At 73.8% G+C, this 56,130-nt stretch carries 52 protein-coding genes, 1 tRNA gene and 1 pseudogene (1 of these 54 only partly in view); 34 read left to right on the top strand and 20 right to left on the bottom strand.

Going from position 1 to position 56,130, the window contains the following annotated elements:
• From IF89_RS0115350 to IF89_RS0115335, 4 genes are all read left to right on the top strand, one after another.
• Nucleotides 1-108: the end of a TetR/AcrR family transcriptional regulator gene (locus tag IF89_RS0115350; protein ID WP_078628314.1), read on the top strand. Its footprint begins 621 nt before the window's first position; the window shows 108 of its 729 coding nt (coding positions 622-729); its start codon lies off the left edge, out of view; it ends in the stop codon at nt 106-108.
• Nucleotides 109-170: 62 nt separating this feature from the next.
• Complete coding sequence (locus IF89_RS0115345; protein WP_030767129.1) at nt 171-1,709, top strand: MFS transporter; 1,539 nt, start codon at nt 171-173, stop codon at nt 1,707-1,709.
• A 110-nt stretch (nt 1,710-1,819) separates the two neighbouring features.
• Nucleotides 1,820-2,638 carry a dioxygenase gene (locus IF89_RS0115340; protein WP_043193966.1) on the top strand — a complete coding sequence of 273 codons (819 nt, stop codon included), beginning with the start codon at nt 1,820-1,822 and terminating at the stop codon, nt 2,636-2,638.
• Between the two features lie 505 nt (nt 2,639-3,143).
• Entirely contained in the window at nt 3,144-4,121 is a 978-nt protein-coding gene (locus IF89_RS0115335; protein ID WP_030767124.1) for a sigma-70 family RNA polymerase sigma factor, read from the top strand.
• A gap of 82 nt (nt 4,122-4,203) precedes the next feature.
• On the opposite strand, the gene IF89_RS0115330 is transcribed toward IF89_RS0115335, so the two are convergent.
• Complete coding sequence (locus IF89_RS0115330; RefSeq protein WP_030767122.1) at nt 4,204-5,178, bottom strand: helix-turn-helix transcriptional regulator; 975 nt, start codon at nt 5,176-5,178, stop codon at nt 4,204-4,206.
• A gap of 62 nt (nt 5,179-5,240) precedes the next feature.
• Here IF89_RS0115330 and IF89_RS0115325 point away from each other — a divergent pair, with 62 nt between their 5' ends.
• Nucleotides 5,241-6,803: an MFS transporter gene (locus IF89_RS0115325; RefSeq protein WP_078628313.1), complete on the top strand. Its 1,563-nt coding sequence runs from the start codon at nt 5,241-5,243 to the stop codon at nt 6,801-6,803.
• A gap of 91 nt (nt 6,804-6,894) precedes the next feature.
• Here the strand turns inward: IF89_RS0115325 and IF89_RS0115320 are convergent, their stop codons facing one another.
• Nucleotides 6,895-7,662, bottom strand: coding sequence for a DUF6227 family protein (locus IF89_RS0115320; protein WP_030767117.1), 768 nt, complete (start codon nt 7,660-7,662; stop codon nt 6,895-6,897).
• Between the two features lie 192 nt (nt 7,663-7,854).
• Between IF89_RS0115320 and IF89_RS0115315 the strand changes: the two genes are divergently transcribed.
• A complete protein-coding gene (locus IF89_RS0115315) occupies nt 7,855-8,496 on the top strand; it encodes a vitamin K epoxide reductase family protein (protein ID WP_030767115.1) in 642 nt (213 codons plus the stop codon).
• 119 nt (nt 8,497-8,615) lie between these two features.
• Here IF89_RS0115315 and IF89_RS0115310 read toward each other — a convergent pair whose 3' ends face one another.
• Nucleotides 8,616-9,026 carry a rodlin gene (locus tag IF89_RS0115310; RefSeq protein WP_030767113.1) on the bottom strand — a complete coding sequence of 137 codons (411 nt, stop codon included), beginning with the start codon at nt 9,024-9,026 and terminating at the stop codon, nt 8,616-8,618.
• A gap of 277 nt (nt 9,027-9,303) precedes the next feature.
• Between IF89_RS0115310 and IF89_RS42070 the strand changes: the two genes are divergently transcribed.
• Nucleotides 9,304-9,738 carry a hypothetical protein gene (locus IF89_RS42070; RefSeq protein ID WP_051807086.1) on the top strand — a complete coding sequence of 145 codons (435 nt, stop codon included), beginning with the start codon at nt 9,304-9,306 and terminating at the stop codon, nt 9,736-9,738.
• A 145-nt stretch (nt 9,739-9,883) separates the two neighbouring features.
• Nucleotides 9,884-10,123 (top strand): chaplin, encoded by a 240-nt coding sequence (locus tag IF89_RS0115300; protein ID WP_030649260.1) that lies wholly within the window; start codon nt 9,884-9,886, stop codon nt 10,121-10,123.
• Nucleotides 10,124-10,243: 120 nt separating this feature from the next.
• Here IF89_RS0115300 and IF89_RS0115295 read toward each other — a convergent pair whose 3' ends face one another.
• From IF89_RS0115295 to IF89_RS0115280, 4 genes are all read right to left on the bottom strand, one after another.
• Complete coding sequence (locus IF89_RS0115295) at nt 10,244-10,591, bottom strand: hypothetical protein (protein ID WP_030767107.1); 348 nt, start codon at nt 10,589-10,591, stop codon at nt 10,244-10,246.
• Between the two features lie 179 nt (nt 10,592-10,770).
• Nucleotides 10,771-11,922 carry a chaplin gene (locus IF89_RS40795; protein WP_030767104.1) on the bottom strand — a complete coding sequence of 384 codons (1,152 nt, stop codon included), beginning with the start codon at nt 11,920-11,922 and terminating at the stop codon, nt 10,771-10,773.
• A gap of 122 nt (nt 11,923-12,044) precedes the next feature.
• Nucleotides 12,045-12,278, bottom strand: coding sequence for a chaplin (locus IF89_RS0115285; protein WP_030767102.1), 234 nt, complete (start codon nt 12,276-12,278; stop codon nt 12,045-12,047).
• Nucleotides 12,279-12,516: 238 nt separating this feature from the next.
• Complete coding sequence (locus IF89_RS0115280; RefSeq protein WP_030767099.1) at nt 12,517-12,927, bottom strand: rodlin; 411 nt, start codon at nt 12,925-12,927, stop codon at nt 12,517-12,519.
• 536 nt (nt 12,928-13,463) lie between these two features.
• On the opposite strand from IF89_RS0115280, the gene IF89_RS0115275 reads away from it, so the two are divergent.
• The 9 genes from IF89_RS0115275 to IF89_RS0115235 all read left to right on the top strand — a co-directional run bounded on the left by IF89_RS0115275 (nt 13,464) and on the right by IF89_RS0115235 (nt 25,180).
• Entirely contained in the window at nt 13,464-14,555 is a 1,092-nt protein-coding gene (locus IF89_RS0115275; RefSeq protein WP_043193964.1) for a hypothetical protein, read from the top strand.
• 18 nt (nt 14,556-14,573) lie between these two features.
• On the top strand, nt 14,574-15,761 hold the full coding sequence (locus IF89_RS0115270; RefSeq protein ID WP_030767093.1) for a glycosyltransferase: 1,188 nt from the start codon (nt 14,574-14,576) through the stop codon (nt 15,759-15,761).
• Nucleotides 15,758-17,293, top strand: coding sequence for an exopolysaccharide biosynthesis polyprenyl glycosylphosphotransferase (locus IF89_RS0115265; RefSeq protein ID WP_420706919.1), 1,536 nt, complete (start codon nt 15,758-15,760; stop codon nt 17,291-17,293). The genes IF89_RS0115270 and IF89_RS0115265 overlap by 4 nt, the downstream gene beginning before the upstream one ends.
• The gene (locus IF89_RS0115260; RefSeq protein ID WP_051807085.1) at nt 17,293-18,663 is read left to right on the top strand and encodes an O-antigen ligase family protein; all 1,371 of its coding nucleotides are present in this window, start codon (nt 17,293-17,295) and stop codon (nt 18,661-18,663) included. Before IF89_RS0115265 ends, IF89_RS0115260 begins: the two co-directional genes overlap by 1 nt.
• Nucleotides 18,664-19,385: 722 nt before the next feature.
• Nucleotides 19,386-21,182: a lipid II flippase MurJ gene (gene murJ / locus IF89_RS0115255; protein WP_107047282.1), complete on the top strand. Its 1,797-nt coding sequence runs from the start codon at nt 19,386-19,388 to the stop codon at nt 21,180-21,182.
• Nucleotides 21,172-21,945, top strand: coding sequence for a polysaccharide deacetylase family protein (locus tag IF89_RS0115250; RefSeq protein ID WP_030767081.1), 774 nt, complete (start codon nt 21,172-21,174; stop codon nt 21,943-21,945). Before murJ ends, IF89_RS0115250 begins: the two co-directional genes overlap by 11 nt.
• A 5-nt stretch (nt 21,946-21,950) precedes the next feature.
• The gene (locus IF89_RS0115245; protein WP_078628321.1) at nt 21,951-23,240 is read left to right on the top strand and encodes a glycosyltransferase; all 1,290 of its coding nucleotides are present in this window, start codon (nt 21,951-21,953) and stop codon (nt 23,238-23,240) included.
• Nucleotides 23,241-23,312: 72 nt separating this feature from the next.
• On the top strand, nt 23,313-24,041 hold the full coding sequence (locus IF89_RS0115240; protein ID WP_030767075.1) for an LPS biosynthesis protein: 729 nt from the start codon (nt 23,313-23,315) through the stop codon (nt 24,039-24,041).
• A complete protein-coding gene (locus IF89_RS0115235; RefSeq protein ID WP_030767073.1) occupies nt 24,038-25,180 on the top strand; it encodes a GNAT family N-acetyltransferase in 1,143 nt (380 codons plus the stop codon). The genes IF89_RS0115240 and IF89_RS0115235 overlap by 4 nt, the downstream gene beginning before the upstream one ends.
• Nucleotides 25,181-25,680: 500 nt before the next feature.
• On the opposite strand, the pseudogene IF89_RS47635 reads toward IF89_RS0115235, so the two are convergent.
• Nucleotides 25,681-26,832: pseudogene (locus tag IF89_RS47635) on the bottom strand (glycoside hydrolase family 26 protein); the annotation flags it as partial.
• Nucleotides 26,833-26,964: 132 nt separating this feature from the next.
• Between IF89_RS47635 and IF89_RS0115225 the strand changes: the two are divergent.
• The 4 genes from IF89_RS0115225 (at nt 26,965) to IF89_RS0115210 (ending at nt 32,200) form a co-directional block, all read left to right on the top strand.
• Nucleotides 26,965-28,398, top strand: a complete 1,434-nt coding sequence (locus IF89_RS0115225; protein WP_234327772.1) for an ATP-grasp domain-containing protein — start codon at nt 26,965-26,967, stop codon at nt 28,396-28,398.
• 78 nt (nt 28,399-28,476) lie between these two features.
• Nucleotides 28,477-29,778, top strand: coding sequence for an NAD(P)-binding domain-containing protein (locus IF89_RS0115220; RefSeq protein ID WP_051807103.1), 1,302 nt, complete (start codon nt 28,477-28,479; stop codon nt 29,776-29,778).
• A gap of 25 nt (nt 29,779-29,803) precedes the next feature.
• Nucleotides 29,804-30,100 carry a hypothetical protein gene (locus tag IF89_RS0115215; RefSeq protein WP_030767062.1) on the top strand — a complete coding sequence of 99 codons (297 nt, stop codon included), beginning with the start codon at nt 29,804-29,806 and terminating at the stop codon, nt 30,098-30,100.
• A 12-nt stretch (nt 30,101-30,112) separates the two neighbouring features.
• Complete coding sequence (locus tag IF89_RS0115210) at nt 30,113-32,200, top strand: SpoIIE family protein phosphatase (RefSeq protein ID WP_051807102.1); 2,088 nt, start codon at nt 30,113-30,115, stop codon at nt 32,198-32,200.
• Between the two features lie 281 nt (nt 32,201-32,481).
• On the opposite strand, the gene IF89_RS0115200 is transcribed toward IF89_RS0115210, so the two are convergent.
• Complete coding sequence (locus IF89_RS0115200; protein WP_158717867.1) at nt 32,482-32,919, bottom strand: DUF6299 family protein; 438 nt, start codon at nt 32,917-32,919, stop codon at nt 32,482-32,484.
• 155 nt (nt 32,920-33,074) lie between these two features.
• Here IF89_RS0115200 and IF89_RS40790 point away from each other — a divergent pair, with 155 nt between their 5' ends.
• Nucleotides 33,075-33,677, top strand: a complete 603-nt coding sequence (locus tag IF89_RS40790; protein ID WP_051807082.1) for a hypothetical protein — start codon at nt 33,075-33,077, stop codon at nt 33,675-33,677.
• 57 nt (nt 33,678-33,734) lie between these two features.
• Nucleotides 33,735-34,229, top strand: coding sequence for a DUF5949 family protein (locus IF89_RS0115190; protein ID WP_030767050.1), 495 nt, complete (start codon nt 33,735-33,737; stop codon nt 34,227-34,229).
• A gap of 185 nt (nt 34,230-34,414) precedes the next feature.
• Here IF89_RS0115190 and IF89_RS0115185 read toward each other — a convergent pair whose 3' ends face one another.
• Together IF89_RS0115185 and IF89_RS0115180 are read right to left on the bottom strand one after the other, a co-directional pair.
• Nucleotides 34,415-35,662, bottom strand: a complete 1,248-nt coding sequence (locus tag IF89_RS0115185; RefSeq protein ID WP_030767047.1) for a cytochrome P450 — start codon at nt 35,660-35,662, stop codon at nt 34,415-34,417.
• 121 nt (nt 35,663-35,783) lie between these two features.
• Nucleotides 35,784-36,941, bottom strand: coding sequence for a low temperature requirement protein A (locus IF89_RS0115180; protein ID WP_078628311.1), 1,158 nt, complete (start codon nt 36,939-36,941; stop codon nt 35,784-35,786).
• Nucleotides 36,942-37,066: 125 nt separating this feature from the next.
• On the opposite strand from IF89_RS0115180, the gene IF89_RS45970 reads away from it, so the two are divergent.
• Nucleotides 37,067-37,219: a hypothetical protein gene (locus IF89_RS45970; protein ID WP_158717866.1), complete on the top strand. Its 153-nt coding sequence runs from the start codon at nt 37,067-37,069 to the stop codon at nt 37,217-37,219.
• A gap of 42 nt (nt 37,220-37,261) precedes the next feature.
• The gene (locus IF89_RS0115170) at nt 37,262-37,474 is read left to right on the top strand and encodes a hypothetical protein (RefSeq protein ID WP_030767040.1); all 213 of its coding nucleotides are present in this window, start codon (nt 37,262-37,264) and stop codon (nt 37,472-37,474) included.
• Between the two features lie 28 nt (nt 37,475-37,502).
• On the opposite strand, the gene mscL is transcribed toward IF89_RS0115170, so the two are convergent.
• The 8 genes from mscL to IF89_RS0115130 form a co-directional block, all read right to left on the bottom strand.
• Nucleotides 37,503-38,000 carry a large conductance mechanosensitive channel protein MscL gene (gene mscL, locus IF89_RS0115165; protein WP_030767038.1) on the bottom strand — a complete coding sequence of 166 codons (498 nt, stop codon included), beginning with the start codon at nt 37,998-38,000 and terminating at the stop codon, nt 37,503-37,505.
• 123 nt (nt 38,001-38,123) lie between these two features.
• The gene (locus tag IF89_RS0115160; RefSeq protein WP_199820507.1) at nt 38,124-38,699 is read right to left on the bottom strand and encodes a hypothetical protein; all 576 of its coding nucleotides are present in this window, start codon (nt 38,697-38,699) and stop codon (nt 38,124-38,126) included.
• Nucleotides 38,700-38,825: 126 nt separating this feature from the next.
• Nucleotides 38,826-39,617, bottom strand: coding sequence for an orotidine-5'-phosphate decarboxylase (gene pyrF / locus IF89_RS0115155; RefSeq protein ID WP_078628310.1), 792 nt, complete (start codon nt 39,615-39,617; stop codon nt 38,826-38,828).
• Nucleotides 39,614-40,195: a carboxymuconolactone decarboxylase family protein gene (locus IF89_RS0115150; RefSeq protein WP_043193962.1), complete on the bottom strand. Its 582-nt coding sequence runs from the start codon at nt 40,193-40,195 to the stop codon at nt 39,614-39,616. The genes pyrF and IF89_RS0115150 overlap by 4 nt, the downstream gene beginning before the upstream one ends.
• 131 nt (nt 40,196-40,326) lie before the next feature.
• Complete coding sequence (locus tag IF89_RS0115145) at nt 40,327-41,160, bottom strand: S-methyl-5'-thioadenosine phosphorylase (RefSeq protein ID WP_030767028.1); 834 nt, start codon at nt 41,158-41,160, stop codon at nt 40,327-40,329.
• A gap of 238 nt (nt 41,161-41,398) precedes the next feature.
• Nucleotides 41,399-41,710, bottom strand: coding sequence for an FmdB family zinc ribbon protein (locus IF89_RS42065; protein ID WP_030767025.1), 312 nt, complete (start codon nt 41,708-41,710; stop codon nt 41,399-41,401).
• Between the two features lie 67 nt (nt 41,711-41,777).
• Nucleotides 41,778-43,187, bottom strand: a complete 1,410-nt coding sequence (locus IF89_RS0115135) for an MFS transporter (RefSeq protein ID WP_030767022.1) — start codon at nt 43,185-43,187, stop codon at nt 41,778-41,780.
• A 415-nt stretch (nt 43,188-43,602) separates the two neighbouring features.
• Nucleotides 43,603-45,129, bottom strand: a complete 1,527-nt coding sequence (locus IF89_RS0115130) for a potassium/proton antiporter (RefSeq protein ID WP_107047277.1) — start codon at nt 45,127-45,129, stop codon at nt 43,603-43,605.
• Nucleotides 45,130-45,416: 287 nt separating this feature from the next.
• Between IF89_RS0115130 and IF89_RS0115125 the strand changes: the two genes are divergently transcribed.
• Nucleotides 45,417-48,275 (top strand): penicillin acylase family protein, encoded by a 2,859-nt coding sequence (locus IF89_RS0115125; RefSeq protein ID WP_030767018.1) that lies wholly within the window; start codon nt 45,417-45,419, stop codon nt 48,273-48,275.
• A 6-nt stretch (nt 48,276-48,281) separates the two neighbouring features.
• Here the strand turns inward: IF89_RS0115125 and IF89_RS0115120 are convergent, their stop codons facing one another.
• On the bottom strand, nt 48,282-48,896 hold the full coding sequence (locus tag IF89_RS0115120) for a 5-formyltetrahydrofolate cyclo-ligase (RefSeq protein WP_030767015.1): 615 nt from the start codon (nt 48,894-48,896) through the stop codon (nt 48,282-48,284).
• 91 nt (nt 48,897-48,987) lie between these two features.
• Between IF89_RS0115120 and galU the strand changes: the two genes are divergently transcribed.
• The 8 genes from galU to IF89_RS0115080 all read left to right on the top strand — a co-directional run bounded on the left by galU (nt 48,988) and on the right by IF89_RS0115080 (nt 56,024).
• The gene (gene galU / locus IF89_RS0115115; RefSeq protein ID WP_030767013.1) at nt 48,988-49,890 is read left to right on the top strand and encodes a UTP--glucose-1-phosphate uridylyltransferase GalU; all 903 of its coding nucleotides are present in this window, start codon (nt 48,988-48,990) and stop codon (nt 49,888-49,890) included.
• A gap of 4 nt (nt 49,891-49,894) precedes the next feature.
• Nucleotides 49,895-51,256 carry a gephyrin-like molybdotransferase Glp gene (gene glp / locus IF89_RS0115110; RefSeq protein WP_051807080.1) on the top strand — a complete coding sequence of 454 codons (1,362 nt, stop codon included), beginning with the start codon at nt 49,895-49,897 and terminating at the stop codon, nt 51,254-51,256.
• A gap of 123 nt (nt 51,257-51,379) precedes the next feature.
• Complete coding sequence (gene moaC / locus IF89_RS0115105) at nt 51,380-51,859, top strand: cyclic pyranopterin monophosphate synthase MoaC (protein WP_030767008.1); 480 nt, start codon at nt 51,380-51,382, stop codon at nt 51,857-51,859.
• A 62-nt stretch (nt 51,860-51,921) separates the two neighbouring features.
• Nucleotides 51,922-52,479, top strand: a complete 558-nt coding sequence (locus tag IF89_RS0115100; protein WP_051807099.1) for a MogA/MoaB family molybdenum cofactor biosynthesis protein — start codon at nt 51,922-51,924, stop codon at nt 52,477-52,479.
• A 17-nt stretch (nt 52,480-52,496) separates the two neighbouring features.
• Entirely contained in the window at nt 52,497-53,105 is a 609-nt protein-coding gene (locus tag IF89_RS0115095) for a GNAT family N-acetyltransferase (protein WP_030767001.1), read from the top strand.
• Between the two features lie 189 nt (nt 53,106-53,294).
• Nucleotides 53,295-54,344, top strand: a complete 1,050-nt coding sequence (locus IF89_RS0115090) for a hypothetical protein (RefSeq protein WP_030766998.1) — start codon at nt 53,295-53,297, stop codon at nt 54,342-54,344.
• A gap of 78 nt (nt 54,345-54,422) precedes the next feature.
• Nucleotides 54,423-54,496: transfer RNA gene (locus IF89_RS0115085), tRNA-Ala, on the top strand.
• A gap of 109 nt (nt 54,497-54,605) precedes the next feature.
• Nucleotides 54,606-56,024 carry a CoA transferase gene (locus tag IF89_RS0115080; protein ID WP_078628308.1) on the top strand — a complete coding sequence of 473 codons (1,419 nt, stop codon included), beginning with the start codon at nt 54,606-54,608 and terminating at the stop codon, nt 56,022-56,024.
• The last annotated feature ends 106 nt before the right edge of the window (nt 56,025-56,130 follow it).

The raw sequence follows: 56,130 nt of genomic DNA, 5'->3' as shown, positions 1-56,130 counted from the left end.
GCCCACCGTCATCTCCAGCTCTTCCTGGACGGACTGCGGGCCCCGGCCCGCTCCGAACTCCTGGGCTCCGCAGCCACGTTGGACGACCTGACGCTGAAAACCATGTGACACCGCCAAAGCTTACGAAATAGCCTTTTTCCGTCATTCCGCACAGTGAAGTGGGTACCCCCATGCCGCAAACAGCCGCGACGCTCCCGTCGGCTGCCGATCCCAGCCGCTGGAAGGCCCTGGTCTTCATAGCCCTGGCCCAGCTGATGGTCGTCCTCGACGCGACCATCGTGAACATCGCCCTCCCCTCGGCCCAGACCGACCTCGGCATCTCCGACGGCAACCGCCAGTGGGTCATCACCGCGTACGCGCTGGCCTTCGGCGGACTGCTCCTCTTCGGCGGGCGCATCGCCGACAAGTGGGGCCGCAAGAACGCCTTCGTCGTCGGTCTCGTCGGCTTCGCCCTGGCCTCCGCGCTCGGCGGCGCCGCGACCGGCGAGGCCATGATGCTCGGCGCCCGCGCCCTCCAGGGTGCCTTCGGCGCCCTGCTCGCACCGGCGGCCCTCTCCCTGCTCGCGGTGATGTTCACCGACGCCAAGGAGCGGGCCAAGGCCTTCGGCATCTACGGCGCGATCGCGGGCGGCGGCGGCGCCGTCGGCCTGATCCTCGGCGGCTTCCTCACCGAGTACCTCGACTGGCGCTGGACCTTCTTCGTCAACATCCCCTTCGCGGTGGTCGCCGCCGTCGGCGCCTGGATGGTCATCCACGAGCCCGCCGGCTCCCGCAACCGCGCCCCGCTGGACATCCCCGGTGTGGTCCTGTCCACCACCGGTCTCGTCGCCCTCGTCTACGGCTTCACCCGCGCCGAGTCGGCCGGCTGGTCGGACGCGGTGACCGTGGCCATGTTCGCCGCCTCGGCGGCCCTGCTGGCGGCGTTCGTCCTCGTCGAGTCCAAGGTGAAGTCCCCGCTGCTGCCCCTGCGCGTCCTGCTGGAGCGCAACCGCGGCGGTGTCTACCTCTCCCTCGGCCTGGCCGTCATCGCGATGTTCGGCCTGTTCCTCTTCCTGACCTACTACCTCCAGGTCGTGAAGGGCTTCTCCCCCGTCAAGACCGGCTTCGCCTTCCTGCCGATGATCGCGGGCATGATCCTGGGCTCCACGCAGATCGGCGCCCGGCTGATGACCCGCGTGGCACCGCGCCTGCTGATGGGCCCGGGCTTCCTTGTCGCCGCCGCCGGCATGCTGCTGCTGACCCAGCTGGAGGTCGGCTCCTCGTACCCGGCGCTGATCCTTCCGGCGCAGCTGCTGCTCGGCCTCGGCATGGGCACGGCCTTCATGCCGGCCATGTCCCTGTCCACGCACGGGGTGGACCCGGCCGACGCCGGCGTCGCCTCCGCCATGGTGAACACCTCGCAGCAGGTCGGCGGCGCCATCGGTACGGCGCTGCTGAACACCATCGCCGCCTCGGCGACCACCGCGTACCTGGCCGACCACGCGGCCGAGGCCGCCGCCGGCGGCCCCGCGGCCCGGCTGGTGCAGGCGCAGGCCATGGTCGAGGGCTACGCCTCCGCCATCTGGTGGGCGGTGGGCATCCTGGTCGCCAGCGCTGCCGTCGCCCTGACGCTGATCAACACCGGTCGGCCGGGCGCGGGCGACCCGGTGGCCTCGGGGTCCGGCGCCGCCGAGGACGCCGAGTTCAAGATCCCGGTGATCGCCCACTGACAGCGGCCGCCGGCCTCCGGGAATGACCCGACGCCCCACTTGGTTCAAGTTTGAACCAAGAGGGGTCGGTCTTTTCGAGGCGGCCCCGACCGACGACGGAGGAGCGCGTCATGAACCCGGCCCCCGCACCCCGGGCCCCCTCGGCCCCCGCAGACACGCGCATGCCGGCGCTGTACCTCAGCCACGGCGCGCCGCCCCTCGCGGACGACCCGGTCTGGCCCGGCGAGCTGGCCGCCTGGTCCGCGAACCTGCCGCGCCCCGCCGCGATCCTCATGGTCTCCGCCCACTGGGAGGAGGCCCCCCTGGCCCTCGGTGCCACCGCACCGGCCCCGCTGGTGTACGACTTCTGGGGCTTCCCCGAGCACTACTACCGGGTCCGCTACGACGCCCCGGGCGCCCCCGGGCTCGCCGCCTCCGTCCGGGCGCTGTTGCGCGCCCCGGGGATGCCGGTCCAGGACATCCCGGACCGCGGGCTGGACCACGGCGCGTACGTCCCTCTCGTGGAGATGTTCCCGGAGGCCGACATACCGGTCCTGCAGGTGTCCCTTCCGACGCTGGAGCCGCGCCGCCTGATGGACCTCGGCCGCACGCTGGCACCCCTGCGCGACGAGGGCGTCCTCATCGTCGGCAGCGGCTTCTTCACCCACAACCTGGCCGCGCTGCGGCACACGGGCCCGGGCGTGCCCGCCTGGTCCGCGGAGTTCGACGCGTGGGGCCGCGAGGCGCTGGCCGCCGGCGACGTGGACTCCCTGCTCGACTTCGAGGCCAAGTCCCCCTCCGGCCGTCTCGCCCACCCCCGTACGGAACACTTCGCTCCGCTCTTCGTCACCCTCGGCGCCGCCGATGCCACCGGCGACCTCGCCACCCGCCGCGACCCGGTGGACGGCTTCTGGATGGGCCTGTCCAAGCGCAGCCTCCAGTTCGGCTAGGGGGTGTCGCGAAAGTCCCGCGCCGTGCGGGACTTTCGCAACATCCCCCTGGGGCGGCCCCGGCGCCCGCGGGCATGACGGCGCGCTCGCGGGGTATCCGGCCTTCGCTCGCCGGTCCAGGCAACCGGAAGACGGCGGGGGTCGTCTTCAGGGGCGGAGTGCGGCCGAGGGCGGCGCGATCCGGAGTGAACGCGGCGGCGCCGAGCGTGACGACCGTCTCACGGACCGGTGGTCCCCACGGGTCCGCGGGTGGCGTCGGACGGACCGCCGTTCCGGGTCTGACCTGCACCTCTTCGAGATTCCGGGGTCCCAGGCCCCGTCCGAGGGCGGGGCAGGATACTGCAAGATCTCGGAAAAGAGGGGCCAACGTGGGAATTCTGTCCCGTTTCCAGTCGTTGTTTCCTTCGGAAGCGGGCACTCGGGAGAGTGTCCGAGGGCGCACCACCGCACACCGGTGGCCGTCCGGCAGCCGCACCGCGACCGAACTCATCGCAAGGGAGCACGCATGGCAACCCGCGCCGTCGCCCGCAGTCAGTCCACGAGCAGCGCACGCTCCGTGGGCGGGGAGATCGCAGACCGCGACCTGGTCGGCATGTACCTGGACGAGATCGCGCGCACCCCGCTCCTCGACGCCGCCAGGGAAGTGGAGCTCTCCCAGATCATCGAGGCCGGTGTCTACGCCCAGCAGATCCTCGACGGTGCGGCGGAGCGGGACGGGGACTCCGTGACCCGCGAGGAGCTGCAGGCCCTGGCCGCCGAGGGCCAGCGGGCCAAGGAAGTCTTCATCCGCTCCAACCTCCGCCTCGTCGTCGCCGTCGCCCGGCGCTATCCGCGCAGCGGCCTGCCCCTCCTCGACCTGATCCAGGAGGGCAACGCCGGCCTGGTCCGCGCCGTGGAGAAGTTCGACTACACCAAGGGCTTCAAGTTCTCCACGTACGCCACGTGGTGGATCCGCCAGGCGATCACCCGCTCCATCGCCGACCAGTCCCGCACCATCCGCCTCCCCGTCCACCTGGTCGAGGAGCTCGGCCGGATCCGCCGCGTCCAGCGCGAGTTCAACCGGGAGAACGGCCGCGAGCCGGAGCACGCCGAGATCGCCGCCGAGCTGGACACCACCGAGAAGCGCGTCGGGGACGTACTGGACTGGGCGCGCGACCCGGTCAGCCTCAACATGTCGGTCGACGACGAGGGCGACACGCAGTTCGGCGACCTGCTGGAGGACACCTCGGCGATCTCGCCCGAGCAGTCCGTGCTCTCCCTGCTGCGCAGCGAGGAACTGGAGGACCTGCTCGGCAAGCTCGACCAGCGCACGGCCTCGATCATCAAGATGCGGTACGGGATCGACGACGGCCGCGAGCGGACCCTGACCGAGGTCGGCAAGCAGCACGGCCTGACCCGCGAACGGATCCGCCAGATCGAGAAGCACGCCCTGCTGGAGCTGAAGCGGATGGCGCGCGACACCGGTTTCGACGCCGTGGCCTAGGGCGTCCCGCCGCCGAGCCCCCTGTACGAGCCCCGGTGCCCATCCCCCCCGGGCGCCGGGGCTCCCCCCTGCCTCGGCCGGCTCAGCCGTCGGCCTCCCGCCGGGATCCGGCTCCGCTCAGGCGCGCCCCCAGCATCCGTGCCGCCTCCGCCAGGGAGCCCGGCTCCCGCACCTTGAAGGGAAGGCCCGTCAGGGCCAGCCGGGCCGCCAGCCACTCCGGCGCGTCCCTGCTCTCGAAGCGGACCACGGTCGCCGTCCCGGCGGGCCCGCCCGGCGCGGCGGCGGCGCGCAGCCACTCGGGCAGCTCCGCCGCCCCCGCCTCGAAGGCGACCTCCACCGCGTACGGCCGCGCACCGTGCGAGCCGAGCCCCCGCCGCACGAAGTCCTCGGCATCCATCGGCAGCTCCCGCGGAGCGAACCGGGCCCCCGTCGCGAAGGCGTCGGCCACCCGGTCCACCCGGAAGGTCCGCCAGTCCTCCCGCTCCAGGTCGTAGGCGACCAGGTACCACCGGCTCCCCGTGCTGACCAGCCGGTAAGGCTCCACCAGCCGCCGCGAGCCGACCCCGTCCCGCGCCCGGTAGCCGAAGCGCAGCCGCTCCGAGCCCGCCACCGCCGACGCCATCGTGGTCAGCGTCCGCGGGTCCACGCTGGCACCGTCCCCCCGGGTCAGTGCGATCGTCGCGGACTGCAACGTGCCCACCCGGTGCCGCAGCCGGGACGGCAGGACCTGTTCCAGCTTCGCCAGCGCGCGCACGGAAGCCTCCTCGACGCCCTCGATCGCATGCCCGGCCCCCGCCCGCAGACCCACCGCGATCGCGACGGCCTCCTCGTCGTCCAGCAGCAGCGGCGGCATCGCCGCCCCCGCCACCAGCCGGTAGCCGCCCTCGGCACCGAGGGTGGCCTCCACCGGGTATCCGAGCTCCCGCAGCCGCTCGATGTCGCGCCGGATCGTCCGCGCGCTCACCCGCAGCCGCGCCGCCAACTCGCTCCCGGGCCATTCGCGCGGGGTCTGCAGGAGGGACAGCAGGGAGAGCAGCCGTGCCGGTGTGTCGGTCATGTGATCAGGTTGCCAGCGAAATAGGACACTCACTGACCTAGATCCCGTCTAGGTTTCTCCTCATGACCACCGAGACGTCCATGACATCGCCCGAAAGAGAGAACGGGCCCGCACCGGAAGAGCGGGACGGCGTGGCGCACGCCGCACCCGGCCCGGCCCCCGACCGCCGCCGCTGGCTGGCGCTCGCCATCGTGATGACCGCGGCCTTCATGGACCTGGTCGACGTCACGATCGTCAACATCGCGATACCCACCATGCGCCAGAACTTCGGCGCATCCACCAGCGCGATCCAGTGGATCACCGCAGGCTACGCGCTCGCCTTCGCCGCGGGGCTCATCACCGGCGGCCGTCTCGGTGACATCTACGGGCGCAAGCGCCTCTTCCTCGTCGGCATAGCCGGCTTCACCGCCGCCTCGCTGCTGTGCGGTATCGCCGCGGACCCGGCCATGCTCGTCGCCGCCCGCATCCTCCAGGGCGCCATGGCCGCCCTGATGGTGCCGCAGGTGCTGGCGATCATCCACGTCACCTTCCCGCCGCAGGAGCGCGGCAAGGTCTTCGGGATGTTCGGCGCGATCGTCGGCCTCGGGGCCGTCTCCGGCCCCATGCTCGGCGCGCTGCTCACCCAGTGGAACCTCTTCGGCCTCGAATGGCGCCCGATCTTCCTGATCAACCTGCCCGTCGGCATCGCGGGCGTGATCCTGGGCCGCAAGTACATCACCGAGTCCAAGGCCCCCCAGGCCCTGCGGCTGGACCTGGTCGGTGTCGTCCTCGCGACCCTCGCCCTCGTCATGCTGATCTTCCCGCTCACCCAGGGCCGCGAGAACGGCTGGCCGCTGTGGGGCTTCGCCTGCATGATCGCGTCGCCGTTCGTCTTCGCCGCGTTCATCGCGTACGAGAAGTACAAGATCAAGAAGGACGGCTCCCCGCTCGTCGAGCTCTCCCTCTTCCGGGTCAAGAGCTTCGCCGGCGGCATCGCCGTCCAGCTGACCTTCGGCATCGCGACCGGCATCTTCTTCCTGGTCTGGACGCTCTACATGCAGATGGGCCTCGGCTGGAGCGCCCTGCGCGCGGGCACCACCGGCATCCCCTTCTCCATCGCCGTCTCCGTGGCCGCCGGGCTCTCGGTCGAGAAGCTCGTCCCGCGCTTCGGCCGCAAGGTGCTCCAGGCGGGCGCCCTCGTCATGGCGGCCGGCCTGCTCCTCTACATCTGGGAGTCCGAGCACTACGGCCTGGAGATCGCCTCCTGGCAGATGGCCGCCCCGCTGATCCTCATGGGCATCGGCATGGGCCTCATCGTCGCCCCGCTCAACGACACCACGCTCTCCGAGGTGCCGCGCCGGGACGCGGGCTCGGCCTCCGGGCTGATCAACACCACCGGCCAGATGGGCAACGCGCTGGGCCTCGCCCTGACCTCCGTGGTCTTCTTCGGCCTCATCGAGGACGACATGGTCTTCGGCCCGCCCTACGTCGAGGCGTTCCGCGGCGCGCTCTGGTGGGTCGTGGCCGTGCTGGTCGTGATCTCCCTGGTGATGTTCCTGCTTCCGCGCAGGGCGATCCCCATGGAGGAGCGCGAGGGCGCCGCCGAGCACACGGACAGCTCCCCCGAGAAGGTGCCCGCCCTGTAAGCCCTGCGCCGGTTCCTCCCGCGGACGTGCCCGCCCCTTCGAGGGCGGGCACAGCCGTCGTGCGTGCCGCGGCCGGGACGCCGAAGGGGGCTCAGCCGACGCGGGCGCGCAGCTCCATCGCCCCGCGCGCGGCGGCCTCGCTGTCGTACACCTCGCACATGTGCCGCCCGTCGGGCGTCGCCGTGTGCTCGACCTCCCACAGGCTCAGCTCCGTCCCGTCCAGCAGCACGAAGGCGTGCTCGTACAGGTTGAAGCCCGCGTCCCGACCGTTCGGCAGGCACCGCCGGGTGCCGAACGCCTGCGTGATGTGGTGCGCGTACGCCGCCCGCAGCCGTCCCGCCACCGCCTCGCCGGGCCGGTCGGGGTTCTCCGCGCGGCGCAGCACCCGGCGCGCGTGGTCGGCGGACTCCTCCACCACGTACTCCCGGTGCCGGGCCCGCGGCGGCCCTGCCGCGAACAGGGCGCCGAACAGCCCCGGGTCGTCGTCCTGCTGCTCCTCACCGCAGAGCGCCGCCGGATCCGTGACCGGCCCGGCGGCGGACCCGAACAGCCTCACCACTGCCAGGCAGGTCTCCGCCCTGCTCGCGAAGACCTCGTGCCGCACCGCCCGATCCCCCTCCAACCGGTACGACAGCTCCCACAGCGAGACCGCACCGCCGTCGGCCAGCAGGTAGGTGTGCCGTCGCGTCTCCCGCCAGACACCCGCCGCCGGGTCGTGGTGGGTGGTGTGCAGCGAAGAGCTGTGGGCGAGGGCCGAGCCGAGGCGCTCGACCAGCCGGTCGGGCAGATCGAAGGAGTTGAGGGCGCGGCCGAGGAGTCGGTCGAGGTGCGCCTCGGTTGTCTCGTACGGATCGCTCAAGGTGGGTCTCCAGGCCGTCGCAGCTTGTCACTTCGCGGAAGCTCAACGTAACCCCTGGCTCTGACATCACGTCCGGGGTTCGGTAAAACGTCCGGGAAGCATCGGCGGTTCCCGCCACACCTTCAGGTCAACCTGCGTACGCATGGGCATGGTTGGCCCCGCTCTGGGAGGACGAGGGGGACTATGGGCCACATGGCTACGAATACAGTGGGCGTCCCGCGCCAGCAGGGACGGCCCCGCACCGCACACGAGGACGAACGGGGCGCCGCGCCGCGGGGGTTGGCCTGGCTGCTGGCCGTCACCGGCGCCGCCGGGGTACTGGCCTCCTGGGTCATCACCCTCGACAAGTTCCTCCTGCTGGAGGACCCGGACTTCAAGCCCGCCTGCAGCCTCAACCCCGTGGTCTCCTGCGGCAGCGTGATGCAGAGCGATCAGGCGCAGGCCTTCGGCTTCCCCAACCCCATGCTCGGCCTGGTCGCCTACGCCGTCGTGGTCTGCGCCGGCGCCGGCATCCTGGCGGGCGCCCGCTACCGCGGCTGGTTCTGGCTCGGACTGAATGCCGGCATGCTGTTCGGCACCGGCTTCTGCGCCTGGCTCATGGTGCAGTCGCTGTACGAGATCAACGCGCTCTGCCTGTGGTGCTGCCTGGCCTGGGTCGCGACCCTGCTGATGTTCTGGGCGGTCACCGCGCACAACGTCCGCACGGGCGTACTGCCCGCCCCCGGCCCGCTGCGGGTCTTCTTCACCGAGTTCGGCTGGGCTCCGCCCGCCCTGCACATCGGGGTGATCGGGATGCTGGTCCTCACCCGGTGGTGGGACTTCTGGACCGGCTGAGCGCCGCCGCCTGCGCGGCACGCGCGAGGGCCCCGGCAGCTGGACGCTGCCGGGGCCCTGTCACGTCACCGCCCGGACTCGTCGGCCCGGACCCCCGCGCGGGGCGGGGGGAGCGGAAATCAGCTGCCGACGGAGGCGTTGCCGGACAGGACCGGGATGTTGCTCAGGATGTGGGAGAGCGGCTCGTCACCCTTGGCCTGGGTGGAGTTCTCGGTGCACTGCTGGTTCTGCGGGTTGGACAGGACGTTGATGTCCTGGACGCCGATGTTGAGCGCCGCGATCAGCGACTGGGCGTTGACCTTGGCCGGCAGGCCGATGCAGGGCTTGTTCAGGGTGCCCTGGACGAGGCTGAGCTGCGGGCTCTGGTCGCCGTGGGTCTTCTGGTTGCCGTAGGCCTGCACGGCACCGTTGCCGTTGACGGTGTTGACCCCGTTGTCGTTGCCGATGGCCATGGCCGGGGCAGCGGCAGCGGCGCCCGCGCCGACGGCAACGGCGGAAACCGCGGCGGCGGTCATGAACTTCTTGAACATCTTGATCCTTCTGTCGCACGAGTGCCCGCTGATGGAGCGCCCTGGTCAACTGCCCGTTCTCGGGATCGGTTCCGCTGCTTCACTCGATCGGCCCGCGCGTCCCGAAGTTTTCCCCACCCCGGGTGAGCCGCCTGCGGACGCGTGCGCGAAGCCCGTACGCGACCCCCATCGCCCGCGCTCCTGTTGCGCTCCGTGCCGGGTGTTCCCACGGTGAGTGAAAGAGCGGTCCGACCGGGTCCGCTCGTGTGTCCCCGTGTCCCCACGCGAAGGAACCCCCATGCACCGCACGAAGCCGTCCCGCGCCCGCCTCCTCGTCCCCTCGGCCCTCGCCGTCGTCATACTGACCGGCGCGGCGGCCCCCGCGAGCGCCGTGGACTCCGGTTCCGCTGCGGTGTCCACCAAGGCGGCCCCGGCCGGCCCGATCGACGACCTCGTCAACGGGCTGCTGGAGCAGATCAAGGCCCTGCTCCCGGCGGGCGTCACGCTGCCGGACATCAAGATCCCCGAGATCAAGCTTCCGGAGATCAAGCTCCCGCAGATCCCCGGGGTGCAACTCCCCGAGCTCCCGGGGGTGGAGGTCCCGCAGCTGCCGCCGCTCACCCCGCCGGCGCTGCCCGATCCGGCGGCCCCGGTGGAACTGGTGCCGGAGGTCCCCGAGGTGGAGATCCCCGACGTCCAACTCCCGGACCTCCAGCTCCCCGCCCTCCCGTAGCGGCACCCGAACGGCAACACGGTGACGCCGATTGAGCCGAACAGGTCTGATCGTGCGCAGAACCGTGTCGTCAGAGGACGTGAACCGTTTCGCTCGGTGTGAGCCCCGGAGCGGGGCGGAACGTCGAACAGAAGGTGCACTTCCCATGAACTCTGCCAAGAAGGCCGCCCTGGTCCTGGCCACCGCTGGTCTCGCCGCGGCCGGTGCCGCCGGCTCCGCCGTCGCCGACTCGTCGGCCGAGGGCGCGGCCGTGGGTTCCCCCGGCGTCCTCTCCGGCAACCTGGTGCAGGTCCCGGTCCACGTCCCGGTCAACGTCTGCGGCAACACCGTGAACGTGATCGCCCTGCTGAACCCGGCGTTCGGCAACACCTGCGTCAACAACTGACGCCGGTCGCACAACCGCCCGTGGGCGCCCCGGCCTTGCCGGTGGCGCCCACAGTCGTGTCGGCAGGTGCCGGACGGAGCCCGGACGGAGCCCGGAGGCCGGGACCTGTCCGGGGGCGGTTCAGCCCTTGCCGCCGTTGAGCTGGACGCCGCCGAGCATCGGGGACGCCTGGGTGGCGCCGTTTGCGAGACCGAGGACCGTGCCGGGCACGTCGTTGCGCACCTTGTTGACCTTCTGGGCGGTGTCCACCACCTGGTTGACGGTGTCCCCCTGCTCGGCCAGCCCGTTGCCGACCGTCTGCGGCAGGTTCTCGGTGACGGGGGCGACGGCGTCCAGGGTCTGCGTCACCCCGCCGGTCAGGCTCATGGGGGGCAGCGCGGCGGCCGGCTCGGCGGCGAACGCGGTACCGGAGGCACCGAGGGCGGCGACGGAGCCGACGACGACAGCGGCGACCTTCGTGAGCTTCATTATGGAAATCCTCTTCTTTCGTGGACAGAGGCGTCAGCGGCGACCGGCGCGCCGCTTTCGCCATGCGTAACGATTCCCGGGCGCCGTGGAAACGGAAACGCGCGGGTACATGACAGCGGCCGGAGAATCCGACGAGGGATTCTCCGGCCGATATTTCTTCCGATTACCGGTATTGCCGCTCAGGCGACGCGCGAGCGCCGGTACAGAATCGCGCCGCCCAGGACCAGGGCGGAGGCCAGGGCCGCCGCGGCCGCCTGCCCGCCCGCGCCGGTCTCGGCCAGTACGGGCGCACCCGGCCGGGCCTCGGCCGGCACCGGGGAGGGCGCCGGGGCGGGGAGCGGCGCGGGCGCCGCCTGCGGACCGGTGCCCGGCGCCGCCGGCAGCGGCACGGGAGTGTCACCGGCGGGGGCGGCCGGGGGCTGGTCCGCGGGCGGTGCGGCCTCGGGGAGCGGCGCCGGAGCCGGCGCGGGGCGCTCCACGGGGTGGCTGCCGTGCGGCGGCGCGGCCGGAGCCTCCTCATCGACCACGGGGCCGGGCGCCGGGGCGGGGAGGGTGTGCGGGGCTTCCTCGGCCGGCGGCTGCGGGGCGGGCAGCGGCTTCGGCGCCTCCTCGGCCGGGGGCTGCGGGGCCGGAGCCGGGAGCGGCATGGGCTGCTCCCCGGGCGGCGCGGGCGCCTCCTGGACCGGCGGCTGCGGGACGGGCAGCGGCGCCGGGGGCTCCTCCACCGGCTCCGGCTTCGGATGCGGCTGCCCGGGCGCGGGCGGAGCGTGCTGCGCCGGCGGCGGTGCCGGGTGGTCGTCGCACTCCTCCTCCGCCCCCTGCCGGCCGCCGTGGCCGCCGTGGCCGTCCTCGTGCCGCGGCTCCTCGTGCCGGGGCTTGGCGTGGCGGGGTCCCTCCTTGCGGGGCGCCGCCTGCTGCGGAACCTCTTGCCGCGGTACCTCGTGGTGCCGCGCCTCCTGGCGCTGCTCGGGGACGGCGTGGCGGCCGGCCGGCTTGTCGAGGTAGCGCTCGAAGGCCTCGGCGTGCTCGGGGCTGAGGTAGCGCCCGTAGTCGTGGTCCTCGCCGGTGTGCGCACCGGAGGCGGTGGCGCAGGTGTTCCCCATCGCGGGGTTGAGCGCCGCACCGCCGTCCACGCTGTTGCCGCACACGTTCGGCGCGAGGGTGATCGGTACCGAGACGCTGTTGCCGGCGAGCACGCCCGGCGAATGCGAGACCTCGGTCGTTCCGGAAGCCGCGCAGGCCGCACCGGTCGCGATCGACAGCAGGCTCGAGGCGGCTGCCGCCGTGAGCATGCCCTTGCCCAGAACCTGTCGGCTCAGTACCTGTCGCATGGGTCCTTACCCTGTTCTACCGGCGGGCGCCGGTGGTGAATCGAAGGTGGCCTCGGAGTGCACCGCCGTGCACTCCGAGGCCACCTGCGAGGAGGTCTGCCCTTGCGGGCGCACGCGCTGCGTCAGACGTTGACGCAGGTGTTGCCGAACGCGGGGTTCAGCAGTCCGACGAGGGTGACGTTGTTGCCGCAGACGTTGACCGTGATGCTGACCGGGACCTGAACGGCGTTGCCGGAGAGGACGCCGGGGGAGCCCGCGGCCTTGGCGTCGGCCACCGAGTCGGCCAAGGCGGGGGAGGCGGCACCGGCTGCCATGAGCGCACCGGCGGCGAGCACCACTGCCTTCTTGTACGTCATTCTCGTGATCCCGTTCCGCAGGGGCGTATCCGCTGCAGAATCAACAACGAGCCGCCGCGGGAAAAGAAACCGCGCCTCTCCGGTAATCGCCGGGTAATTCACCCCGACGCCCCGACCGAATTCGGTCGGCCGGCCCGTCCGGAATTCCTTCGCCAATTCCCGGTTGCGGATTCCGCGCGATATGCGGCGAGGCCGCCGCGACCCGAAGGTGCGACGGCCTCGCGTGCGCGGGGCGCGATCAGCTGCCGGCGGAGGCGTTGCCGGAGAGGATCGGGATGTTGCTGAGGATGTGCGAGAGAGCCTCGTCGCCCTTGGCCTGGGTGGAGTTCTCGGTGCACTGCTGGTTCTGCGGGCTGGACAGGACGGGGATGTCCTGGACGCCGACGTTGACCAGGGCCAGCACGGACTGGACGTTGGCCTTCGCGGGGAGCGCGATGCAGGGCTTGTTGAAGGAGCCCTGGATGAGCGCCATCTGCGGGCTCATGTTGCCGTAGGTGGCCTGGTTGCCGTAGATCTGGGCGGAGTTGTTGCCGTTGACGGTGTTGATGCCGTTGTCGTTGCCGACCGCCATCGCCTGGGGGGCCATTGCGGCACCCATGCCCACGACCGAGGCGGCAACCGCGGCCGAGGCCATCATCTTCTTGATCATTGTCGTCCCTTTTTTGCAGGATTGCCCGGTAGTGGAGCACCCGGAACAACGGCGCGGACCCGGCTCGGGTTGCGTGGCTTCACCCGGATGCAGCCGTTTCGCGCGGCGCGATTGACGCTCAGGCGTTCCCGCAGGTGGCGGCGGAGGCGGGGTGCAGTGCGCCGACCGCGTTCGCGGCGAGGGCGCAGACGTCGGCAGCGACCTGGGCCGTCGCCCGGCCGAGGTTGCCGCTCGGCAGGCCGGGATGCGGTGGCCGGGCCGCCGGGCGACGCGCCGCCGCGCGCGCCGGCGAGGGTGGAACCGCCCGTCGGCACGGCCGCGCCGGCGGCGACGGCGGTGCCGCACGCCGGCCCCTTCTCCATCTGCGCATTTCCTTTTCTGTTCGAACAATGGTGCACCCATAACGACCGGTCCGCGGCAGGGGTGCGTGCTGTCGCCCGAAAGGCCGTACGAGCGAGTCCGACGTGATTTCCAGCCCGCTTTCTGACAAGGTTCACTCCTGTTTTGTCCCCCTGATCGAAAATGGAGACAGGGTCATGGGCTCCTCCGGCAGAATCCTCGGCGCGCTCGGCCTGCTGTCCTGCCTCGCACTTTCCGGGAACATTCCCGCGGCCGCCGCCGCGGCCCCCGCCCCCGGGGAGCTGCCACGGGTGCCCTTCACCCAGCGTTACCAGGCCGTGCAGCACGGCGGCCTGGTCCGGGCCTCCAACTCCGGGATCAGCTGCCGCAAGGAGCAGTCCCCGGAAGCGGAGCCGTGTGCCGACGTCAAGCGGGGCGCGGCGGGGGTCAACGGCGAGTTCGAGATGTTCTACAGCGAGGTCGACAAGGACCCGGACACCTACAACTCCACCCGCGCCGAACTCAAGGTCCCCCGGGGCGCGAAGGTCTCCTACGCCCGGCTCTACTGGGGCGGGAACCTGCGGGTGGGCGAGCAGAAGCCGCCGGAGGACAACGGCCGGGTGCTGGTCGCCGAGCCGGGCGGGGCGTACAAGGAGGTCCTCGCCGACACGGTGATGGGCCGCCGCACGGACGCCGGCAGCGACGCCTACCAGGCCTCCGCGGACGTGACCCCGCTGGTGCGCAAGGGGGGCGCCGGGATGTGGACGGTCTCCCAGCTGAACATCGCCATGGGCCACTCGGAGGTCGGCGCCTGGGGCGGCTGGACGCTGGTCGTCGCCTACGAGCACCCGCAGGAGCCGCTGCGCCGGATCTCCCTGTGGGACGGCTTCGAGTCGCTCGCCGCCGGGGCCGGCGACGGAACGGTCGAGATCGACGGCCTGGACGCACCGCCCGGAGCGGCGGGCAGGGCCGGCGTGGTCGCCTACGACGGGGACCGCGGCACCTTCGGGGACTCACTCCACGTGACCGCCGACCGTGGCCGCCGGGTGAACCTCGGCGACGCAGGAAATCCTTCCAATGATGTCATGAATTCCACTATCGCGGAATTCGGTGGTCAAACATTCGTCCGGCAACCAGATCATATTAATAATCTCGGATATGACGCGGACGTGTTCGACCTGAGTCCCGCCCTGTCCGGTGGCGCCCGCAGTCTGAACTTCACGTTCACGGGCGAACGTCAGGGTCATTTCCTCGGTGTGCTCTTCGTGCAGACAGACGCGCGCCGCTGAACGCAGGAGCCACTCCACGTGCCCACGCACTCCCGGGCGGCACAGCCCACGACCGTCCTCCATCTCGTCCAGCCCGTGGACGGCGGTGTGGCCAGGGTCGTCGCCGACCTCGTCCGCGCCCAGACCACCGAGGGCATCCGCGCCGTCGTCGGCTGCCCGCCCGGCGGCACGCTCGGCGACGCGGCCCGCTCCGCCGGGGCGCAGGTGTTCACCTGGCAGGCCGGCCGGTCCCCCGGCCCCCGGCTCCCCGCCGAAGTCGCCGGTGTCCGCGCGCTGCTGCGCCGGGTCCGGCCGGACCTGCTGCACGCCCACAGCGCCAAGGCCGGACTGGCCGGACGGCTCGCCGCACGCGGGACGCTCCCCACCGTCTTCCAGCCCCACGCCTGGTCCTTCGACGCCGTCGGCGGAGCCACCGCGGCGCTCGCCCTGCGCTGGGAGCGCTACGGGGCGCGCTGGGCCGACCGGGTGCTCTGCGTCAGCGAGGCCGAGCGCCGCGCGGGCGAGACCGAGGGCATCACCGCCCGGTGGACGGTGGTCCGCAACGGGGTGGACCTCGACCACTTCCGGCCCGGCGCACCCGACGCCGATCACGACCGGGCCGCGTCCCGCGCGGCCCTGCCGCTGCCACCCGCCTTCCCGGCCGACGGCCCGCTGGCCGTCTGCGTCGGCCGGATCTGCGCCCAGAAGGGCCAGGACATCCTGCTGCGGGCCTGGCCGGACGTCGTCGCGGCCGTCCCCGCCGCCCGCCTCGCCCTCGTCGGCGACGGGCCCGACACCGAACTGCTGCGCCACACCGCCCCGTCCACCGTGCACTTCGCGGGCGCCACCGCCGACATCCGACCGTGGCTTCGGGCCGCCGATCTCGTTGTACTGCCGTCGCGGTGGGAAGGCATGGCGCTCGCCCCGCTCGAAGCCATGGCCTGTGGCCGACCGGTCCTGGTCTCCGACGTCAGCGGTGCCCGGGAGAGCCTGCCGCCCGGCCAGGGACGGCTGTGCCTGGTACCGCCGGAGGACCCGACGGCCCTGGCGGAGGCCCTGGCACGGCTGCTCGCCGAACCGCGGCTCCTCGCCGAACTCGGGGAGCAGGCCCGGCAGCACGCCCGGACCGACTTCGACGTGCGGCGGACCACGGACGCGGTCAGCGGCCTGTACCACGAACTGCTGGGCAGGCCCCGGCCCTTGAACCAGGAGCGCATCAGCCGATGACGATGGACAGCGCACCCGCCCGGCACACCGGGCAGGGCGGCACAGGGCCCGGCGGCAGCGCCTTCGCCCCGGCACCCCACGCGGCGACCCGCCGCTCCGCGACCGCCATCCACCCGCCGCGCGGGCCCCGGGTCGACCAGGCCCGCTCCGCCGTACGCACGCGGCGCGTCCGCCCGAGCAGCAGGGTGCTCCCGCTGCTCGCCGCCGACGTGCTGGCCGCCGTACTCACCGCGGCCGCCCTGCCCGGATCGGCGCTGCCCGCCCCGGCGGCCTTGCCCGTCGCCGCCGCGCTCCCGGCCCTGCTCGTCGCCCTGCACGCGCAGGCGGGCCTGTACCGGCCGCGGCTCGCCCCCTCTGCCGTCCTCGAACTGCCCGCGCTGCTGGGGCGGTCCGCCGTCCTGTGGTGCGCGGCCGCCGCCGTGACGGCCGCCTTCGACCCCGCCCGCGCGATGGGCTGGAGCGCGCTCCTCACCGCCGTGTGCCTGCAGGCCGTACTGGTCTGCGCGGGCCGGGGCATCGTCAACCAGGTGCACCGCCGCGCGGCGGTGCGCCGGCCCGCCTCCACCCTCGTCGTCGGCCCCGGCGCCGGGGCGAGCGCCGTGGCCGCCGCCCTGCACCACCGCCCCGAGTTCGGCCTGCGCCCGGTCGGGCTCGCCGACACCGCCGGCGCCGCCGACGGGGACACCGGCGCCCTCCCGCTGCTGGCCACCCCCGAGGACATCCGGCGCGCCGTCATCCAGAACGCCGTCCGGCACGCGGTGTTCACCCGCCCGCCCGAGGCCGACGAGCGCACCGCCTCCCTGGTCCGGCTCTTCCACGACCACGGCTGCCGGCTGTGGCTCGCGGACCCCGCCGGTACTGCGAAAGTCACCGGAATGCGGCTGGCCCACCCCGCCGACCAGCTGTGGGGGTACGCCGTCCAGCCGCTGCTGCCGCGCCCGGCCCGGCCGCTGGAGCGCTGGGGCAAGCGGGTCATCGACTCCGTCCTCGCCCTGGCCGCCCTGGTGGCCGCCGCGCCCGTGATGCTGCTCTGCGCGGCCGCTGTACGCCTCTGCGACGGTCCGGGGGTGATCTTCCGGCAGGAGCGGGTCGGCCTGTACGGGCGCCCCTTCACCCTGCTGAAGTTCCGGACGCTGCGCGCCGACGAGCACGAGGCCGCCACCCGCTGGACGGTCGCGGGCGACCGCGGCATGAGCCCGGTGGGCTCCTTCCTGCGCAAGTCCTCCCTCGACGAACTGCCCCAGCTGTGGAACGTGGTGCGCGGCGACATGAGCCTGGTCGGGCCCCGGCCCGAACGCCCCTTCTTCGTGGCCAAGTTCTCCACCGTCCACCCCGGCTACGAGGCCCGCCACCGGATGCCCGTCGGTATCACCGGCCTCGCCCAGATCAACGGCCTGCGCGGGGACACCTCCATCGAGGACCGGGCCCGCTTCGACAACCACTACATCGACACCTGGTCGCTGTGGCAGGACCTGTGGATCCTCGCCCGCACCGCAGCCTCCTTCTTCCGTTTCCGGCTCGGGGGCAGCTGATGAGCCTCGCCGCCCCCGGGCAGTGGGCCCGGCCGGACGTACCCGGCACGCTGCGCCGGCACTGGCCGCTGCTGCCGCTCGCCGCGACCGTGCTCTTCCTCCTCGCACCGCTCCCGGCCGGCGACGCGACCGCCTCCGGCAAGGTCGGCCCGGCCGACGCCGCCTCGCTGCTGCTCGTCCTGGTCTGCGCCGTCCAGGCACTGCGCGGCCGGGTGCGGGCACTGACCCCGCTGGGCGTCCTCGTCCTCGGGGCGCCCGCCGTCGGCCTCGCCGTCGCGACCGCCACCGCCGGTGACCCATACGCCGCCCTGCCCGGCTTCGTGCGCTACCTCCAGGTCTTCGTGCTGGTCCCGGCGGCCGTGGTGCTCCTGGTCCACGACGCGCGCGAGTTCCGGATCGCGGCCGGCTGCTTCGTGGCCTTGGCGCTGGTGCAGGGCGCGGTGGGGGTGGTGCAGTACGCCACCCGCACCGGCGCCTCCTACCAGGGCGAGGACATCAGGGCCGTCGGCACCTTCGGCCCCGGCGACGTCATGGGCATGGCCACGGTCGTCGCCTACGGCCTGGTCGTCGCCACCGCGGCCGCCCTCGCGCCCGGACTGCCGCCGCGGCTGCGGCGGCTCGCCGGGGGCTGCGCCCTCCTGCTGGTGGTGCCGCTGGTGCTGTCCTTCAGCCGGGGTGCCTGGATCGCCACCCTGGGCGCGGCGCTGCTGGTGATGGCGCTGGCCGGGATCCGGCGGGCCCTCGTGGTCCTCGCCGGGCTGGCCGCCGCCGGGGTGGTCCTGGTGGGCGGGCTCGGCGTCGGCTCCGACATGGTCGCCGAGCGGCTGACCTCCATCACCCAGGTCTCCAGCGCCCCCGACCAGTCCGTGACCGACCGCTACACCATGTGGGCCGCCGCCGAGTCGATGTGGCGCGAGCGGCCCGCGGAGGGCGTCGGCCTCAAGGGCTTCCCCGCCCACCGCGACGGCCACGCCTCGCTCGGCCTCTCCTCCGGCAGCGACACCGCCGGCGCCGGGCAGGCCTACGTCCGCCAGCCGCTGCTCTCCCCGCACAACATGTACCTGCTGATCCTGGGCGAACAGGGGCTGATCGGACTGGTCGCGCTGGCGGGCGGCTGGGCGGCGCTGCTCGTCGCGGGGCTGCGGCGGCTCGCCGGCGCCGCGGATGCGCGGATGCGGGACTGCGGGCTGATCGCGACGGGGCTGCTCGGGTGGCAGCTGACCGACTTCCTCTACGCCGACATCGGCGGCCCGTCCACGGTCCTGACCGGCGTGATCATCGGCCTGGCGGCCTGGTGGGCGCTGACCGGCCCGGCCGTCGCCGGACCGCTGCGCGGGGGCCCGGTCCCCGAGGGTTCGAGCGGCCGGTGACGGATACCACGCCCTGGCGGCCCGCCCCCGGCTCCCCGGCCGGGGCGGGCCCCACCCGTGTCGCCGCCGCGTTCGGCTCCGCCGGGTACCCGGGCACCGCCACCGGCGTCCGCAGCCTCCACGTGCCGCCCGGACCCGTCGCGAACCGGCCCCCGCCGGCCCGCGGCACCGGGTCGTCCGACACCACCGCCCCCCGCAGCGGCGTCCCCGCCCGCCCCGTCGAGGCCGCCGAACGGGCCGCCCCCGGCGCGGGACGGGACGGCGAGACGGCGGAGCGCGCGGTCGCCGCAGGCCGCACGGGCCGGCCTGTGCGCGGTTCGCTCGCTGCCGGGCCGGCCCGCCGGGCCCGGGCCGCCGCCGAACGGGCGGGCGCCGGCGGGCGTCCGGCCGTGCGCGGCCGCGGCCGCCGTGCCGACGAGCCCGCCGTCCCGGAGGCGCCGGGCGGCGGCGAGGCGGCGGCACGGACGTCGCGGTCCCGCGGGGCGGACGCGCCCGCCCGCGCGGCGCGGCCCGGGCCGGCCCCGGCGGCAAGCGCACGCCCCACCGGACAGGACGCCTCCGGCGCCGTCCGGCCGGTCACCACCACGGGCCCCGGCGCGCGCCGTGTCGGCGAGGGGACCGGCTGCGTTACCCCCGCAGGGCGCGCCGCCGCGGTCGCGGTGGCGGCCGCCGTCGGGCGCCCGCCCGCCCGACGGGCCATCACCTCCGGGGGGAGCAGTGCCGTGGACGGATCCGCCTGCCGTACCGGCGAGAGCGCCGGCACGACCCCGGCCGCCGGGCGCCGGGCAGCACGGGCCCGCCGCGCGGCCGCCGCGCAGGCGCGGCCCGCCGAGCCCCCCGGCCCCGAGGGCACGGCCGTCCCCGGGGGCCGGGCGGACCGCACCGGGGGCGACGGGGGCGCTGCCGCCGGGAGCGCCCCGCTCGGGCGGTTCCTCGCCAAGGCCGCCGCCGTCACGGCCGGGCTCACCGCGGCCGGGTCCCTGCTCGGGCTGGCGCGCGACCAGACGATCGCGCACCTCTTCGGCGCGGGGCACGCCAGCGACGCCTTCCTCATCGCCTGGACCGTCCCCGAAATGGCCTCGACGCTGCTGATCGAGGACGCCATGGCGCTGCTGATGGTCCCCGCCTTCAGCCACGCCCTGGCCCGGCGGGCCGCCGGCCGGCCCGGGCTGACCCGCCGGGAGGCCCGCACGCAGGACCCCGTACGGCTGCTGGTCACGGCGACCCTGCCGCGGCTCGCCGTCCTCCTCGCCGTCGTCGCCGCCGTCCTCGTGGCCGCGGCGCCGGCCGTCGTCGCCGTCCTCGCCCCGGGTCTGCCCGATCCGGAACTGGCCGTGGAGTGCACCCGGCTGACCGCGCTGACCGTGTTCTCCTTCGGCGTCGCCGGCTACTTCAGCGCCGCCCTGCGCGCCCACCGCTCCTTCGTGCCGCCCGCGGCGATCTACGTGTCGTACAACATCGGCATCATCGCCACCATGGTGGCCCTCCACACCCTGTGGGGCGTGAAGGCCGCCGCCGCGGGCGTCGCCGTCGGCGGACTGCTGATGGTGCTCGTCCAACTCCCCTCCTTCGTCCGACACGTGGGCTTCGGGCGGTCCCGCGCCGGGCGCGCCGCCGCCCCGCGCAGTCAGCGCGACCGCGACCGCCCCACCCTCATCGCCCTCGGGGTCATCGCCCCGGTCATCCTCTTCGCCGTCTTCCGCCAGTCGCAGGTCCTCGTCGAGCGGTTCCTGGCCGCCTCGCTGCAGCCCGGAGCGATCTCGCACCTCAACTACGCGCAGAAGGTCGCGCAGATGCCGATGGTGCTGTCGCTGATGATCTGCACCGTCACCTTCCCCGTCGTCGCCCAGGCCATGGCCGCCGGCGAGCGCGAGAAGGCCCGCCGGCGGGTGGAACAGGACCTGGCCCTGGCCTCGCTCGCCGTCCTGATGGGCACCGCGCTCGTCATCGGATACGCCCCCCAGATCATCGAGGTCCTCTTCGAACGGGGCGCCTTCACCCACCAGGACACCCTGGCCACCGCCGCCGTCATGCGTGTCTACGGACTCGGACTGCTCGGCCACTGCCTTGTCGGGGCACTGTCCCGGCCCTTCTTCTCGACCGCCCGGCCCACCTGGTTCCCGGCGCTCGCGATGGGTGCCGGACTGCTCGTCAACATCGTGGCCGGGGCGTTCGCCGTCCGCTGGTGGGGCACCTACGGGATCGCCGCCGCCAACGCCGCCGGCATCTCCACCGCTGCCGCCCTGCTGCTCACCGGGCTCGGCCCGCGGATCATCGCCATCCACGTCCGCCGGGTCGCCGCCGGCATCGGCCGGCTGGCGGTGGCCGCCGTCGCCGCCTGCGCCACCGGGTGGATCGCGGGGCCGATGGTGCCCGATCCGCTGCTCAGCGCCGGTCTCGGATGCCTGTTGGTCCCGGCCATGTTCTGCGCCACCGGGACGGCCATACGCGCGCTCGAAGTCACCGCCCTGCCCGCCCAGATCTCCCAGTTCACGCAGAGGTTCCGCAATGCCCGCTGACACCGACACGGCCCCCGCCGCGGTGGTCCCCGCCCGCCGGACCGCTCCGCCGTGGGTCCTGATGTACCACTCGGTCGCCGAGTTCACCGACCCCGCCGAGGACCCGTACGGGATCACCGTCACCCCCCGCGCCCTGGAGGCCCAGCTGCTGTGGCTGCGCTCCCGGGGCCTGCGGGGGGTTTCGGTCGGCGAGCTGCTGCGGGCCAGGGCGGCCGGACGGGGCGCGGGGCTGGTCGCCCTGACCTTCGACGACGGCTACACCGACTTCCTCACCCACGCGCTGCCGCTGCTGCGGCGCCACGACTGCTCCGCCACCCTCTTCGTCCTGCCCGGGCGGCTCGGCGTGGACAACGTCTGGGACCCGCTGGGGCCCCGCAAGTCCCTGCTCACCGCCGAAGGGATCCGCGAGGTCGCCGCCGCCGGGCAGGAGATCGGTTCGCACGGCCTGCTCCACCAGGACCTCACCGCCGCCACCGACGACGTGCTCCGGCAGGAACTGAACGGCAGCCGGGACCTGTTGCGGGAACTGACCGGAACCCTGCCCGACGGGTTCTGCTACCCGTACGGGCACCTCGACGCCCGCGTCGTCGCCGCGACGCGGGCGGCCGGCTACGGCTACGCCTGTGCCATCGACCCGGGCCGGCTCGCCGGCCCGCACGCCCTGCCGCGCACCCACGTCAGCCAGGCCGACGGCGGCTTCCGGCTGCGGGCCAAACGGCTGCGCCACCGGGTCCGGGAGCTGCGGCGGGCGGTGCACCGGTGAAGGCGATGGAGTCGCTCAAGGCGCTGCACGTCATCACCGGCCTCGGCGTCGGCGGCGCCGAACAGCAGCTGCGCCTGCTGCTGCGGCACATGCCGATGCGCTGCGATGTGCTGACGCTCACCAACCCCGGCCCCGTCGCGGAGGGCCTGCGGGCCGACGGCGTACGGGTCGTGCACCTGGGCATGCGCGGCAACCGGGACCTGGGCGCGCTGCCCCGGCTCGTGCGGTTCATCCGGCGCGGGCAGTACGACCTCGTCCACACGCACCTGTACCGGGCCTGCGTGTACGGGCGCATCGCGGCCCGGCTCGCAGGCACCGGGGCGACCGTCGCCACCGAACACTCCCTCGGCGAGGGCGAGATCGAGGGCCGCCCCCTGTCGGGCGGGGTCCGGGCCCTGTACCTGGCCAGCGAACGCCTGGGCGCCGCCACCGTCGCCGTCTCCGACACCGTCGCCGCCCGGCTGGAGGGGTGGGGGGTGCCGGCCGCTCGGGTCCACGTCGTACCGAACGGCATCGAGGCCGGCCGCTTCCGCTTCGACGAGGGCGTGCGCCGGGCGACGCGGGCCCGTACCGGCCTGCCCGAGCGGGCCTTCGTCGTCGGCGGGGTCGGCCGGCTGGTCCCGGGCAAGCGGTTCGACGTACTGGTGCGGGCGGTGGCCGCCCTGCCGGGCGCACACCTGCTGCTGGCCGGTGACGGCCCGGAGCGGGCGCGGCTGCGCCGGCTGGCCGCCGAGCTCGGTGCGCAGAGCCGGATCCACCTGCTGGGGGAGCGGGACCCGCTGGGCGACAGCACGGACGGCCGCACCCCGGGCATCCCGGCGCTGCTGGCCGCCATGGACGTCTTCGTCTCGCCGTCGCGGGAAGAGGCCTTCGGGCTCGCCGTCGTCGAGGCCCTGGCCGCCGGGCTGCCCGTACTGCACGTGACCTGCCCGGCCATCGACGACCTGCCCGCCGCCCAGGCCCCGGGAGCCCGCCGCATCGGCACCGGCACGGAGGAGCTCGTCGCGGCGCTGCGCGGCCACATGGAGGCCGGCGCCCGGCGACTGCCCCCGCCCCCGGTCGTGCGCCGGTACGACATCGCCGGCAGCGCGCGCCGGCTGCTGGACGTGTACGACCTCGCCCTCTCGGCCGCGCCGCGGGCCGCGGGCCGGGGCTCCGCGCCGGGCCCGCAGGCGCCGGACCCCGCAACCGGCCCCGGCCGGGGCCCGGGCGGGGACCGCGCGCCCGGATCGTCGGCGGGCCTGACGGTGCCCGGACCCGGCTCCCCCCGCCGGACGCCGGGTACCGGCGGCTGACACCCCAGAACCCGAAGGAGCCCCGGCACCGGGGCCCGCAGGACCCCCATCCCCCAGGAAGCGAGCACGACCATGGCCGACAGCGCCGAGAAGACGTCCGGGAAGCCGGAGAAGAGGGCGGACCACCGCTCGGGCAGGAGGCACGGGCGGCCGTTCACCCGGCCCCCCGTGTGGTGGCCGCTGCCCGCCTGCGCCCTGCTGGGTCTCGCCGCCGGCGGGGCGTACGGGGTGCTCAAGGCCCCCGAGTACGCCGCCACCAGCTACCTCGTCGCGGTCCCCGACGACACCACCGAGCCCGCCACCGCCCTCGGTTTCGCGCAGGCGTACGCCCGTATCGCCACCAGCAGTTCCACCCTGGCGTACGCGCAGCCCCGCGCCGGCGTCACCGCGCGTGAGCTGCGGACCCAGGTACGGGCAGAGACGTCCCCCGAATCGCCGATGATCGCCATCACCGGCACCTCCACGAGCCCCGGCGAGGCCGCCGACATCGCCAACGCGGTCGCCGACGCCCTGTCGCTGAGCAGCAACCAGGCCGCCAAGAACACCGGCGTCCAGCTGCTCCTCTTCAACCAGGCCGTGGCCCCCTCCGACCCCGCCTCCGCGTCCGCCGCCCTCAGCGGTGCCGTGGGCCTGTGCGCGGGCGGCCTGCTGGGCGGCCTGTGGCTGCTGGCCCGGCCCGGGCGCGCGCGCCGCCCCGAGGTCGGCGTGGCCGGACCGGCCGCCGGCCCGCCCGAGGAGTACGCCTCCCTGCCCGCGCAGGGTGAGCCGGCCCCGGCCAAGGAGAAGGAGTCCGTGCGATGAGTTCGGGGTCCACCGGGGCCCTGTCGGTGACGCTGTGCCGCGACCCCCGGCAGTTCGCCGGGCTGGAAGAGCCGTGGAACCGGCTCGTCCGCGCCTGCCCCACCGCCACGCCCTTCCAGAGCCACGCCTGGCTGCACTCCTGGTGGCTGTCGTACGGGAAGGACGGCCGGCTGCGGATCGTCCTCGTCCGGCGCGGCGGCGAACTGGTCGGCGCGGCCGCCCTGATGCTCGTGCACCGGCCGATCCCGTTGCTGGTGCCGCTCGGCGGCCCGATCACCGACTACTTCGACGTGCTGGTGGCCGCGGAGCACGCCGGCCAGGTCGTCCCGGCGCTGGCCCACGGGCTGCACCGGGCGGCCCGCGGCGCCGTGGTCGACCTGCGGGAGGTCCGCCCGGGGGCCGCCGCCGAGGAGCTCTACCGGCAGTGGCCGGGGGTCGGCAGCCGGCTCGCCGACTCCCCGTGCATGGAGCTGCCGACCCTGCCGTTCGACGAACTGGTCAAGCGGATGCCGGCCTCGGGCGCCCAGCGGGTGAGGGCGAAGCTGCGCAAGACCGATGCGGCCGGGATCGAGGAGCACGAGGCCACCGAGCAGGAGGTGCCGGGCGCGGTACGCAACCTTCTGCGGCTGCACGAGAAGCAGTGGCGCGGCCGCGGTGTGACGCCGGAACACCTGCGGCCCCGCTTCGCCGAGCACCTCACCCGGGCCACCCGCCGGATGGTGCGGGCGGGGGAGGGCCGGCTGACGGAGTTCCGGCTCGACGGGAAGGTGGTGGCGGCCAACGTCACGCTGCTCTCGGCGGGACTGAGCGGCGGCTACCTCTACGGGGCGGACCCGGACCTGCGGGCCCGCAAGGTGGACGTCGCGACGCTGCTGCTGCGCCACGAGGCCGGGCGGGCACTGGCGGACGGCCGGCCGGTGGTCAGCTTCCTGCGGGGCAGTGAGCCGTACAAGAACCACTGGCGGCCCGACACCGTCGTCAACCAGCGCTTCCTGATGTCCACGACCGCGCTCGCGCCCCTGCTGCGGCTGCATGAGTCGCAGGTGGCGGGACGCGAGCGGGCGGTGCACGCGCTGCGGGAGGCGCTGCCGGCCGCCAGGGACTGGCGGGCGCGGCTCAACGAACTGCGGGTGCGATGACCCCTCCAGGTCGTGTCCGCCCCCTAGAAGGGCCAGAAGCCGGAGCCCGCACCCAGGTCGATCTTCACGCAGACCGACTGCTTGCCGATCAACTTCGACAGCCACTCGCCGAAGTTGATCGGTACGCACCACTCCCTGCTGTTGAGCGGCGGCTGCTGCGGCTGCGGCAGGGGGGCGGCGGGTGTGGGCCGGGGCGTGGGCACGGCCGGGCTCGGTGTCACGGGCACCGGACCCACGGGCGACGGCGCGGTGGGCGAGGGCCTCGGCACTTCGGGACTCGGCGTGCCGGGCTCGGGCACCTCGGGGTCGGAACTGGCGCTGGGGCTGGGCACGGGCGTCGGCACGACCGGGCTCGGTGCGGCCGACGAGGGCTCGGGGAGCGGGGTCGGGACCTGGGGTGTCGGGACCTCGGGCGTGGGCACCTGCGGGGTCGGGACGACCGGGGTGGGCACCACGGGCGTCGGCACCGCGGGAGTGGGTACGGCGGGTGTGGGCACCTGGGGCGTCGGGACCTGGGGTGTCGGGACCTGCGGGGTCGGAACCTGCGGCGTGGGGACCTGCGGCGTCGGGACGACCGGGGTGGGCACCACGGGCGTCGGCACGACGGGCGTGGGCACCACCGGCGTCGGCACCACCGGCGTCGGCACGACCGGCGTCGGGGTCACCGGGACCGGCACCTCGGGGGTCAGCGCCGACCGGAAGACCTCCGTCGACTCAGGGTTCTGCTTGCACTGCCACACGCCGTGCGGGCAGTAGTCGGTGATGGTGTGGTAGAGCGGCTTGTGCTGCTCGATCCAGCGCAGCATGCGCCGTACGTACTCGGGGTTGTCGCCGCGCCGGAACAGGCCCCACTCCGGGTACGAGATCGCCTTGCGGTGCGCCCGCGCGAAGTCGACGTGCTTCTGGAGCCCGTACGGCTGGGAGATCTGGTCGTCGAAGGTCTCGCCGGGAGCCTGGTCGTAGGAGTCCATGCCGATGATGTCGACGACGTCGTCACCCGGGTAGCACTTCGTCCAGCCGATCGCGTCCGTGCCCCGGTTCGGGGCGAAGTCGAACTTGAACTGCTGCCCCGGCACGGCCCGCATCACGGTGACGATGCGCCGCCAGTACACCTTCCAGTTCGCCGGGTCGGGGCGGCACCGGTGGGTGTAGGTGACGCCGTTCATCTCCCAGCCCAGGACGATGACCGTGTCCGGGACCCCCAGCGCCACCAGCCGCTCGGCGAGCCGGCGGAAGTGCTCGTCGTACTGGCCCTGCGCGCCCGCCCGGATCAGCCGGGCGACCTGCTGGTCGGGCACCCGCTCCTCGTTGCGCGCCTGCATGGGCACGTTGAGGACGAACATCCGGTCCTCGTCCGCCCGCCGCCACCGCGCCCAGGCCTCCAGGAAGGACACCCGGCCCTCGATGCCGGCCCACTGGTCGCCGGGGAGGTAGGTGTGCCCGACCCGGATGTCCTTGCCGCCCAGCCAGCGCGAGAGGTGGGGGATGCGCGCCACGCCGTTCGGCCCGTAGTCGAGATAGGCGCCCATGGCGATGCCGGAGTCCCCGGCACGGTCCTCGTCCGGCGCCGCGAGGGCGGCTCCGGTGGCGAGCAGTCCGGCCGTGACCGTGCCGATGCAGGTGCTCGCCAGTCGGCGGCGTGGTGTGGGCATGGCCTCTCCCGGGCTCTCCTGAATCGGTGTGCTTGCGAAAGACGTTAGGCATCTCATCTGACGAATGGCCTGTTCGGTGGCCGCCGCGTAGGCCATTAGCAGTTGCCCGCCCTCCCCGCTTGGTCCGACTAGGTGAAAGACACCGTTGCCATGCACGCGCACCTCAACCATGTGCCCGCCGTTGTGCTCAGACTCGACCGCAATCCGTTCCACCACGGAACCCTCGGCGCCGTCCGATCCCTCGGCCGCAGGGGCGTGGAGGTCCATGCCGTCGTCGAGGGCGGGGGAGGTCCCATGGGGAGTTCGCGGTACCTGCGAGCCGTCCACCCGGGGCCGGCCGGCGGGCTGGACCCCGAGGCGCCCGAGAGCCTGGTGGACTGCCTGACGGTGGTGTCGGAGCGGATCGGCCGGCCGGCCGTGCTCGTCGCGATGGACGACCTGAGCGCCATCGCCGTGTCGCGCGTCGCCCCGCTGCTCCGCGAGCGGTTCAGGATCCCCCACCAGCCCGACAACCTGCCCGCCCGCGTGGCCGACAAGGCGGAGCTGTCGCGGCTGTGTGCGCGCTGGGACGTCCCGCACCCGGAGACCGTCGTCCCCGCGAGCGGGACGGAGGCGGCGGAGGCGGCCTGGCGGCTGGGCCTGCCGGTGATCGCCAAGTGGAGCCGGCCCTGGCTGCTGCCCAGCGGGGCGGACGGGCTGCGCAGCACCACCCTCGTGCACACCACCGCCGAGGCGCGCCGGCTGTACGAGTGCTCCGCCGAGGCCGGGAGCCGGCTGCTGCTCCAACGGTTCCTGCCGGCCGGGCCGGACACCGACTGGTTCTTCCACGGCGCCTTCGCCCGCGGCGGGCGCCCGCTGCTCGCCGGAACGGGCCGCAAGGAGCTGTCCTGGCCGGTGCGTACGGGGCTGACGGCGGTGGGCCGCCGGCTGCCCGACCCGGCGGTGGAGGCGGCGGCACTGCGGCTCGCCGAACGCCTCGGCTACCAGGGGATCCTGGACCTGGACTTCCGCCGGGACGAACGCGGGGTCTGCCGGCTGGTGGACTTCAACCCCCGCCCGGGCGCGCAGTTCCGGCTGTTCACCGACGCCTCCGGACTGGACGTCGTCCAGGCGATGTACCTGGACCTGACGGGCCAGCAGGTCCCGCAGCCCTCGGGCGGCACGGGCCGGATCTTCGTCGCCGAGAACTACGCGCTGCTGGCGGCGGTCCGGGGCCGGTCCCTGCCGCGCCGCCGCCCGGCGGCGCCACCCGCGGCGCCCGCGGACCCCGGGTCGCCCGCGCCGGAACCGGCCGCCGAGCGCGGGCGGGTCGAGGCGGCGTGGTTCGCCGCGGACGACCTCCGGCCCTTCGTGGCGATGCTCGCCGCGTTCCTGGGACGCGGCGCGGTCAAGGGGGCCCGCGCCCTGCGCGGCGTCCCGGCGCAGGGCCGCCGCACCGCCCGCGCGGTCGTCCGCGCGCCGAGGCAGCGCGGGCGGGAACAGCGGGGCGGGCCCACCGCCGGCACGGTCTGCCGCCCCGCGCCGCCGGAGGCGCCGGCCGAGCCCGACGAACTGGTGAGCCGTTGAACGGGCCCGCTCCGGCGGGCGGGGCCGGGCAGGTGGCCCGCAGGTGACCATCGAGCAGGAGGAACGGCCGTGACGCGGATCGACGACCTGGTGGTGATCGGTGCGGGCCCGTACGGGCTGTCGATCGCCGCCCACGCGGCCGGTGCGGGTCTCGGCGTACGGGTGCTCGGACGGCCCATGGCCTCGTGGCGCGACCACATGCCCGAGGGCATGTACCTGAAGTCGGAGCCCTGGTCCTCGAACCTGTCCGCGCCGGACGGGCGGCACACCCTCGCCGAGTACTGCGCCTCCCGGGGAACGGTCTCGGAACACGGCACTCCGCTGCCGATCGGCACGTTCAGCGCGTACGGGATGTGGTTCGCCCGGCACGCCGGGCCCGAGGTGGAGGAGGTGACCGTCACGGAGGTGACCCCGCAGGGCGACGGCTTCCGCGTGCGCACCGCCGAGGGACCGCCCCTGCTCGCCCGCACGGTCGCCGTCGCGGTCGGGGTGATGCCCTTCACCCGGTACCCGGAGGCGCTGGCGGGCCTGCCGCCGGGCCGCTGCACGCACAGCAGCAGCCACCGGGACCTGTCCGGCTTCGCCGGCCGGGAGGTCGCCGTGCTCGGGGCCGGGCAGGCGGCCCTGGAGACCGCCGCCCTGCTGGCCGAGCAAGGGGCCCGGCCGTGCCTGGTCGCCCGGCGCCCCCGGTTGGACTGGAACACCGTCCCGCAGCCGCTGGACAGGCCCCCGCTGCGGGCCCTGCGTGATCCGCACAGCGGTCTGGGCACGGGCTGGCGCAGCTGGGTGTGGTCGGAGCTGCCGTGGGCGGTGCGCCGGCTGCCGGCCCCCACCCGGGAGCGGATCGCGGCGACGGCGCTGGGCCCGGCCGGGGCCTGGTGGCTGCGGGACCGGTTCGAGCGACGCGTACCCGCGCTGCTCGGGCACGAACTGCACCGGGCCGTGGCGGTGGGCGAGCGGACGCGGCTCGGGCTGCGTACCCCCGGGGGCGAACCGGCGGTCCTGGACGTGGCCCACGTCATCGCGGCCACGGGCTTCGCCCCGGACCTGCACCGGCTGGAGCTGCTCGACGCGGGACTGCGCGCCGCACTGCGTACCGTCGGCAGCGGCCGGGCCCCGGAACTGGGGCCGGGCTTCGAATCCTCGTGGCCCGGGCTGTTCTTCGCCGGACTGCTGGCGGCTCCCTCATTCGGCCCTTCCATGCGATTCGTGCACGGTGCGGGCTTCACGGCGGGGAGACTGGTGAGGGGAGTCCGCAAGCGCCTCGGTGCCCGGGGTCCGCGGCCGGGCTCCCCCGGTGCCGCCCGGCTCGTCCGGGCAGCTCCTCCCGGGCCGGATCCGGGGGTACCGCCGGGGCAGTCGAACACGTACCTGCGGTGAGATCCGCGGTGAGAAGGGGTCCGTGATGAGCGCTGAGCGAGCACAGGGCCGCGGCTGGGTGCGCATTCCCGCCAGCCGCGGCGAACAGTCCGCCACGGCCCGGACCGCCGGGCACGAGCGGCCCCCGCACCCGGCCCCGCCGCACGGGGGGCCGTATGCGGGTTCCTACGGCAGCCCGTATGCCGCGGCACCGGCAGCCGACCAGGCCACGATCTACCTCTCCGTCGTCGAGCGCTGGCGGGAGGCCGGGCGCACCCTCCCGGGGCATCCGGACGAGGAGTGGGAGCGGCTGATCTCGCAGCCGTGCTGGCCCGGCCGTTAGGGGGTGCGGAAGGTGGCAGCGGCGGAGCGCGACGGCCCCGGGTCGGCCCGGCGGCCCCCCGTGACCGACGCCGGTGAGCGGCTCGCCCTGAACGGCATGGGCAGCTTCGAGTGGGACCTGGGCTCGGGGACCGTGGCACTGGACGCGGCCGCGATGGCCGTGTTCGACCTGGAGCCGGATGAGTACGACGGCACCGCGGAGGGCGCCGCCCTGCGGGTGCGGCCCGAGGACGCGGCCCGGCTGCGCGAGACCATCGCCCGCGTCCTGGCGGAGGACGGGCAGACGTTCGGCGCCTACTTCACCGTCCACCGGCGCGACGGCGGCGACCAGTGGACGCACACCACGGGCCGGGTGGTGCGCGACGACGACGGGCAGGCGCTGCGCATCGCCGGGATCGTGCGGGACGCCGCGGCGGAGCTGGCCCACGCGACGCTGCTGCGCAAGCTGGAGGCGGCGCGCGCCCAGCAGACGACGATCGTGCAGCGGACCACGGAGGCCCTGTCGCGGGCGGTGACGGTCGACGACGTCACGGCCGCGCTGACCGGTGCGGGCGCTCTGGAGCGGCTGGGGGCCGACGGACTGGCCCTGGGCCTGGTCGAGGGCGGCACGATGAAGATCATCGCGTTGAGCGGCGAGTCGCTGGAGATCCTCAGCGAGCGCCGGTTCACCCGGATGGACGGCTCCCTGCCGCTCTCGCACGCGGTGCTGACCAAGCAGGCACGTTTCGTCACCTCGCTCAGGGACCTCGGGGAGGAGTTCCCGCTCCTCGCCGACTACCTGAACCGCATCCGGTTCGACGCCGCCGCCTACCTGCCGCTGATCGCCCAGGCCAAGGCCATCGGCGGGCTGGTCCTCTTCTACCGGCGGCGCGAGGAGTTCAGCCCGGAGGAGCGCAACCTGTGCCTGGGCCTGGCCGGCATCGTCGCGCAGTCCCTCCAGCGTGCGCTCCTGTTCGACCAGGAGCGGGAGTTCGCGACGGGCCTCCAGGCGGCCATGCTGCCGCGCCGGATCCCGGAGATCTCCGGCGGCGAGATCGCCGTCCGCTACCACGCCGCGTGGAGCGGGCGGGAGGTCGGCGGGGACTGGTACGACGTGATCGCGCTGCCCCGCAACCGCGTCGGCATCGTCGTGGGCGACGTCCAGGGCCACGACACGCACGCGGCGGCCATCATGGGCCAGCTGCGCATCGCGCTGCGGGCGTACGCGGGAGAGGGCCATCCGCCGTCCACGGTGCTGGCACGGGCCTCCCGCTTCCTGGCCGAGCTCGACACGGAACGGTTCGCCACCTGCATGTACGCACAGGTGGACCTGGAGACGGGCGGGGTGCGCGCGGTCCGTGCGGGCCACCTCGGCCCGCTGATCCGCCACACGGACGGGCGCACGGGGTGGCCCAACGTGCGCGGCGGCCTGCCGCTGGGGCTGGCCTCCGCCTTCGGGCAGGAGGAGTTCCCCGAGACCCAGCTCGACCTGGTCCCCGGCGAGACGCTGGTGCTGTGCACCGACGGCCTCGTGGAGGAGCCCGGTACCACCATCACCGCGGGCATGGACGCCCTCGCCCACGCCGTACGCAGCGGCCCGCAGGAGGCCGGGGCGCTCGCCGACCACCTCTCGGACCGGCTGTGGGAGCGCTGGGGCTCGGGGGACGACGTGGCCCTGCTGGTGCTGCGCAGGGCCCCCGACCCCGGCACCCACCGGGCGCCGCGCATCCACCAGTACGTCCACCAGGCGGACCCGGAGGGCCTGTCGGAGGCCCGCTACGCCCTGCGCCAGGCCCTGCGCGACTGGGGCGTGCCGGAACTCGCCGACGACGTGGAAGTGGCTGCGGGGGAGCTGCTGGTCAACGCCCTGCTGCACACCGACGGCGGTGCGGTGCTGACCATGGAGGTGCTGCCGGAGCCGGTGCGGCGGATCCGGCTGTGGGTCAAGGACCGCTCCAGCGTATGGCCGCGCCGGCGCAGCCCCGGCGAGGCGGCCACCACCGGGCGCGGGCTGCTGCTGGTGGACGCCCTGGCCACGCGCTGGGGCGTGGAGTCCCGGGGCGACGGCAAGGCGGTGTGGTGCGAGTTCGACGCCGGCGGCGCCCCCGCGAGCGCCGGGTGACCGTTCGGGCACGTCGAGTTGTGGGCGGCCGCGGCCGGGGCGATGATGCCGACCATGGAACGGAACGCGCTGTGCGCAGGCTGAGCAGGGGTGCCGCAACCGGCATCCTGGCCGTGCTCCTGCTGGCTGCAGGGGTGCCGACGGTCCTGGAACGGGCTGCGGGGCGGCCGCACGCTGACCCCGGCTGCCAGGCGGTGGCCTTCATGTCGATGACGGGCGTCGCGCCCGAGTGCCGGTCCCGGTAGCGGCGGCCACCGGGAGCCGCGGCGGCGCACGGGGTTTCAGTGCCGGCGGATCTCGACGTCCTGCCGGTCCTGGGCGACCGTGGTGACCGACTTCGGCATCAGGCCGGAGAAGCGGATCTCCTGGAGTTCGGCGGTGACCACCGCGCGGCCCGGCCGCACGTCCACCCAGCGGCCCGGGGCCGTGGCCACCCAGCGGCGCTCCGTCCCGTCGCACACGGGCTGCTCCGCGCCGATGCTCAGCCGGCCGCCCTCCTGCTCGACCGTCGCCCTGATCTGCATCGCCCCCGCGGGTGACGCCTGCTCGCAGTGATAGGTACCGGAAAGGGTGACGGTGCCGTCCCCGGCGACGTGGGCGTCGTGGTGCACGGAAACAGCCTGCTGGAAAACGGTGGCCGCGGCCGTGGTGCCGGACAACGTGATGGCGGCCAGTGCGGAGAGGGCCGCCAGGGCCATTCGGCGGGCGGGGACGCGCATTCTTCCTCCAATGGTGTGCGGACGGCGGGATTCCACCGGAACGCATTGTGCTGGCAGGCGGCCGTGCGCACCCGCTCCGCGCACTCGTGTCGTTGTCCGCAATTTCCTGCTCGGGCGCGTGAAACTGGCCGCAATACGCCCCGAAGGGATCCTGCATGCCCCAGCCCGCCCTCCCGGCCCGCCCCGCCCTTCCCGCCCTCGTCCTCCTCCCGCTCCTGCTGTTCGGCACCGCCGCATGCCAGAGCGTCCGCGAGGGGGTCGCGCCCGCCCCGGCCGCGGCGCCGGCCGGCCCGGTGGACGACGGGGTTCCGGGGGGCGGGCCGGCTCCCGGGCGGCCCGCTGCGCAGGACGCCCACGTGGGGGACACCCTGCGGCTGCACGGACCGCAGGTCGGGCGTCACCTGGAGGTCCTGCTCGGGGCCTATGCGGACCCGGCCATCAGCGCCGACAAGAACGTAGCCCCGCCGCCCGGCAAGCGCTGGGTGGCAGCCTCCATGTCGTTCGTCAACGTGGGCGGTGCCTCGTACGGGGCGCTCGGACGCATGTGGGCGCACGACGGCGCGGGGCAGCGCCACCCGGTGGTGCCCACCGGTGAGCTGACGACCGGCAAACCGATCGTCTTCGATTCCCTGGATGTCGGTGAGCGGGCAGAGGGCTGGGTGGTGTTCGAAATTCCGGAAAACGCGCGCATCGAGCGCCTCGCATACGAGGACGCGAACATCCGGCCGAATTCCGGAGAAGGATTCTGGGCCGTCTAGCCCGCCCGGGTGAAAGGCCGCGAAGGGCCCCGGCGCGAGACCACTAGGGTGCGGCGCATGACTTCTACTCAAGCCGAAATCGACCGGTCCCAGCTCGGCACCCTGTCGGTGCTCGCCTGGATCGGCGACCCCTCCGAGGCGCACGACATCCCGTACCTCCTGGCCTACACCCTGGGCGACGGCCCGGGTGGCCGGGAGGCCGGCGAGGCGGCTGCCCGCGGGCTGCTGGAGGAGATCGGCCTGCCCATCGGCGACGTCGTCATGGACGGCACCCGCAACCCGGCCGGCTTCCCGGTGCAGATCCTGCTGGAGGGCAACCAGATCGCGCTCACCCTGCCCGGGATGAACGCGCAGTGCACCGCCCCCGACGAGTGGGTCGCCGCGGCGGACGAGAGCGGGCAGGCGTACTTCCTCTTCGCCACGCGCGCCTGGCCCGAGGCGGTCCCGGGGCGGCCCGTCGACGCGAAGACCCTGCAGGCCTTCGCGGGCGACGAGGAGGTCCTCACGGGCAGCGCCCACTGCGTGCTCACCGTGCGGCGCCTGCAGAAGTAGCCGCACGCGCTGCGCGCCGAGCGGAACACCGGACGCGGGCCGCCGGGCCGGTGCGCCGTGGCGCGGGGGCGCCGGGCGTCCTCGCCCCACCCGCTCCGGCCGCCGGGCTCCCAGCCTGCCCGGTGGCCGGTCCCGGTCCCCGCCCCGCCGCAAACCGGTCCGTGGCGCCGTTCCCCGGGGAGGCCTCAGGGCCGCTCGAAGGCGAACCTGAGCGAGCGGACCCGGTTGTCGAAGTTGGAGCCGGCCAGGTCCGGCAGGCCCACCGCGCGCAGCCCGACCGGCCGGGTCAGCAACTCGCGGAAGAGCGCCTTCATCTCCACCCGCGCCAGGTGCGCGCCCAGGCAGAAGTGCGGGCCGCCGCCACCGAAGCCCAGGTGCGGATTGGGCGACCGGGTGATGTCGAAGGCGTCGGGGTCGGGGAAGACCGCCTCGTCGCGGTTGGCGGAGGCGTAATACAGGACCACCTTCTCGCCGGGGCGGAAGTCGCGCCCGCCCAGGGTGTGTTCGGCGACGACCGTCCGACGGAACTGGATGATCGGTGTCGAGTGCCGGACCATCTCGTCGACCGCGCCGTCCGCGTACTTCTCGTAGTCCGACAGCAGCAGGTCCCGCTGGTCCGGGTGGTCGGTCAGCAGGGTCAGGCCGTGGGTGATGGCGTTGCGGGTGGTCTCCACCCCGGCGACCATCAAGAGCGAGAAGAAGGCGCCGAGTTGGCGGGCGCCGAGGGACTGCCCGTCGACGTTCGCGCGGACCAGCGCGGAGATCAGGTCGTCGGTGGGGTGCTTGCGCCGCTCCCGGGCGATACCCGCCACCATCCGCTGCATCCGGGCGAGCGCGCGCAGTCCGCGGCCCGGCATCCGCAACCGGGAGGCCAGGCCGCGTTCCACGCCGATGTTCTCCGAGGCGTGGTCGACCCGGTCGGCGATCTCGGCGCGGTGGCGTTCGGGGATGCCCATCATGTTGCAGATGACCTCCAGCGGCAGCCGGGACGCCACCGCGGAGACGAACTCGTCCGGCCGGTCGGCCAGGACGTCGTCCACGATGCGGGCGGCGACGGCGTGGATGTCGGCCTCGGCCGCCGCCAGCAGGCGCGGGGTGAAGGCCCGCTGGACGATCCTGCGGAGCTGGGCGTGGTCCGCGCCGTCGAGGTTGACCATCGAGTCGCCGAAGAGGGCGCGGACCCAGCGGGCCGGTTCGGGGGTGGTCACGCCGGGGGCGCTGGCGAAGACCTTGGGCAGCCGGCTGGCCTCCTGCACGTGGGCGTGCCGGACGAGGGCCCAGTGCCCGGCCCCCTCGGGCACGAACACCGGGCCGTCGGCGGCGCGCAGGCGCGCGAAGGCGGCCAGCCGGTGGGCGGGCGGCTGCTGCCAGAAGCCCGGCTCGGCAAGCTCCCTGCCGGGGTCCGTGCCGTGGCGTTGCGGCGGGAGTGTCATGGCCGGGTCTCCAGTCGGTGCGGTTCGTCCTGCTCGTTCTGCGCTGGAGAACGGCGTGGGGGGCGCGGGGGTGACGGCCCGTCGCCTCCCCGGTGGGCCGCCGCCCGCTTCCCGCTGCCCGCTACCGGGCCCGCGCGGCCGGCCGCTCGGCGAGGACCACGCCGACGGTGACCGCGACGACGCCGACGAGGCCCGCGCAGAGGACGGCGTAGGCCCCCGTCCAGGTGCAGGCGAGGGTGGCCAGGGCAGCCACCGGCAGCACCAGCTGCTGGGCGGGGCCGCGCTTGAAGTGCCGTGAGTGCAACAGCCACACCATGAACAGGAAGGCCGCGGCCGGCACCGTGACGGCGGCGCTCGCCGAGACCTGCGAGATGTGCGCCTTGCCGACGGCATGCTCGACCGCGACCTCGATGCCCGCTCCGATCGCCGCGCCGGACGCGAAGATCAGCAGGTGGCCGTAGCCCCACGGGATGGCCTCCCGGTTGGAGGTCAGGTGCTCGTGCATCGGTACGGCGAAGTAGATCCACCAGGCGGCGAACACGATCAGCAGCCCGCCCCCGGCGATGGGCAGCAACAGGTCGAGGGCCTCGTGCTCGTCGAGCGCCGACTTCACGGCCACCGTGCTCGCCGCGATCGTCTCGCCCAGGACGATGATGGTGAACAGCCCGTACCGCTCGACGATGTGGTGGGCGTGCCAGGGCGTCCGGTGCCCGCGCTCGGCGATCACCGGGACCGACAGCTCGGCCGCGACCAGGACCAGGAACAGCCAGCGCTTGGCGCCGTCGGGCGCGAACAGCAGCCCCACCCAGCCGGCCTGGCAGATCACCAGCCCGGCGGCGTACTTCAGGGCGGCGCTGCGGGCGGCTCCGGTCTCCCCGGCGGCGGCCCGCAGCCACTGCGCGGTCAGCGCGACGCGCATGATGATGTAGCCGACGACGGCGACCGTCCAGTCGTTCTCGTCGAAGGCCTCGCCGACCCCGGCCGCGTAGACGAGGACGCCGGCGATCTGGACCAGGGTGGCGATCCGGTACGGCACGTCGTCGCAGTCGTAGGCGGAGGCGAACCAGGTGAAGTTCATCCACGCCCACCACACGCCGAAGAAGACGAAGAAGTAGCCGACCACGCCGGCCCCCGGATGGCCCTCCGCCAGCGCGTGCACGAGCCGGGCGCCCGCCTGGGCGATGGCGACGACGAAACACAGGTCGAAGAACAGCTCCAGCGGCGTCGAGGTGCGGTGCTCCTCTTCGCGGCTGCGGGCGGTCATGGGGGAGTAGGCCATACCGGCCAGAAGACCAGAGGACGCGGGCTCCGGCAGGTCGGGCGCGCTGTCCGGGCGGCCGCTGTGCCCCGGGCGGCGGCTGTGTTCCCCGGCACCGCTGTGCCCCCGCGACCGCTGAGCCCCAGGTGACCGCCGTTGTGGGGCAGCTCGCGCTGACCGTCACGGTCGACGCGTGGATGGCGGGCCACCCCGGGACGGCCTGGTGGGGGCCCGGCTTCCTGGTCCTGTCCTTTCTCGCCCTGCTCGCCCCGAGACCCCTCGATCCCAAGGACCGCTGAGCGCGTCCCGCCGCGAACCACAGGCGGCCTTACCCTGGAGGCATGAGCAGCACCCCCTCCTCCGACCCGCAGCCCGCGCGCCCCGCGAGCGAGGCCGGGCCGTCCCGGCCGAAGCCGCGGATCGACTTCGACGACCCGCTGGACCAGCAGTCCCGCGACGACACCGACCGCGGCTGGGGCGAGCGGCCGCCCACCGGGGGAAGCGCGGCCGACCTGGCCCGCTTCCTCGACGAGAAGCCACCGCACCACATCTGAATCCGGCCGCCCGAGGCGGCCGGCAGGGTCAGAACCCGTCGCGCGAACCGGCCTGCCCGCCGAGACCGCCGCCGCCCGTGCGCTGCGCGATCAGGGTGTCCCGGATCTCCTTGAGGACCTCCAGCTCGGTGATCTCGACGATCTCCTGCACACCCTCGCGGGCCTTGCGGCGCTCCTCCTGCCGCGCCAGGTACTTCGCCATCGGCAGCACCATGAGGAAGTACACGACCGCAGCGGTGATCACGAAGGTCAGCGTGGCGTTCAGCACCGACCCCCAGAGGATCTCGACACCGGTCGGCTGACCGTCGGGGCCTACGGCGCACGGGGCCTTCAGGCAGGACTTGTAGTTGTCCAGGCTCTTGGTGCCCACCGCCCCGACGACCGGGCTGATGATGCCCTTGACCACCGAGTTCACGATGTTCGTGAACGCGGCGCCGATGACCACGGCCACCGCCAGGTCGACCACGTTGCCGCGCATCAGGAAGGCCTTGAAGCCCGCCAGCACGCTTTCCTTCTTCTCGCTCATCGCTGAGCCCTTCTACACAGGAGCCGAACACGGAGTCAACGGTTCCGAAAGTTACGGCAGTACGGGCGCGGTCTGTCCAATCGGCCTTCACTCCGAGGTGAACCGGCTGATCAAGCGTGCGGATCAGCACAACGTCACCGCCAGCCGCGTCAACGCGCCTGCCCCCACCAGCTCTTGCGCCGTCTCCCGTGGCACCGACAGGACGACCAGCGCCCCGCCGTCCCCGACACCCTGCTCCGGAGCGGGGACTTCGGCGACCCTGGCCCCCGCCGCCACCACCCGGGACGGCTGCGCCCGCTCCGCCGCCACGACGTCGACCCGGTCGCCGGGCCGCAGCAGCCGCACCGTCGCCGCGTCCGCGATGCGCACGGGCGCCGAGACCATCCGCACCTGCGCCGGCGGCGGCTTCACCTCGGGCGGCGGAGCACCCCGGGAGGCCTGCGCCTCGGCTCCGCCCACGGCCAGGGCCGCGGCCACGACGGCCAGGGCGGCGGACACGGCCCGCCGGCGGCGCCGCACGGCACGGCGCAGCCGGCCCGCCCCACGCCCCACCCGCAGCGGCGGGAACGGCGGGACGGGCCGCGGCGGCGGACACGTCGGGGAGGCCGCACACGCGGAGGAGGAAGGGCGGACCGGCAGCCCCGCAGGGACCGCGGGGGCCGCTGAGCGGCATGAAGAGGGCACGGACGCACAGGACATGACGAGCACCACCAGACGAAGTGAGGTCCAGCGCCCGGACCCACCGCCCGGGCACACCCCACGATCCGGCCTCCCACCGGATCCCGCTCCCGCCTGTGGACGGTCCCCAGCCTGTGGAAAACTCCCTCACCCGCCGGAGTGACGGCCCCGTGCGCCCAGCACCTCCCGGGCGGCCCTTTGGACCTGTTCCAGTGCCGCCACCGGGTCGGCCGCCCGTGCGACCGACCGGCCCACCACCACGTGCGAGGCCCCGGCGGCAAAGGCCGCCGCGGGCGTCCCGGGCCGGGCGTGCCCCCCGGCCCCCGGCGCCCCGCCCTCCGCGGGCACCGGCGTCACGCCCGGCGTCACGATCAGCGGCTCCGGCCCCAGCAGCGCCCGCAGCGGCCCGGCCTCCTGCGGCGAGGCGACCACCCCGTCACAGCCCGCCCCCACCGCCAGCCGGGCCAGCCGCAGCGCCTGCTCCTCGGGACCCGCCCGTACGCCGATGTCGCCGAGGTCGCCCGCGGTCATGCTTGTCACCACCGTCAGCGCGAGCACCCGTAGCCGTGGGAACTCCCGGGCCGCCTCCACCGCCGCGGCCATGATCCCCGTACCTCCCATGGCGTGCACCGTGACCATCGACGCGCCCAGCGCGCCCGCGGCCCGGACGGCGCCCGCGACGGAGTTCGGGATCTCGAACAGCTTCAGGTCGAGGAAGACCTCCCGCCCCCGGGCGACGAGGTCACGGGCGAGTCCGGGGCCCGCGGCGGTCAGCAGCTCCAGGCCGATCTTGTAGGAGCCGCACGCGTCGCCGAGACGCCCCACGAGCGCCTCGGCGGACCGGAGATCGGGGAAGTCGAGGGCCACCACGACCGGGTCGTCGAAGAAGCGCGGCGAGGGGGGAGGGGAGGGGAAGCGGGAAGGGGAGTCGGTGTTCACGCCGTCATTGTCGGAGCCGGCGGGCGGCCGGCGGGCACCTGGCAGGACTCGGAGAAGCCCTGACTGGTCAGTCCGAAGGCGCTGTTGACGCGCGAACGCCAGTTCTCCAGCGCGACCACCGCCGTCAGCTCGACGAACGCCGCCTCCCCGAGCCGCGCGATCAGCGCCCCGGCGAGCTCGTCCGTGACCGCCGGCTCGGTCTCGGTCATGGCCTCGGCGTACTCCATGACCAGCTGTTCCAGCTCGCTGTACACCCCGCGGGCCTCCCGCCACTGCGGCACCTGCTCGATCTTCTCCGCCGGCATGCCCTGCTCACGGCCCTCCCAGTAGCCGAAGTCCATGCACCACGAGCAGTTGATGCGGGCCGCCGCCGCCATCACGGCGAGGTGCTTCAGGCCGGGGTCCAGGGCGTTCCACCGAGCCGCCCGCTGTTCGAGGCGCACGTACGAGAACAGCACGCGTGCGTTGTGCCCGTAGGCCTGTCCGGGGTCGAGGACCTTGCCGTAGGTGCGGCGCGAGTACCAGGCGCCGATGCGCATCAGCAGGGTACGGGGCGGGGTGAGCGAGATACGAGCCATGACTGTCATCTCCCGGAGCGGTCTGTCCCGACTGGGCCTTCACAGAGAAGGACAGGACAGCCGCCCCGGATGTGACACCGGCGACCGGCCGGAGCACACGACCGGGGAACCGGCCGACCGGCCGGAGCGGTCTACGGAAGCTCGATGCCGAGGTCCCAGCCGTCCAGGGCGTGCGTGCACAGGCAGTCACGGGTCGCGGTGGGCGGCAGCGCCGCCACCGCGTCGAAGAGGACCTCGCGCAGGCGCCCGACGTTCTCGCCGAACACCCGCAGCACCTCCGTGTGGGAGACGCCCTCGCCGGTCTCGGCGCCCGCGTCCAGGTCCGTGACCAGCGCCATCGAGGTGTAGCAGAGTCCGAGTTCACGGGCGAGGACCGCCTCCGGGTGGCCGGTCATGCCGATCACCGACCAGCCCGCCGAGGCGTACCAGCGGGACTCCGCGCGCGTCGAGAAGCGCGGCCCCTCGACGACGACCATGGTCCCGCCGTCGACCGGCTCCCAGTCGCGCCCGCGGGCCGCGGCCACCGCCACCGACCGTCCCACCGGGCAGTACGGGTCGGCGAAGGTGGGGTGGACGACGTTGGGCACGGAGCCGTCCGGGAGCGGCACCCCGTCGAAGTAGGTCTGCACGCGGCTCTGCGTACGGTCGACCAGCTGGTCGGGAACGAGCAGCGTGCCCGGCCCGTACTCGGCGCGCAGCCCGCCGACGGCACACGGCCCGAGCACCTGGCGGACCCCGACGGAGCGCAGGGCCCAGAGGTTGGCGCGGTAGTTGATCCTGTGCGGCGGGACCGTGTGGCTGCGACCGTGCCGGGGCAGGAACGCCACCGAGCGGCCCGCCAGCTCGCCCACGTACAGGGAGTCGCTGGGAGGCCCGTACGGGGTCTCCACCTGGACTTCGGAGACGTCCTCCAGGAAGGAGTAGAAGCCCGAGCCGCCGATGACACCGATCTCTGCGTTCACCATGCCGCTCACCCTAGGGGGTGGTGCGAAAGTCCCGCACGGCGCCCACGACGCCCGGCACGCACTCTCGCCGCACCGGCCGAAGCCCCGAGTACGCCCGGTACGAGGGCCTTCGCCCGGCACGCCGAGAGCACGCACCGGACACCGCGGGCACCGCACAGGACCTTCGCAACACCCCCTGCCCGGGCATGCCGGAGGCCCCGCTGCCCGGTCGGGCGGGGCGGGGCCTCGGCAGGGAGCGTCAGGCGGCCGACGTGGAGCTGCTGCTCGTGCTGGACGACGTCGAGGACGACGAAGCGGCGGGAGCGGCGGCGGTCGACGTCGAGGACGACGAAGCGGCGGCGGGCTTCGAGGCAGGGGTGCTGCTCGACGAGGCGCCGCGGCTGTCGTTCCGGTAGAAGCCGGAGCCCTTGAAGACGATGCCGACCGCGGAGAACACCTTCTTCAGGCGTCCGTCGCAGTTCGGGCACACGGTCAGTGCGTCATCCGTGAACTTCTGCACGGCCTCGAGGCCCTCACCGCACTCGGTGCACTGGTACTGGTAGGTCGGCACGAATTTCCTCCTGGCACTCTCACTCAATGAGTGCTAACGACGCTCCATGGTGACGTATTCCGGCGGATCAGTCCACCGTCACCGGCACGCGGTGACCGATCCCACGCTCGTTCACCCGGTTACGGGCGGCCGGCGAGGGGGTGGCGGCGGGCCCGGCCCCGGCGGCCGGGGCGGTGCCCGACGCCGTGCCTGCACCCGTGCCGGTGGCCTCGGCCGGCGCCTGCGCGCCCGGCGCGGAGGAGTTCACGATCCGGCTCGGGGCCGTCGGAGCCAGCTTCGCGCGCAGGGTCAGCAGCGCGGCGAGCGCCAGCGCGGTGGCGGCCATCGGCACCATGAAGCCGTACGAGGAGCCGTGCGCGTCGGTCAGGCGGCCGGCGAGGATGACCGCGAGGGCCTGCCCGAAGGCGATCGATCCGGTCAGCCAGGTGAAGGCCTCGGTCCGGGCGTGCGCGGGGATCAGCTGCTCGACCATCGTGTAGCCGGTGATCAGGGCCGGGGCGATGAACAGGCCGACGACCAGGCCGAGCGCGCCCAGCAGGACCACGGAGTCCACGGCCCACAGCAGGGACGCGGCGGCGGTGAGTCCGAGGTAGCCCAGGACCAGCCGGCGGCGCGGGCCGATCTTCCACGCGACGGCGCCCATGGCGATGCCGGCGATCATGTTGCCCGCGGCGAAGACGCCGTAGAGCAGGCCGTTGGCGCCGGGGTTGCCGATCTCGTTGGAGAAGGCGGCGAGCGAGACCTGCATACCGCCGAAGACGGCGCCGATCCCGAGGAAGGCGAAGACCAGGACACGCAGGCCCGGGTAGGACAGCGCGAAGGTCCGCTTCCCGCCGGTGGTCGACGGGGCGTGCGTCGCGGGCTGGGAGGCCCGGCGGGCGGCGAAGAGCAGGCCGCCCAGCAGCGTCAGCGTGGCCTCGGTGACCAGGCCGGCCGCCGGGTGGACGCCGGTGCACAGCGCGGTCGCGAGGACGGGGCCGACGACGAAGGTGAACTCGTCCGTGACGGATTCGAAGGCGGCGGCCGTCGGCAGCAGCGGAGAGCCCTCGAGGCGGGCGGCCCAGCGCGCCCGGACCATGGGGCCGACCTGCGGCACGGAGGCACCGGCCGGGACGGCGGCCAGCGCCAGGATCCAGACGTCGGCGTCGGCCAGCGCGAGGGCGGCGAGGCCGCTGACGGCGGCGGCGTGCGCGAGGACCACGGGCACCAGCACGGCGCTCTGGCCGAACCGGTCCGTGAACATGCCCATCAGGGGAGCGGACAGGGCCATCGAGATGCCGGTGACGGCGGCGACGATGCCGGCGCTGCCGTAGGAGCCGGTGGTGTGCTGGACCAGCAGCAGGATGCTGATGGTCAGCATGCCGAAGGGGAGTCGCGCTGCGAAGCCGGGGAGTACGAAGCCGAGGGCGCCGGGTGTGCGCAGGAGCTGCCCGTAGCCGGGGCGGGCGGACGTGTCGGTCGTGACCGCGGATGTCACGGCCTTGCCTTTCCGCTGCCTGGTAGAGCGTCCCCCGTCTGCGGACGGTGCCAGTGCTTTGTGAGCGGTCGCACCCGTACGTATGGGGAGCCCCGAGAGCTGTCCTCTTGCGCAGAACCGAGTGATACCTGGGCGCCCACTGCGGGAGGGTGCCACGGCCGCTTTGCGGTCGCGCCAGCTCTGCGTCAGGCAGAGTTGGTTCGATCTGTTGTGCCTTCATCGTACAGGGAGACCCGTTATCACGCCCTGTGATTGTGCCGACAAGCCCTGTCTTCACCTGCGATCAACCAAAGCTTTGCCGGTGACAGCACGTCTGTATCCGGACAGGGCCGGCCAGATCTCGCCGAATGGGGCGGTATGACGACGCCGCTCCCTTGGCGCCCACCCGTCGGTCTCCCGCCGGCCCCCTGCCGCTCTAGTGTCGCGAGGGCCCGTCGTCCGTGCCCAGCCAGCCCGCCAGCTTGCCGCCCCGGGCCACGGCCCGCAGCCGGGCCTCCGCCGCGTCCCGGACCGGGTCCGTGGCCACGACCAGCAGCTCGTCCCCGCGCCGCAGGACCGTCGACGGCGCCGGCACGAAGCTCTTCCCGTCCCGCACGACCAGCGTCACGGACGCCCCGGACGGCAGTCGCAGCTCGCTCACCTCGACGCCGTGCATCCGCGAGGCGGGCGGCACGGCGAAGGACAGCAGGTGCCCGCGCAGCTTCTCCAGCGGCGCCGACTCGATGCCGAGGTCGGACGCGGTCTCCATGCCCCGCCCCAGGTCCAGCGTGCGCGCCAGCCAGGGCAGGGTCGGTCCCTGCACCAGGGTGTAGACGACGACCAGGACGAAGACGATGTTGAAGACGCGGTCGCTGCCCTCGATCCCCGAGACCATCGGGATGGTCGCCAGGATGATGGGCACCGCGCCGCGCAGGCCGGCCCACGACATCAGGACCTGCTCCTGCCACGGGATCCGGAAGGGCAGCAGGCTGACGAAGACCTCCAGCGGCCGCGCCACCATCGTCAGCACCAGGCCGATGACGACGGCCGGCCAGAAGTCGCGGACCAGCTCGTGCGGGGTGACCAGCAGGCCCAGCAGCACGAACATGCCGATCTGGGCGATCCAGCCGAGCCCGTCGGCGAAGCCGCGCGTGGCCGGCCAGTGCGGCAGCCTGGCGTTGCCCAGGATCATCGCCGCCAGGTACACCGCGAGGAAGCCGGAGCCGTGGGCCATCGCCCCGGCCGCGTACGCCACGATCGCGATGGCCATGACGGCGATGGGGTAGAGGCCGGAGGCGGGCAGCGCGACGTGCCGCAGGCCGTAGGCGCCGACGAAGCCCACCGCCAGACCGATCGCGGCGCCGATCGCGAGCTCCAGGGCGATCTTGCCGAGCAGGACGTACCAGTCGTCGACGGGGCCGACCGTGGAGAAGGCCACCACCAGGATGACGACGGGTGCGTCGTTGAAACCGGACTCCGCCTCCAGGACGCCCGTGATCCGGGAGGGCAGCGGGACCTTGCGCAGCACCGAGAAGACGGCCGCGGCGTCGGTCGAGGAGACGACCGCGCCGATCAGCAGCGCCTGGCGCCATTCCAGCCCGACGAGGTAGTGCGCTCCCGCCGCCGTCACGCCCACGCTGATCGCGACGCCCACCAGTGACAGCATGATCGCCGCCGGCAGCGCCGGCCTGATCTCTTTCCACTTGGTGCCCAGACCACCTTCGGCGAGGATCACGACGAGGGCGGCGTAGCCGATGACCTGGGTCAGCTCGGCGTTGTCGAAGACGACGTTCCCGATGCCGTCCTGGCCGATGGCGACGCCTATGCCGAGGTAGATGAGCAGACTGGGCAGGCCGCTGCGCGACGAGACCCGTACCGCGGCCACGGCGACCAGCAGGACGAGCGAGCAGACCAGCAGCAGCTCGTTGAGCGTGTGGACAGTCAGCGGGCGGCCCTCCTCAATGCGCCCGGCGGATCGATCCTCCCGGCGGCAAGTTCGGCAAGTAGTTCGTTACCTTACCTAATCTTTGACGCGCCCTTTACGCGATAACCACATTGTGAAACGGCTGTTCCCCCCTGTCCTCGGGACCGGCGAGGTCGCCGGCCGGTCGATGTCCGGCCGCCTCCCGCACGGGCTCGGGATACGGGCCCTCCACACGGCCTCCACCCCTGGCGGATCAACGGAGTCGGTCCTGCGCCTATGGTTGCTCCCAGCACTCCCAGGACCACCCTGCCCCTCGAAGGACAGCGATGCCCGCCAACGAAACCGCTCCTCCCGTCAAGAAGAAGGGACGACGCGCCCGTCTGATCGTGCTCGTACTGGTCCTGGGGCTCGTCGCGGGCCTCGGCTACGGGGCGTACTGGAGCGTGGACGGTGTGCGCGCCTCCTTCCCCCAGACGACCGGCTCCCTCGACGTGCCCGGCCTGAAGGGCGCGGTCGAGGTCAAGCGCGATGCCCACGGCATTCCCCAGCTCTACGCGGACAGCGACGACGACCTCTTCCGCGCTCAGGGCTTCGTCCACGCGCAGGACCGCTTCTGGGAGATGGACGTACGCCGCCACATGACCGCGGGGCGGCTGTCGGAGATGTTCGGTGCCGGCCAGGTCGAGACCGACGCCTTCCTGCGCACGCTGGGCTGGCACCAGGTCGCGCAGGAGGAGTTCGACAAGAAGCTCTCGCCCGAGACGAAGAAGAACCTGCAGAGCTACGCCGACGGGGTCAACGCATACCTGAACGGGAAGTCCGGCAAGGACCTCTCCGTCGAGCACGCCGCCCTCAAGCTCAGCGACGGCTACGCCCCCGAGAAGTGGTCGCCCGTCGACTCGGTGGCCTGGCTCAAGGCGATGGCCTGGGACCTGCGCGGCAACATGCAGGACGAGATCGACCGCGCGCTGATGACGGGCAAGCTCTCGCAGGCGCAGATCGCCGAGCTGTACCCGCCGTACCCCTTCGACCGGAACAAGCCGGTCGTCGAGGGCGGCAAGGTCGACGGTGGCAAGTACACCCCCCAGGGCCAGACCGGAAACGCAGGAAGCGGCTCCGCCGGCGGTTCGGCCGGCGGCTCGGGCGGCTCAGCCGCCCCCCAGGCCTCCGCCGCCCAGGGCGCGGGCGACCCGACCGGCCTCGCCGGCAACGCCACCGCCCAGGGGGCGACCGTCGGCCTGCGCACCCAGCTGAGCGCGCTCGCCGACACCCTGGAGAAGGTCCCCGCGATCCTCGGCCCCAATGGCAGCGGCATCGGTTCGAACTCCTGGGTCATCTCGGGCAAGTACACGACGACCGGCAAGCCGCTGCTCGCCAACGACCCGCACCTGTCGCCGCAACTGCCCTCGGTCTGGTACCAGATGGGCCTGCACTGCCGCACCACCTCGGCGCAGTGCAAGTACGACGTCGCCGGCTACACCTTCTCCGGCATGCCCGGTGTGATCATCGGCCACAACGCGGACATCGCCTGGGGCATGACCAACCTCGGCGCCGACGTCACCGACCTCTACCTGGAGCAGATCAAGCCCGAGGGCTACGTCTACGACAACCGGGTGCTGCCCTTCAACCTGCGTGAAGAGGTCATCAAGGTCGCGGGCGGCGCGAGCAAGAAGATCACGGTCCGCACCACCAACAACGGTCCGCTCGTCTCCGACCGCAGCGAGGAGCTCGGTACCGTCGGCACCCGCGCCCCCGTGGACGTCTCGGCCCCCGACCGCGGGGACGGCTACGCCATCGCCCTGCGCTGGACCGCGCTGGACCCGGGCCGGACCATGGACGCGGTCTTCAAGCTCAACCAGGCCAAGACCTTCGACGACTTCCGCAAGGCGGCCGCCGACTTCGACGTGCCCTCCCAGAATCTGATCTACGCCGACAACAAGAGCCCGAACGGCAACATCGGCTACCAGGCCCCCGGCCGCATCCCGCTCCGCGGCCAGGGCGACGGCCGGATGCCCGCCCCCGGCTGGGACTCCAAGTACGCCTGGAAGGGCACCCGCGACGGCAACGCCGGCTACGTCCCGCAGAACGAGCTGCCCTGGGACCAGAACCCTGCGCGCGGCTACATCGTCACCGCCAACCAGGCCGTCGCCGAGGGCGGGACCGGCGCCGGCAAGTACCCGCACCTGCTGACCACCGACTGGGGCTACGGCGCCCGCAGCCAGCGGATCAACGACCTCATCGAGGCGAAGATCAAGGACGGCGGCAAGATCTCGACCGACGACATGCGCACCATGCAGATGGACAACAGCAGCGAGATCGCCGCGCTGCTGACCCCGATGCTGTCGAAGATCCAGATCTCGGACCCCGGCGTGCGCGCCGCGCAGAAGCTGCTGGACGGCTGGAACTACACGCAGGAGTCCGACTCCGCGGCCGCGGCCTACTTCAACGCGGTCTGGCGCAACATCCTCAAGCTGTCCTTCGGCGACAAGATGCCCAAGGAGCTGCGGATCGAGGGCAGCTGCACGAACGTCCTCGGCAACGGCACCGGCCCGGCCGACGACCTGTCCAAGACGGTCCGCGAGTGCGGCACCCGAGACGCGGACTCGGCGCAGCCCGACGGCGGCGACCGCTGGTTCGAGGTGGTCCGGCGCCTGGTCAAGGACGAGAAGTCGCCGTGGTGGAGCGCCCCCGCCAAGGGCCTGAACAAGCCCGCCACCACCACCCGCGACGAACTGTTCGCGCGGGCCATGGCGGATGCCCGCTGGGAGCTGACGGCCAAGCTCGGCAAGGACCAGTCCACCTGGAGCTGGGGCCGGCTGCACCAGCTGAACCTGAAGAACCAGACGATCGGCACCGAGGGCCCCGGCTTCATGCAGTGGCTGCTCAACCGCGGCCCCTGGAACGTGGGCGGCGGCGAGGCCACCGTCAACGCCACCGGCTGGAACGCCTCCAGCGGCTACGGGGTCACCTGGGTGCCGTCCATGCGGATGGTGGTCAACCTCAACGACCTCGACAAGTCCCGCTGGATCAACCTCACCGGCGCCTCGGGCCACGCGTACAACTCGCACTACACGGACCAGACGCAGATGTGGGCCAAGGGCGAGCTGCTGGAGTGGCCCTTCGGCAAGGAAGCGGTCGAGAAGGCCACGGTCGACACCCTGACCCTCAAGCCCGCCGGGTCGTGAGCCGGGTCATGCGCTGAAGCGGCGCACCCCCGACGGGGTGGCGACCGCCTGGACGGGGTGGTCGTGCGGTTCCTCCGGGACCCGCGCGACCACCTCGTCGTCGTAGAGGAGGACGACGAGCGCCGGATGCGCCCCGGCCCGCTCCAGCCGCTCCAGCACCCGGTCGTACGAGCCGCCGCCGCGGCCGAGCCGCATGCCGCGCCCGTCCACCGCGAGCCCGGGCAGCAGGACGGCGTCGGCCCGCGCGACGGCGTCCGGCCCGAGCGGCGGACCCGACGGCTCCCACAGCCGCATTTTCCCCGGGTGGGCGACCTCGACGAGGCTGTCGGGGCCCTCGTACGCCGCCCAGTCGAGGTCGTTGTCGGGCAGCAGCAGGGGGAGCAGCACCTGCTTGCCGGCCGCACGCAGGGCGTCGACGAGATCGCGCGTGCCGGGCTCGCCGCCGACCGAGACGTACGCCGCCACCGTGTCCGCACCGGCCAGTTCGGGCAGTCCGAGGGCGGCCACGGCGAGCGCCGCGGCGGCCTCCCGGCGGGCCTTGGGGGACCGGGCGCGGCGGGCCGCGAGGAGGGCGCGGCGCAACTCGGACTTGGCGGACCCGGTCGGCGGTTTCTCTGCCACGAGAATCAATTTTCCTTCGAATCAGGGCATATGTGGACCTACCAACTACGATCTCGTCGGCTGATCGGCAGGACCCACTATCGTGCTGGCCATGACTATGTTGCACCCCGTGATCAAGAAGGCCGTCATTCCGGCCGCTGGCCTCGGTACCCGCTTCCTTCCGGCGACCAAGGCGACCCCGAAGGAAATGCTCCCGGTTGTGGACAAGCCGGCCATCCAGTACGTGGTCGAGGAGGCCGTCGCGGCCGGACTCGACGACGTCCTCATGATCACTGGGCGTAACAAGCGTGCCCTGGAAGACCACTTCGACCGCAACTACGAGCTGGAGTCGGCCCTCATCGCCAAGGGCGACGACGACCGGTTGAAGAAGGTCCAGGAGTCCAGCGACCTCGCGACCATGCACTACGTGCGCCAGGGCGACCCGCGCGGCCTGGGCCACGCGGTGCTGTGCGCCGAGCCGCACGTGGGCCGCGAGCCCTTCGCCGTCCTCCTCGGCGACGACCTCATCGACCCGCGCGACCCGCTGCTGCGTCAGATGGCCGATATCCACGCCCGTACCGGCGGTACCGTCATCGCCCTCATGGAGGTCGACCCGGCCAGCGTCCACCTCTACGGCTGCGCCGCCGTCGAGGCCACCGACGAGCAGGACGTGGTCCGCATCACCGGCCTCGTCGAGAAGCCGGAACCCCAGGACGCCCCCAGCAACTACGCGGTCATCGGACGCTACGTCCTCAACCCCGCGATCTTCGACATACTGCGGGAGACCGAGCCGGGCCGCGGTGGGGAGATCCAGCTCACCGACGCCCTGCAGAAGCTTGCCGCCGACGAGAGCGTCGGCGGTCCGGTGCACGGCGTGGTCTTCCGGGGCCGTCGCTACGACACCGGGGACCGCGGCGACTACCTGCGGGCCATCGTCCGCCTCGCGTGCGAGCGGGAGGACCTGGGCCCCGAGTTCCGCACCTGGCTTCACCGTTACGTCACGGAGGAGATGTAGCACCTTGAGCAGTTCCGCACCGCAGGACACCGGCCACCGTCTGTGGTCCGTGGACGAGCACCTCGCGGACGTCCTCGCGGCCGTCCGGCCGCTGGAGCCCATCGAGCTCCAGCTGCTGGACGCCCAGGGCTGCGTCCTGGTCGAAGACGTCACCGTGCCCGTCGCCCTCCCGCCCTTCGACAACAGCTCCATGGACGGCTACGCCGTCCGCACGGCCGACGTCCAGGGTGCGAGCGAGGAGTTCCCCGCGGTGCTGACGGTCGTCGGGGACGTCGCGGCGGGCAGCGGCGAGCTGCCCACCGTCGGCCCCGGCGAGGCCGCCCGGATCATGACCGGCGCCCCGCTGCCGCCCGGTGCGGAAGCCGTCGTACCGGTCGAGTGGACCGACGGCGGCACCGGAGGCGGCGCCGCCTCCGGGATGACCCCGGCCAGTGCCGCCCCCGAACAGGCGGGCGGCGAGGTGCGCGTGCACCGGGCGGCCGAGGCGCGGGCGCACGTCCGCGCGCGCGGCAGCGACGTCCAGGCGGGCGACCTCGCCCTGGCGGCCGGCACGGTCCTCGGCCCGCCCCAGATCGCGCTGCTCGCCGCCATCGGGCGCGGCACCGTCCGGGTGCGGCCCCGACCGCGCGTGGTGGTCCTGTCCACCGGCAGCGAGCTGGTCCAGCCCGGCGAGCCGCTCGCCGCCGGCACCATCTACGACTCCAACAGCTTCGCCCTGGCCGCTGCCGCACGGGACGCCGGAGCCATCGCCTACCGGGTGGGCGCCGTCGCCGACGACGCCGACACCCTGCGCTCCACCATCGAGGACCAGCTGATCCGGGCGGACCTGCTGGTGACCACCGGCGGAGTCAGCGTCGGCGCGTACGACGTGGTCAAGGAGGCGCTCTCCTCGGTCGCGGCGGCCCCGGCACCCGGCGGGGGCGACGACGACGTGGAGGTGGACGCCACCCGGATCGACTTCCGCAGGCTCGCCATGCAGCCCGGCAAGCCGCAGGGCTTCGGCACGGTCGGCCCCGACCACACTCCGCTGCTCGCGCTCCCCGGGAACCCGGTCTCCTCCTACGTCTCCTTCGAGCTGTTCGTGCGCCCCGCCATCCGCGCCCTCATGGGGCTGCCGGAGTCCGAGGTCCGGCGGCCCAGCGTGCGGGCCGTGCTCAAGGCCGACCAGGCACTCGGTTCCCCGGCCGGCCGCCGCCAGTTCCTGCGCGGCGCGTACGACGCCGAGAGCGGCACGGTCAGCCCGGTCGGCGGGTCCGGCTCCCACCTGATCGCCGCCCTGGCGCACGCCGACTCGCTGATGGTCGTACCGGAGGACGTCACCTCGGTCGAGCCCGGTACGGAGCTCGAAGTGGTCCCGCTCGACTGAGCCGCGCCGTCCGTCCGCGCGCGCCGGGAGCCGTTCCCCCGGCGCGCCCCTCCGGCGGCCGGTGCGGGTAGCGTGTGTCGCACCACACAGGCCCCCGGGGGCCCAGAGCGGAGCGGCGCAGCAATGAGTACCGAGAGCAGGCTCACCCACATCGACGAGGCCGGTGCGGCCCGGATGGTCGACGTCTCCGGGAAGGACGTCACCACCCGGACGGCGCGCGCCAGCGGACGCGTCCTCGTCTCGCCCCGGGTGATCGAGCTGCTGCGCGGCGAGGGAGTGCCCAAGGGCGACGCCCTGGCCACCGCGCGCATCGCCGGGATCATGGGGGCGAAGAAGACCCCCGACCTGATCCCGCTGTGCCACCCGCTGGCCGTCTCCGGCGTGAAGGTCGACCTGTCGGTCGCCGACGACGCCGTGGAGATCCTCGCCACCGTGCGGACGACCGACCGGACGGGCGTCGAGATGGAAGCGCTGACCGCCGTCGCGGTCGCCGGACTCACGGTGATCGACATGGTGAAGGCGGTCGACAAGGGCGCCGTCATCACGGACGTCCGGGTGGAGGAGAAGACCGGCGGCAAGTCCGGCGACTGGGCGCGCTCGTGAACGCCCCGCGCGGCGGGGAGGTGCACAGCCACCGCACGGCGGCGGCGCCGCAGGCCGGTGCGGTGCAGCGGGCGGGTGAGGCGCCGCAGGCCGGTGCCGGACCGGCCGCGGAGTCCCTCGGCAGGGCGCTCGTCGTCACGGCGTCCAACCGGGCCTCGCAGGGCGTGTACGCGGACAAGGGCGGCCCGCTGCTGGCCGAGGCCCTCCAGCAGCTCGGCTTCACCGTGGACGGCCCGCGGGTCGTGCCCGACGGGGACCCCGTGGAGCGGGCCCTGCGCGAGGGCGTGGCCGCCGCGTACGACGTCATCCTGACCACCGGCGGCACCGGGATCTCGCCGACCGACCGCACCCCGGACGCCACCGCCCGGGTGCTGGACTACGAGATCCCCGGGATCCCGCAGGCCATCCGGGCCGAGGGGCTGGCGAAGGTGCCGACCGCGGCCCTCTCCCGGGGCCTGGCGGGCGTCGCCGGGCGCACGCTCATCGTCAACCTGCCCGGTTCCACGGGCGGGGTCCGCGACGGCCTCGCGGTCCTGAACCGCATCCTTGCGCACGCGGTGGACCAGATCCGCGGCGGCGACCACCCCGCACCGGCGGGACCCCCCGGGAGCCCGAGCTGAACGGCCCGACCTGGCCGGTGGTCCTGACCGACGGTGATGTCACGCTCCGGCCGATACGACTGCGCGACCAGAAGGACTGGCGCGAGGTCAACCGGCGCAACCGCGACTGGCTCCGGCCGTGGGAGGCCACCATCCCGCCGCCCGCGCCGTGGGGGCCGGTGGTGCAGCGGCCCACGTACCGCCAGATGGTCCGTCACCTGCGGGCGGAGGCGAACGCGGGCCGGATGCTGCCCTTCGTGATCGAGTACCAGGGGCGGCTGGTGGGCCAGCTCACGGTCGCCGGCATCACCTGGGGCTCGATGTGCGCGGGACACATCGGCTACTGGGTGGACCGCGACGTGGCCGGCCGCGGTGTGATGCCGACGGCGGTCGCGATGGCCGTGGACCACTGCTTCCGGAAGGTGGGCCTGCACCGGATCGAGGTGTGCATCCGCCCCGAGAACGGGCCGAGCCGGCGCGTCGTGGAGAAGCTGGGGCTGCGGGAGGAGGGGCTGCGTCCGCGCTACCTCCACATCGACGGCGCCTGGCGCGACCACCTCGTCTACGCGATCACCGCGGAGGAGGTGCCGGAGGGACTGCTGCCCCGCTGGCACCGTTCGCGCCACTCGTCGTCCCCGCCGAAATGAAGATGCCGGGGCCGCCGGGTTCCTTCAGCAATAAGCGAATATCTGTTCGAATTAGGGGCCCGAGGTAACCGATTCGCCCATAACCTGATCCGAAGAATCACAAAAAAAGTCCGTGATATCAGCGAGATCGCGCGACACACCGGCCCAATTGGCCGATCCCCCCGCCCGCGCCCCTCTACGGTGTGGGGTGTGAGCAGCAGCGGCCTCATCTACGCAGTCATTGTCGGGGCCTGGGCCGCCTACTTGGTGCCCATGTGGCTCCGGAGGCAGGACGAGCTGAACGAAGCCCGTCCGACGGAACGCTTCTCCACTGCCATTCGGCTGCTTTCCGGCCGGGCGGGAATGGAGCGCCGTTACGCCAAGGGGCTGCGTGAGCGCGGCGACGAGGAGGCGGATCCCCAGCCCCACGCGGACCCGGACGTCGCGACGGAGACGGTGCATTCCGTCGACGCCGACGCCCGGGCCCTCGGCGTGCCCCCGACCAGGGCCGAGCCGCGAGCGGCCGCCGCCGAGCGGGAGCAGCGGGCGGAGCGGGCCCGGCGGGAGAAGCGCCTGCGGGTCCTCGCGCGACGGCGGCGCACCACCGCACTCCTTTTCCTGGTCTTCACCGCGGGCGCCGTCGTCGCCGCGGTGGGCGGCCTGCGCTTCCTGTGGGCGCCCGCCGTGCCCGCGCTCCTGCTCAGCGCGTACATCGCCCACCTGCGGGTCCAGGAGCGGCGGCGCTACGAGTTCACCATGGACCGGCGGCGCGCCGAGGCGGCCGCGCGGCAGCTGCGGGAGGACCGCCCGCGCCGCCGCCACCCCGAGGAGGGTGCGGAGGCCGGCACCGAGCCGGACCCTGCACCACCGGTCTCCCCTCAGGAGGCCGGGCGGCGCGCGTTGGTCGAACAGACCGACCACGCCGAGTGGGTGGACCAGCAGCGCGAGCGCGAACGCGGCCCCGCCCGCGGTGACAGCTGGGAGCCCGTCCCGGTCCCGCTGCCGACGTACGTGACGGCCCCTGTCGCCCCCCGCGCCACCGGCCCCGTGGCCCCGGACGCCTGGAGCGCGACCCGCTCCAGCACGGCCGAGCCGACGGAGCCCCGCCTGCGCGCGCAGCCCGCCGTCCCCGCCCCGGCCGCTCCCGAGGACGACCCGCAGGACCGCACCGCCCCGCGCACCCGCGGCCAGGGCCGCGGCCGCACCCCGCTGTTCGACCAGTACGAGAGCGACGACCGCCCGCGCGCCGCGAACGAGTGAGCGGTGACCTGCGCGGACCCTGGCGGATATGCGTTTTGGAGCACCGGCGCAGGGGTGCTAATGTTTCACACGTCGCAAGGGCCTGTGGCGCAGTCTGGTAGCGCACCTCGTTCGCATCGAGGGGGTCTGGGGTTCAAATCCCCACAGGTCCACAGACGACAGTTCGCGAGTAGCTCTCGTGGACGTCACGAGATCCCGTTCCGCCGAAAGGCGGGGCGGGATCTCGGCGTTTCCGGGGGGTCGTTGGGCGAAGATGCCGTCATGGCGATCGGTGGTGAACGGGACGTTGCGACGGCGCAGGCCTGGGAGGCGCTCGGTGGGGCGCCCGGGCTCGTCGAACGGGTCCGGTACGTCGGCAGCGGGAACCTCGGTGAAGGACCGCTCGCCGTGCGGGAGTTGGCGCGCGCCACCGTCGCGGTCTGCGGGCTGGCGGCGGGGGAGCTCGGTTCGGTGCGGGCCGGGAGCCCGCCGTCGGACGCACCGCCCCTCGTGGTCGACGAGGGCGCGGTGGCCACGGCCTTCGTCAGCGAACGCCATCTGCGGGTCGGCGGCCGGCCCACGGTGTCCTTCGCCCCGCTGTCCGGCTTCTGGCGCGCCGACGACGGCTGGGTCCGTACGCACGCCAACTATCCGCACCACCGGGCCGCGCTCGTACGGGCGCTGGGGCTGCCGTCCACGACACCGGAGGCGCTGAGCGCGGCGGTCGGCGGGCGGACGGCCGTGGAGGTGCAGGAACGCGTGTACGGGGCGGGCGGCCTCGCCGTCGCCGTGGCGGGGCGGTACGGGGATCCGCAGCCGCTCGTGGAGACCGCGGCCGTGACGGGGGAGCGGGGCCGGGCGCTGGGGGGAGCGCCGCCGGGGCGGCCGGCCGAGGGGGTGCGGGTGCTGGACCTCACCCGGGTCATCGCCGGGCCCGTCGCCACGCGCACGCTCGGGCTGTTCGGCGCGGACGTGCTGCGGATCGACCCGCCGGGGCTGCCCGAGGCCGACGACGCCCACGCGGACACCGGCTTCGGGAAGCGGTCGGCGCTGCTGGACCTGGAGCGGCCCGCCGACCGGGCGGCCTTCGAGGAGCTGCTCGCCGGGGCCGACGTGGTCGTCGCCGGATACCGGCCGGGCGCGCTGGAGCGCCACGGACTCGGAGCGCGGGAGCTGTTGGAGCGCCGGCCGGGGCTGGTGGTGGCCGAACTGTGCGCGTGGGGGTGGCGGGCGCCGGAGCCGTGGGCCGGTCGGCGGGGTTTCGACTCGCTGGTGCAGGCGGGCCACGGGATCGCCGCCGCGTGCGCGGGGCCCGACGGGACGCCGGGGGCGCTGCCCGCGCAGGCGCTGGACCACGGGACGGGGTACCTGGTGGCGGCCGCCGTGATGCGGGCGCTGGCCGGGGGCGGCGGGCGGGCGCTGCGGTTGTCCCTCGCCGGGACGGGGTCGTGGCTGGTGCGGGGGCTGTCGCCGACGGGTGGTTCGGAGGGTGCGCCGGAGGGTGGGGGCGGGTACGCGGTGCGGCCGTGGCTGCGGGAGAGCGGGTCGGGGTACGGGGTGCTGCGGCACGCCGCCAGTCCCTTCGGGGAGTGGGCCGCCGGTCCGTCCCGGGGGGGGGGCGGACCGGGCCGTCTGGCTCCCGCGGTAGGGCGGCCGCCGCGCCGCTGCCGGGGGCGCCGCCCCCGGGGCCCCTGCGCCTAAAGCGCGGGCGGGGCTGGGGATGGGGCGCTGCCCCCGGACCCCCGCGCCTCAAACGCCGGCGGGGCTGGGCGGGGCGTCGGCGGGGCTGGGCGGGGCTTCGGCGGGG

This window comes from Streptomyces sp. NRRL F-2664 (genome assembly GCF_000719345.1).
GTDB lineage: Bacteria > Actinomycetota > Actinomycetes > Streptomycetales > Streptomycetaceae > Streptomyces.
The sequence above is the reverse complement of the archived record's forward strand: the minus strand, read 5'-3'. Positions and strand labels throughout refer to the sequence as shown.

Coding starts and splice junctions, on each gene's coding strand:
- IF89_RS0115250 (WP_030767081.1), top strand. CDS start 21,172: ATGCCCGCTGACACCGACACGGCCCCCGCCGCGGTGGTCCCCGCCCGC.
- moaC (WP_030767008.1), top strand. CDS start 51,380: ATGAGTACCGAGAGCAGGCTCACCCACATCGACGAGGCCGGTGCGGCC.
- IF89_RS0115245 (WP_078628321.1), top strand. CDS start 21,951: ATGGAGTCGCTCAAGGCGCTGCACGTCATCACCGGCCTCGGCGTCGGC.
- IF89_RS0115160 (WP_199820507.1), bottom strand. CDS start 38,699: ATGTCCTGTGCGTCCGTGCCCTCTTCATGCCGCTCAGCGGCCCCCGCG.
- IF89_RS0115200 (WP_158717867.1), bottom strand. CDS start 32,919: ATGCGCGTCCCCGCCCGCCGAATGGCCCTGGCGGCCCTCTCCGCACTG.
- IF89_RS0115295 (WP_030767107.1), bottom strand. CDS start 10,591: ATGAAGCTCACGAAGGTCGCCGCTGTCGTCGTCGGCTCCGTCGCCGCC.
- IF89_RS0115325 (WP_078628313.1), top strand. CDS start 5,241: ATGACCACCGAGACGTCCATGACATCGCCCGAAAGAGAGAACGGGCCC.
- IF89_RS0115215 (WP_030767062.1), top strand. CDS start 29,804: ATGAGCGCTGAGCGAGCACAGGGCCGCGGCTGGGTGCGCATTCCCGCC.
- IF89_RS0115180 (WP_078628311.1), bottom strand. CDS start 36,941: ATGGCCTACTCCCCCATGACCGCCCGCAGCCGCGAAGAGGAGCACCGC.
- IF89_RS0115185 (WP_030767047.1), bottom strand. CDS start 35,662: ATGACACTCCCGCCGCAACGCCACGGCACGGACCCCGGCAGGGAGCTT.
- IF89_RS0115300 (WP_030649260.1), top strand. CDS start 9,884: ATGAACTCTGCCAAGAAGGCCGCCCTGGTCCTGGCCACCGCTGGTCTC.
- IF89_RS0115190 (WP_030767050.1), top strand. CDS start 33,735: ATGACTTCTACTCAAGCCGAAATCGACCGGTCCCAGCTCGGCACCCTG.
- IF89_RS0115125 (WP_030767018.1), top strand. CDS start 45,417: ATGCCCGCCAACGAAACCGCTCCTCCCGTCAAGAAGAAGGGACGACGC.
- IF89_RS0115260 (WP_051807085.1), top strand. CDS start 17,293: ATGAGCCTCGCCGCCCCCGGGCAGTGGGCCCGGCCGGACGTACCCGGC.
- IF89_RS0115145 (WP_030767028.1), bottom strand. CDS start 41,160: ATGGTGAACGCAGAGATCGGTGTCATCGGCGGCTCGGGCTTCTACTCC.
- IF89_RS0115235 (WP_030767073.1), top strand. CDS start 24,038: ATGAGTTCGGGGTCCACCGGGGCCCTGTCGGTGACGCTGTGCCGCGAC.
- IF89_RS0115340 (WP_043193966.1), top strand. CDS start 1,820: ATGAACCCGGCCCCCGCACCCCGGGCCCCCTCGGCCCCCGCAGACACG.
- galU (WP_030767013.1), top strand. CDS start 48,988: ATGACTATGTTGCACCCCGTGATCAAGAAGGCCGTCATTCCGGCCGCT.
- IF89_RS0115330 (WP_030767122.1), bottom strand. CDS start 5,178: ATGACCGACACACCGGCACGGCTGCTCTCCCTGCTGTCCCTCCTGCAG.
- IF89_RS0115280 (WP_030767099.1), bottom strand. CDS start 12,927: ATGATCAAGAAGATGATGGCCTCGGCCGCGGTTGCCGCCTCGGTCGTG.
- IF89_RS0115310 (WP_030767113.1), bottom strand. CDS start 9,026: ATGTTCAAGAAGTTCATGACCGCCGCCGCGGTTTCCGCCGTTGCCGTC.
- IF89_RS42070 (WP_051807086.1), top strand. CDS start 9,304: ATGCACCGCACGAAGCCGTCCCGCGCCCGCCTCCTCGTCCCCTCGGCC.
- IF89_RS0115345 (WP_030767129.1), top strand. CDS start 171: ATGCCGCAAACAGCCGCGACGCTCCCGTCGGCTGCCGATCCCAGCCGC.
- IF89_RS40790 (WP_051807082.1), top strand. CDS start 33,075: ATGCCCCAGCCCGCCCTCCCGGCCCGCCCCGCCCTTCCCGCCCTCGTC.
- IF89_RS0115170 (WP_030767040.1), top strand. CDS start 37,262: ATGAGCAGCACCCCCTCCTCCGACCCGCAGCCCGCGCGCCCCGCGAGC.
- IF89_RS0115315 (WP_030767115.1), top strand. CDS start 7,855: ATGGCTACGAATACAGTGGGCGTCCCGCGCCAGCAGGGACGGCCCCGC.
- IF89_RS40795 (WP_030767104.1), bottom strand. CDS start 11,922: ATGCGACAGGTACTGAGCCGACAGGTTCTGGGCAAGGGCATGCTCACG.
- IF89_RS0115240 (WP_030767075.1), top strand. CDS start 23,313: ATGGCCGACAGCGCCGAGAAGACGTCCGGGAAGCCGGAGAAGAGGGCG.
- IF89_RS0115335 (WP_030767124.1), top strand. CDS start 3,144: ATGGCAACCCGCGCCGTCGCCCGCAGTCAGTCCACGAGCAGCGCACGC.
- mscL (WP_030767038.1), bottom strand. CDS start 38,000: ATGAGCGAGAAGAAGGAAAGCGTGCTGGCGGGCTTCAAGGCCTTCCTG.
- IF89_RS0115285 (WP_030767102.1), bottom strand. CDS start 12,278: ATGACGTACAAGAAGGCAGTGGTGCTCGCCGCCGGTGCGCTCATGGCA.
- IF89_RS0115150 (WP_043193962.1), bottom strand. CDS start 40,195: ATGGCTCGTATCTCGCTCACCCCGCCCCGTACCCTGCTGATGCGCATC.
- IF89_RS0115265 (WP_420706919.1), top strand. CDS start 15,758: ATGACGATGGACAGCGCACCCGCCCGGCACACCGGGCAGGGCGGCACA.
- IF89_RS0115080 (WP_078628308.1), top strand. CDS start 54,606: ATGGCGATCGGTGGTGAACGGGACGTTGCGACGGCGCAGGCCTGGGAG.
- IF89_RS0115275 (WP_043193964.1), top strand. CDS start 13,464: ATGGGCTCCTCCGGCAGAATCCTCGGCGCGCTCGGCCTGCTGTCCTGC.